This window comes from Tissierella creatinophila DSM 6911 (assembly GCF_001940565.1).
GTDB lineage: Bacteria > Bacillota > Clostridia > Tissierellales > Tissierellaceae > Tissierella_A > Tissierella_A creatinophila.
The window spans coordinates 57,672-114,834 of sequence record NZ_LTDM01000064.1 but is presented as its reverse complement, the minus strand read 5'-3'; the positions used below and the strand labels follow the sequence as shown (position 1 = coordinate 114,834).

59 protein-coding genes (1 of these 59 running past the window's edge) are annotated in these 57,163 nt (G+C 28.3%); 2 read left to right on the top strand and 57 right to left on the bottom strand.

Annotated elements, in window-relative coordinates:
* The 53 genes from TICRE_RS11810 to TICRE_RS11550 form a co-directional block, all read right to left on the bottom strand.
* A partial coding sequence (locus TICRE_RS11810) for an AAA family ATPase (protein WP_158016541.1) occupies positions 1–650 on the bottom strand: 650 nt, incomplete at its 3' end.
* A 1-nt stretch (position 651) separates the two neighbouring features.
* The gene (locus tag TICRE_RS11805) at positions 652–1,635 is read right to left on the bottom strand and encodes a metallophosphoesterase family protein (protein WP_075728327.1); all 984 of its coding nucleotides are present in this window, start codon (positions 1,633–1,635) and stop codon (positions 652–654) included.
* Positions 1,636–1,676: 41 nt separating this feature from the next.
* Positions 1,677–2,732, bottom strand: a complete 1,056-nt coding sequence (gene recA / locus TICRE_RS11800) for a recombinase RecA (RefSeq protein WP_075728325.1) — start codon at positions 2,730–2,732, stop codon at positions 1,677–1,679.
* Positions 2,733–2,819: 87 nt separating this feature from the next.
* Entirely contained in the window at positions 2,820–4,046 is a 1,227-nt protein-coding gene (locus TICRE_RS11795) for a competence/damage-inducible protein A (protein WP_075728322.1), read from the bottom strand.
* 14 nt (positions 4,047–4,060) lie between these two features.
* A complete protein-coding gene (pgsA, locus tag TICRE_RS11790; protein ID WP_075728320.1) occupies positions 4,061–4,606 on the bottom strand; it encodes a CDP-diacylglycerol--glycerol-3-phosphate 3-phosphatidyltransferase in 546 nt (181 codons plus the stop codon).
* 40 nt (positions 4,607–4,646) lie between these two features.
* On the bottom strand, positions 4,647–6,842 hold the full coding sequence (locus TICRE_RS11785) for a DNA translocase FtsK (protein ID WP_075728318.1): 2,196 nt from the start codon (positions 6,840–6,842) through the stop codon (positions 4,647–4,649).
* 106 nt (positions 6,843–6,948) lie between these two features.
* Positions 6,949–7,641, bottom strand: coding sequence for a ClpP family protease (locus TICRE_RS11780; protein WP_075728316.1), 693 nt, complete (start codon positions 7,639–7,641; stop codon positions 6,949–6,951).
* A gap of 115 nt (positions 7,642–7,756) precedes the next feature.
* On the bottom strand, positions 7,757–7,993 hold the full coding sequence (locus tag TICRE_RS11775) for a YlmC/YmxH family sporulation protein (RefSeq protein ID WP_075728314.1): 237 nt from the start codon (positions 7,991–7,993) through the stop codon (positions 7,757–7,759).
* A 100-nt stretch (positions 7,994–8,093) separates the two neighbouring features.
* Positions 8,094–8,525 (bottom strand): dUTP diphosphatase, encoded by a 432-nt coding sequence (gene dut / locus TICRE_RS11770; RefSeq protein ID WP_075728311.1) that lies wholly within the window; start codon positions 8,523–8,525, stop codon positions 8,094–8,096.
* Complete coding sequence (locus TICRE_RS11765) at positions 8,526–9,809, bottom strand: M16 family metallopeptidase (RefSeq protein ID WP_075728308.1); 1,284 nt, start codon at positions 9,807–9,809, stop codon at positions 8,526–8,528.
* A 15-nt stretch (positions 9,810–9,824) separates the two neighbouring features.
* Positions 9,825–10,535, bottom strand: a complete 711-nt coding sequence (locus TICRE_RS11760) for a polysaccharide deacetylase family protein (RefSeq protein WP_075728306.1) — start codon at positions 10,533–10,535, stop codon at positions 9,825–9,827.
* Positions 10,536–10,631: 96 nt separating this feature from the next.
* Positions 10,632–12,725, bottom strand: a complete 2,094-nt coding sequence (locus tag TICRE_RS11755; RefSeq protein WP_075728304.1) for a polyribonucleotide nucleotidyltransferase — start codon at positions 12,723–12,725, stop codon at positions 10,632–10,634.
* 96 nt (positions 12,726–12,821) lie between these two features.
* Positions 12,822–13,088, bottom strand: a complete 267-nt coding sequence (gene rpsO, locus TICRE_RS11750) for a 30S ribosomal protein S15 (RefSeq protein WP_075728302.1) — start codon at positions 13,086–13,088, stop codon at positions 12,822–12,824.
* Positions 13,089–13,214: 126 nt separating this feature from the next.
* Entirely contained in the window at positions 13,215–14,123 is a 909-nt protein-coding gene (locus tag TICRE_RS11745; RefSeq protein WP_075728300.1) for a bifunctional riboflavin kinase/FAD synthetase, read from the bottom strand.
* Between the two features lie 10 nt (positions 14,124–14,133).
* Positions 14,134–15,018 carry a tRNA pseudouridine(55) synthase TruB gene (truB, locus tag TICRE_RS11740; RefSeq protein ID WP_075728298.1) on the bottom strand — a complete coding sequence of 295 codons (885 nt, stop codon included), beginning with the start codon at positions 15,016–15,018 and terminating at the stop codon, positions 14,134–14,136.
* A gap of 2 nt (positions 15,019–15,020) precedes the next feature.
* Positions 15,021–16,001, bottom strand: a complete 981-nt coding sequence (locus TICRE_RS11735; RefSeq protein ID WP_084191957.1) for a DHH family phosphoesterase — start codon at positions 15,999–16,001, stop codon at positions 15,021–15,023.
* Positions 15,994–16,368 carry a 30S ribosome-binding factor RbfA gene (gene rbfA / locus TICRE_RS11730; protein WP_075728296.1) on the bottom strand — a complete coding sequence of 125 codons (375 nt, stop codon included), beginning with the start codon at positions 16,366–16,368 and terminating at the stop codon, positions 15,994–15,996. Before rbfA ends, TICRE_RS11735 begins: the two co-directional genes overlap by 8 nt.
* 11 nt (positions 16,369–16,379) lie before the next feature.
* A complete protein-coding gene (gene infB / locus TICRE_RS11725; protein ID WP_075728294.1) occupies positions 16,380–18,416 on the bottom strand; it encodes a translation initiation factor IF-2 in 2,037 nt (678 codons plus the stop codon).
* A gap of 42 nt (positions 18,417–18,458) precedes the next feature.
* Positions 18,459–18,725 carry an RNase P modulator RnpM gene (gene rnpM / locus TICRE_RS11720; protein ID WP_075728292.1) on the bottom strand — a complete coding sequence of 89 codons (267 nt, stop codon included), beginning with the start codon at positions 18,723–18,725 and terminating at the stop codon, positions 18,459–18,461.
* Between the two features lie 9 nt (positions 18,726–18,734).
* Positions 18,735–19,784 carry a transcription termination factor NusA gene (gene nusA, locus TICRE_RS11715; RefSeq protein ID WP_075728290.1) on the bottom strand — a complete coding sequence of 350 codons (1,050 nt, stop codon included), beginning with the start codon at positions 19,782–19,784 and terminating at the stop codon, positions 18,735–18,737.
* A 10-nt stretch (positions 19,785–19,794) separates the two neighbouring features.
* Positions 19,795–20,241, bottom strand: coding sequence for a ribosome maturation factor RimP (locus TICRE_RS11710; RefSeq protein WP_075728288.1), 447 nt, complete (start codon positions 20,239–20,241; stop codon positions 19,795–19,797).
* Between the two features lie 130 nt (positions 20,242–20,371).
* Complete coding sequence (locus tag TICRE_RS11705) at positions 20,372–24,625, bottom strand: PolC-type DNA polymerase III (protein ID WP_084191955.1); 4,254 nt, start codon at positions 24,623–24,625, stop codon at positions 20,372–20,374.
* A gap of 37 nt (positions 24,626–24,662) precedes the next feature.
* Positions 24,663–25,712 (bottom strand): flavodoxin-dependent (E)-4-hydroxy-3-methylbut-2-enyl-diphosphate synthase, encoded by a 1,050-nt coding sequence (gene ispG / locus TICRE_RS11700; RefSeq protein WP_075728286.1) that lies wholly within the window; start codon positions 25,710–25,712, stop codon positions 24,663–24,665.
* Between the two features lie 11 nt (positions 25,713–25,723).
* Complete coding sequence (gene rseP, locus TICRE_RS11695; protein ID WP_075728284.1) at positions 25,724–26,728, bottom strand: RIP metalloprotease RseP; 1,005 nt, start codon at positions 26,726–26,728, stop codon at positions 25,724–25,726.
* Positions 26,729–26,744: 16 nt separating this feature from the next.
* Positions 26,745–27,521 (bottom strand): phosphatidate cytidylyltransferase, encoded by a 777-nt coding sequence (locus tag TICRE_RS11690; protein ID WP_075728282.1) that lies wholly within the window; start codon positions 27,519–27,521, stop codon positions 26,745–26,747.
* A complete protein-coding gene (locus tag TICRE_RS11685; RefSeq protein WP_143583177.1) occupies positions 27,522–28,268 on the bottom strand; it encodes an isoprenyl transferase in 747 nt (248 codons plus the stop codon).
* Positions 28,269–28,317: 49 nt separating this feature from the next.
* Positions 28,318–28,875 (bottom strand): ribosome recycling factor, encoded by a 558-nt coding sequence (gene frr / locus TICRE_RS11680; RefSeq protein WP_075728278.1) that lies wholly within the window; start codon positions 28,873–28,875, stop codon positions 28,318–28,320.
* Between the two features lie 2 nt (positions 28,876–28,877).
* Positions 28,878–29,591, bottom strand: a complete 714-nt coding sequence (gene pyrH / locus TICRE_RS11675; RefSeq protein ID WP_075728276.1) for a UMP kinase — start codon at positions 29,589–29,591, stop codon at positions 28,878–28,880.
* 64 nt (positions 29,592–29,655) lie between these two features.
* A complete protein-coding gene (gene tsf / locus TICRE_RS11670) occupies positions 29,656–30,303 on the bottom strand; it encodes a translation elongation factor Ts (RefSeq protein WP_075728274.1) in 648 nt (215 codons plus the stop codon).
* Between the two features lie 72 nt (positions 30,304–30,375).
* Positions 30,376–31,083, bottom strand: coding sequence for a 30S ribosomal protein S2 (rpsB, locus tag TICRE_RS11665; protein WP_075728345.1), 708 nt, complete (start codon positions 31,081–31,083; stop codon positions 30,376–30,378).
* A 155-nt stretch (positions 31,084–31,238) separates the two neighbouring features.
* Positions 31,239–32,018, bottom strand: a complete 780-nt coding sequence (codY, locus tag TICRE_RS11660; RefSeq protein ID WP_075728272.1) for a GTP-sensing pleiotropic transcriptional regulator CodY — start codon at positions 32,016–32,018, stop codon at positions 31,239–31,241.
* 100 nt (positions 32,019–32,118) lie between these two features.
* Positions 32,119–34,206 carry a type I DNA topoisomerase gene (gene topA / locus TICRE_RS11655; protein WP_075728270.1) on the bottom strand — a complete coding sequence of 696 codons (2,088 nt, stop codon included), beginning with the start codon at positions 34,204–34,206 and terminating at the stop codon, positions 32,119–32,121.
* Between the two features lie 17 nt (positions 34,207–34,223).
* Entirely contained in the window at positions 34,224–35,327 is a 1,104-nt protein-coding gene (gene dprA, locus TICRE_RS11650; protein ID WP_075728268.1) for a DNA-processing protein DprA, read from the bottom strand.
* A 5-nt stretch (positions 35,328–35,332) separates the two neighbouring features.
* Positions 35,333–36,859 (bottom strand): YifB family Mg chelatase-like AAA ATPase, encoded by a 1,527-nt coding sequence (locus TICRE_RS11645; RefSeq protein WP_075728266.1) that lies wholly within the window; start codon positions 36,857–36,859, stop codon positions 35,333–35,335.
* A 67-nt stretch (positions 36,860–36,926) separates the two neighbouring features.
* On the bottom strand, positions 36,927–37,283 hold the full coding sequence (locus TICRE_RS11640; RefSeq protein ID WP_075728264.1) for a YraN family protein: 357 nt from the start codon (positions 37,281–37,283) through the stop codon (positions 36,927–36,929).
* Between the two features lie 13 nt (positions 37,284–37,296).
* Complete coding sequence (locus tag TICRE_RS11635) at positions 37,297–37,905, bottom strand: ribonuclease HII (protein ID WP_075728262.1); 609 nt, start codon at positions 37,903–37,905, stop codon at positions 37,297–37,299.
* Positions 37,898–38,761: a ribosome biogenesis GTPase YlqF gene (gene ylqF, locus TICRE_RS11630; RefSeq protein ID WP_075728260.1), complete on the bottom strand. Its 864-nt coding sequence runs from the start codon at positions 38,759–38,761 to the stop codon at positions 37,898–37,900. The genes TICRE_RS11635 and ylqF overlap by 8 nt, the downstream gene beginning before the upstream one ends.
* 54 nt (positions 38,762–38,815) lie before the next feature.
* Positions 38,816–39,163 (bottom strand): 50S ribosomal protein L19, encoded by a 348-nt coding sequence (gene rplS, locus TICRE_RS11625; protein ID WP_075728258.1) that lies wholly within the window; start codon positions 39,161–39,163, stop codon positions 38,816–38,818.
* A 100-nt stretch (positions 39,164–39,263) separates the two neighbouring features.
* Positions 39,264–40,001: a tRNA (guanosine(37)-N1)-methyltransferase TrmD gene (gene trmD / locus TICRE_RS11620; protein ID WP_075728256.1), complete on the bottom strand. Its 738-nt coding sequence runs from the start codon at positions 39,999–40,001 to the stop codon at positions 39,264–39,266.
* Positions 39,998–40,495 carry a ribosome maturation factor RimM gene (rimM, locus tag TICRE_RS11615; RefSeq protein WP_075728254.1) on the bottom strand — a complete coding sequence of 166 codons (498 nt, stop codon included), beginning with the start codon at positions 40,493–40,495 and terminating at the stop codon, positions 39,998–40,000. Before rimM ends, trmD begins: the two co-directional genes overlap by 4 nt.
* A 41-nt stretch (positions 40,496–40,536) precedes the next feature.
* A complete protein-coding gene (locus TICRE_RS11610) occupies positions 40,537–40,767 on the bottom strand; it encodes a KH domain-containing protein (RefSeq protein WP_075728252.1) in 231 nt (76 codons plus the stop codon).
* Between the two features lie 18 nt (positions 40,768–40,785).
* A complete protein-coding gene (gene rpsP / locus TICRE_RS11605) occupies positions 40,786–41,061 on the bottom strand; it encodes a 30S ribosomal protein S16 (RefSeq protein ID WP_075728250.1) in 276 nt (91 codons plus the stop codon).
* Positions 41,062–41,092: 31 nt separating this feature from the next.
* The gene (gene ffh, locus TICRE_RS11600) at positions 41,093–42,433 is read right to left on the bottom strand and encodes a signal recognition particle protein (RefSeq protein ID WP_075728343.1); all 1,341 of its coding nucleotides are present in this window, start codon (positions 42,431–42,433) and stop codon (positions 41,093–41,095) included.
* Complete coding sequence (gene ylxM / locus TICRE_RS11595; protein WP_075728248.1) at positions 42,433–42,825, bottom strand: YlxM family DNA-binding protein; 393 nt, start codon at positions 42,823–42,825, stop codon at positions 42,433–42,435. Before ylxM ends, ffh begins: the two co-directional genes overlap by 1 nt.
* 82 nt (positions 42,826–42,907) lie before the next feature.
* Positions 42,908–44,098 (bottom strand): signal recognition particle-docking protein FtsY, encoded by a 1,191-nt coding sequence (ftsY, locus tag TICRE_RS11590; protein WP_075728246.1) that lies wholly within the window; start codon positions 44,096–44,098, stop codon positions 42,908–42,910.
* A gap of 10 nt (positions 44,099–44,108) precedes the next feature.
* Positions 44,109–47,687, bottom strand: a complete 3,579-nt coding sequence (smc, locus tag TICRE_RS11585) for a chromosome segregation protein SMC (protein WP_075728244.1) — start codon at positions 47,685–47,687, stop codon at positions 44,109–44,111.
* An 18-nt stretch (positions 47,688–47,705) separates the two neighbouring features.
* On the bottom strand, positions 47,706–48,794 hold the full coding sequence (locus TICRE_RS11580) for an elongator complex protein 3 (RefSeq protein ID WP_075728242.1): 1,089 nt from the start codon (positions 48,792–48,794) through the stop codon (positions 47,706–47,708).
* Entirely contained in the window at positions 48,787–49,509 is a 723-nt protein-coding gene (gene rnc, locus TICRE_RS11575) for a ribonuclease III (RefSeq protein ID WP_075728240.1), read from the bottom strand. Before rnc ends, TICRE_RS11580 begins: the two co-directional genes overlap by 8 nt.
* Positions 49,510–49,560: 51 nt before the next feature.
* The gene (gene acpP, locus TICRE_RS11570) at positions 49,561–49,797 is read right to left on the bottom strand and encodes an acyl carrier protein (RefSeq protein WP_075728238.1); all 237 of its coding nucleotides are present in this window, start codon (positions 49,795–49,797) and stop codon (positions 49,561–49,563) included.
* A gap of 22 nt (positions 49,798–49,819) precedes the next feature.
* Positions 49,820–50,812: a phosphate acyltransferase PlsX gene (gene plsX / locus TICRE_RS11565; protein ID WP_075728236.1), complete on the bottom strand. Its 993-nt coding sequence runs from the start codon at positions 50,810–50,812 to the stop codon at positions 49,820–49,822.
* Positions 50,813–50,932: 120 nt separating this feature from the next.
* Positions 50,933–51,112 carry a 50S ribosomal protein L32 gene (gene rpmF, locus TICRE_RS11560; RefSeq protein ID WP_075728234.1) on the bottom strand — a complete coding sequence of 60 codons (180 nt, stop codon included), beginning with the start codon at positions 51,110–51,112 and terminating at the stop codon, positions 50,933–50,935.
* Between the two features lie 13 nt (positions 51,113–51,125).
* On the bottom strand, positions 51,126–51,641 hold the full coding sequence (locus TICRE_RS11555; RefSeq protein WP_075728232.1) for a YceD family protein: 516 nt from the start codon (positions 51,639–51,641) through the stop codon (positions 51,126–51,128).
* A 62-nt stretch (positions 51,642–51,703) separates the two neighbouring features.
* Entirely contained in the window at positions 51,704–52,903 is a 1,200-nt protein-coding gene (locus tag TICRE_RS11550) for an acetate/propionate family kinase (protein ID WP_075728229.1), read from the bottom strand.
* Between the two features lie 170 nt (positions 52,904–53,073).
* On the opposite strand from TICRE_RS11550, the gene TICRE_RS11545 reads away from it, so the two are divergent.
* A complete protein-coding gene (locus tag TICRE_RS11545; protein ID WP_075728227.1) occupies positions 53,074–54,318 on the top strand; it encodes a nucleotidyltransferase in 1,245 nt (414 codons plus the stop codon).
* A gap of 53 nt (positions 54,319–54,371) precedes the next feature.
* The gene (gene ylbJ / locus TICRE_RS11540) at positions 54,372–55,571 is read left to right on the top strand and encodes a sporulation integral membrane protein YlbJ (RefSeq protein WP_075728225.1); all 1,200 of its coding nucleotides are present in this window, start codon (positions 54,372–54,374) and stop codon (positions 55,569–55,571) included.
* Here ylbJ and TICRE_RS11535 read toward each other — a convergent pair.
* The 4 genes in view from TICRE_RS11535 to recG are tightly spaced (at most 60 nt apart) and all read right to left on the bottom strand, a layout consistent with a single transcriptional unit that may run on beyond the window.
* Positions 55,568–56,014 carry an ATPase gene (locus TICRE_RS11535; protein WP_075728223.1) on the bottom strand — a complete coding sequence of 149 codons (447 nt, stop codon included), beginning with the start codon at positions 56,012–56,014 and terminating at the stop codon, positions 55,568–55,570. The two genes, ylbJ and TICRE_RS11535, sit on opposite strands and share 4 nt — an antisense overlap.
* Positions 56,014–56,496, bottom strand: a complete 483-nt coding sequence (gene coaD, locus TICRE_RS11530) for a pantetheine-phosphate adenylyltransferase (protein ID WP_075728221.1) — start codon at positions 56,494–56,496, stop codon at positions 56,014–56,016. The genes TICRE_RS11535 and coaD overlap by 1 nt, the downstream gene beginning before the upstream one ends.
* Positions 56,468–57,061, bottom strand: coding sequence for a 16S rRNA (guanine(966)-N(2))-methyltransferase RsmD (gene rsmD, locus TICRE_RS11525; RefSeq protein ID WP_075728219.1), 594 nt, complete (start codon positions 57,059–57,061; stop codon positions 56,468–56,470). Before rsmD ends, coaD begins: the two co-directional genes overlap by 29 nt.
* Positions 57,062–57,121: 60 nt before the next feature.
* Positions 57,122–57,163 carry the 3' portion of an ATP-dependent DNA helicase RecG gene (gene recG, locus TICRE_RS11520; RefSeq protein ID WP_233120207.1) on the bottom strand. The gene runs 1,998 nt beyond the window's last position, so the window shows 42 of its 2,040 coding nt (coding positions 1,999–2,040); its start codon lies off the right edge, out of view — the gene reads right to left on this strand; it ends in the stop codon at positions 57,122–57,124.

The following is a 57,163-nucleotide window of genomic DNA, read 5'->3' as shown; positions in this document are numbered from 1 at the left end:
ATACTATTTCTTATATTTTCAAGTTTTATTGTATCCTCTTTTAAATTATCTAAGTATTCATATGTTACTAACTCCTCCTCTATTCTCTTTATACTTTCACTCATTGTATTTTTTTGAATAGAAAGTTTCCTAATATCTTTTAATGTTTCTTTTAATGCATCATCAATTAAATTAACACCGATTAATCTTCCGATAGCACTCGCCCTAGTACTTCCTTTTTCTGATAATAAAAAAGCACCTTCTAGTTGTTCTCCTAAATTTATAGCATTTGATTCACTACTGTCTAAGGAAATTTTTTTAATCTCTAATAAATCTATAATTTCTTGAGGAACTTTATTTCCGAAACCTTCAAATATTATTTCTTCAGCATCTTTATTAGAGAGAATATAAGCATTTTTTGATTTACTTCTTAATCTTGTTATCTTTATATTATTACTAAATTCCAATGTAACAGAAGCTTCAGTTTCTCCTTCTCTAATAAAATAATTTCCAGCAGGCTCATTATATAAAGCCCATTTAATTGCCCTTATAATTGCAGACTTACCCGAGTCAGAGGGACCGACGATAATATTCAGACCTTCATTAAAGTCGATAACACTATTTTGATGTGATTGGAAATTTTTTAATATTGCTCTTTTTAAATACTTCATATTATTCACCTGTCATATTTCTCATTTGTATTAAGCTTATTCTTTTTAAAGCTTCTTTTTTAACTTTTTCATCTACTTTTTCCGCATTAGAGACTCCCATTAATACATCATTTATATCTATCTTTTCAAAATTCATAGCATTATCTATTGTTTGTTTAAATTCATACATTCTTTCTCTTCTATAAATACTATTTTCAATCTCTTTTCTATCAAGTACTTCTTCACCATCTAAAGCAGTTGATAGATATTTATAAGAAATATTTAAATCTTTTTCTAAGTCTATAATGGCTACCTTTGGTTTTCTTTTAATTTCTCTAAGACTATTTGAAACTCGTACAATGCTTCCAGGGTTTAAAAAATATTTACCATCTATTTTTACTTTTTCAAATCCAGAATGATAATGTCCAGATAAGGTAATATCTGCTAAAGTTTCTTTAATATCCTCTACCAGAGTATAAGGAATACCTTTTATAAATGGCTTATCTAATAACATTCCATGAACAACATGAATTGAAAAATCACAACCTGGTTCTATATCTTTTACTATATAAGGTGATTTATCATTTGAATCATCTATATTATAAGTGTAGGGTTGTCCTGTTAATTGAACTTTGACCTTATCTTTTTTCAATATTATCTTTTCATTTGTATCTATTATGTTTAAAACTTTCAATTCACAAATTAAACCCAACATAGTCCTATTTAAAGTTTTAGGATTAAGACCAAATATATCATGGTTCCCACTTATTATATAAATCGGAACTTTTATTTCATTTAGAATTTTTGAAAATTTACTTACTAACGATATTGAAACATCAGGTCTATCAAATAAATCTCCACCATGTATTACATAATCTATATTTTCTTTATCTATAATTTCTACTATTTCATTAAATTTTTTTTCTAGAGTATTAGTGAAATCATCTTTTCTATTTTTGGGTGTAGTTCCACGTATGTGAGAATCAGTAAAAAATAATATTCTCAAATTTATACCTCCTATAATAAAACCTCCTATTAGGAGGTTTATTATGATTTATCATCTTCATCTTTTTTAGTATTTACTTCTTTATTTTCATCTTCATCTTTTTTAATAAGACTATATTTTTCCCTAACTGCCATTTCTATTTCATCACTTATTTTAGGATTTTCTCTAAGGAAATCTTTCGAATTTTCTCTTCCTTGTCCTAATCTTTCATCTCCATAACTATACCAAGACCCTGATTTTTTAACGATGTCAGCAGTAACTCCAGCATCTAATATATTGCCTTCTTTAGATATTCCAAGTCCATACATTATATCAAATTCAGCTTGTTTAAATGGTGGTGCTACTTTATTTTTAACTACTTTTATTCTAGTTCTATTTCCTAAAATTTCATCACCCTGTTTTATGCTATCTATTCTTCTAACATCTAATCTTATACTGGAATAAAATTTTAATGCTCTACCTCCAGAAGTTGTTTCTGGATTTCCAAACATTACTCCTACTTTTTCTCTTAATTGATTTATAAATATACAAGTAGTATTAGATTTACTAATAGCTCCTGCTAATTTTCTAAGAGCCTGAGACATAAGTCTAGCTTGAAGACCTATGTGTGAGTCCCCCATTTCTCCTTCTATTTCAGCTTTAGGTACTAAAGCTGCAACCGAATCTATTACAACTATATCTACCGCCCCACTACGAACTAATGCCTCTGTAATTTCTAGTGCCTGCTCACCTGTATCTGGTTGTGAAATAATCAAATTATCTATGTCTACGCCTAGTTTCTGTGAATATAGAGGATCTAATGCATGTTCTGCATCAATAAATGCTGCTATTCCACCAGTTTTTTGTGCTTCTGCTATTACGTGCAATGCAACTGTAGTTTTTCCTGATGACTCAGGACCATAAATTTCTATTATACGACCACGAGGAATTCCTCCTAGTCCTAAAGCAATATCTAAATTTAGTGAACCAGTAGGAATAATATCTAGATTCATTTTTATATTATCACCCAGACGCATAATAGAACCTTTTCCAAATTGCTTTTCAATTTGGTTTAATGCTACATCCAACGCTTTTATTTTTTCAGTATTCTCAGCCATTTTTCTCCAGTATAAACTGGAATCACCCCTTTCATTTTAGAACGTTAGTTCTAATTATATTCTATATTATAATTTAATATAAGTCAATCATTGTTTTATTAGCTTTCTTATTTCATCTAATGCTTTAACTGCAGCTCTTTCTTGAATTAAGTTTCTATTACCGTTAAAATTATATTTAAACACTTTTTCAAATTTATTAGTAATAATACCTATATAAACTAATCCTATGGGTTTTTCTTGGGTACCTCCTCCAGGACCAGCTAGACCTGTAATAGATAAAGCTATATCTACATTTGATTTTAAAAATAATCCTTTAGCCATTTCATAAGCAGTTTCTTTGCTAACTGGACCATATTTGTTTAAACTTTCTTTTTTTACTCCTAATTCTTCTATTTTTGAAGTATTACTATATGTTATAAGACCTCTATTAAATACACTCGATGCGCCAGCAATCTTTGTCAATTTACTAGATATAATTCCTCCAGTTATTGATTCAGCTACAGCTAAAGTCCATCTTTTTTTATTTAATAAATCAATTATTACTTCTTCTAAACTAATAGAATCGTATGAATAAATATAATCATTAAATTCTTCTTTTATTATCTCTATTCTATTTATTATTTCTTCTTCAAGTTTATTTTTATCCTTCCCTTTTGCAATAATTTTGATTTCAACTACGCCTTTTTTGGCAAAGGTTAAAACAGAAAAGTTCCTACTATTTAAGTTTAAATTGTTTAATTTAGATTCCAAGGATGATTCACCTATTCCAACTAAGTTGATAGAACGGGTGATTATATTTAAATCATCTTTTATTAAATTTATTACACCTTTTTCAAACATTAATTCCATCTCTACAGGAGGACCAGGAAGCATTATTATTTTTTTAGAATCTTTTTCAATATATATTCCTGGCGCTGTTCCTATTGTATTTTCTATAAATTTAGACCCTGTTGGCTTAAATGCTTGTTTTTGATTGTTATCTGTCATTACCCAGTTTCCATTTGTAAACATATCGATAATATTATTTTCCATAGTTTTATCTAATTCTATATTTAATCCTAATGCCTTAGCTATTATTTCTTTTGTCATATCATCTTTTGTAGGTCCTAAGCCTCCAGTAGTAATAATTAAATCAGCTCTGCTTATAGCAGTTTTTATTATAGATTCCAATCTTTTTTCGTTATCATCTACAGATGTATGAAAATGTACTTCTATACCCAACTCTATAAGTTTTTGAGATAAAAAGAAAGAATTGGTGTTTAAAATACTCCCCATAACAACTTCTGTACCAATAGTTATAATCTCAGCAACCATTGTATCATCTCCTATTACTTATCACTTAAATTTAAAGTATGTCTATTTTTATAGATATAATCATATCCAGATAATACTGTAAAGATTAAAGATATATATAAAAATATTTGATCCATAGGGATATTAAACTTTTCAAAGAATATATTATTAAATAAAAGTAATATAATTGCTATAAGTTGAGTGATGGTTTTAAATTTACCTAGCGAGCTTGCAGCTATATTAACACCTTCAGATGCAGCAATTATTCTAAAGCCAGTTATAGTAAACTCTCTTGCAATAATGGTTACAACTACCCATCCAGGAATAGCCCCAGATTCTACTAGTAAAATTAAAGCAGCAGATACTAATAATTTGTCTGCTAATGGATCAATAAATTTTCCTAAATTAGTAATTTGTGCATTTTTCCTTGCTAGATATCCATCTAGTGTATCAGTTAATGCAGCTATTATAAATATTATACCCGCATATATTTGGTTATTGGGTATATCTATATAAAACATAATTATAAATATTGGTACCAAAAGTACTCGACTAAATGTTATTTTGTTTGGTAAATTCATTTTTTATCCCCTATCTTAATTTAAATTTATTCAATAAATTTTATTGAATATTCATATTCTCTATATCATCTTTAACTACTAGTACTTTTCTAGGTTTGCTACCTTCATATCCTCCTATAACGCCTTGCTCCTCCATTTCATCTACTATTCTAGCAGCTCTAGCATAGCCTATTCTAAGCTTTCTTTGTAACATAGATATAGAAGCTTGACCTTCTTCTACAACTAGTTTTACGGCATCAGGTAATAAGGAGTCATTGTCTATAGTTTCTATTGTTTTAGATTTTTCCATTATTTCTAAGATTTCTTCATCAAAAGATATCTTATGGCTTTTACTTAAAAAACTTACTATATTTTCTACTTCATTATCACTTATAAAAGCTCCTTGGATTCTGAGCGGTTTAGAGAAAAAAGATGGATAAAAAAGCATATCTCCTTTTCCTAATAACTTTTCTGCACCTCCCATATCAAGTATAGTTCTAGAATCTATTTGAGATGATACAGCAAATGAAATTCTAGATGGTATATTTGCCTTAATAGTTCCTGTTATTACGTCTACTGAAGGTCTTTGTGTAGCTACAATTAAATATATACCTGCGGCTCTAGCCATTTGTGCTAATCTGCATATATATTCTTCTATTTCCTGGGCTGCTACCATCATTAAATCTGATAGTTCATCTATTATGATGACTATAGAAGGTAATTTATCTAGCTCCTTTGAATCTGATTTTTCATTATAAGAATGAATATCACGAACACTATTTTCTGCAAAAGTTTTATATCTAGTTTCCATTTCTTCTACTGCCCAATTTAATGAGAAAGAAGCTTTTTTAGGATCCGTCACTACTGGAATAAGTAAATGAGGAATTTTATTATATATACTTAATTCTACAACCTTAGGATCTATTAATAATAATTTTACATCTTCCGGAGAAGATTTATATAATATACTCATTATAATAGTGTTTATACAGACACTTTTGCCAGACCCAGTTGCTCCGGCAATAAGTAAGTGAGGCATTTTATCAATAGATGAAACTACTGCTTTTCCTGATACATCCTTTCCAAGGGCTATAGGAGTATTAGAACTTATTTCTTTATATTCCTTTGATAATAATATTTCCTTTAACATAACATTGTCTTTTATTTTATTTGGAACTTCTATTCCTACCGCAGACTTACCTGGAATAGGTGCTTCTATTCTTATATCAGATGATGCAAGGCTTAATGCTATGTTATCAGACAAGGACACTATTTTACTAAGTTTTATACCAGGAGATGGAGATAATTCATAACAAGTAATTGTAGGACCTTTATTTATCTGAGTTATCTTACCATCTATACCAAAATTTTTCATAGTATCTTCAATAATTTCTGCATTTCTAAGTATGTTTTTTTTGTCATTAAATTCTTGCTTATCAGGAGATTCTAGTAAATCAATAGGTGGTATTTCATAAATGAAACTTTTAGTTTTATTATTTCCATCTTTAATTTCTAAATCTATATAATTTAATGGAATATCTTTAGAAACTTTTTTTTGAATTTCATTTGGTTTTTTATGATTTTCATTATAGTCTAAAATTTGTATTTCTTCGTTTAAACTTATTTTATTTTCTTCTTGGATTTCTTTTTTTATATTTGTTTTTTTTAATGCTTGTAATTTTTTATTATCTTTTTTTTCTTTTTTAAAGTCACTAAACATAGTAATTGTTCTTTGATATAAATCTTTTAATTTTATATCAAAGAGTATTAATAACCCAACTGATGTAGAAAAGAATAGTATTATAAACCCGCCTATAAGTCCAAATAGTTTATAGAAAAAAAAACCTATAAAAGATCCAATAAAACCTCCACCTTTGTTAAAATTAGATAGATAAATTGCGGTTTTAATTCTATTTACAAATCCAATTATAGATATGTTTTGGCTATCTAGAGCTACTAAAAACATTAAAAATAAACCAAATATAATAATTGTTTTTTTAACTTCATTTTTATTAAATCTATCTAATATAATTATAATTCCTAAACCTATTAATATAAGAGGCATAAAATATCCCCCAAAGCCCATCATGGAAAATGTTGTTCCCCTTATTATAGAACCTATTAATCCTACTTTAAAGGTAAAAAGACTAATCATCGATATGATACCCACTGCAATAATAATAAGACCGATAATATCTTTATTAAATCTAGTCTCTTCAGTTTTCTTTCCTTTTTTTGATCTTTTTTTTGTTTTCAATATTAATATCCCCTTTTAGCTTTAAATCTATCTATAACTGCTTGTCCTAAGGGTATATAGTAATAAAATACCCTCATACACTATATTATAACATAATTAAAATTCTTTATCTATTCATATTAGATTCTATCATTTTATTTAATTTTTCTAGAGATTTATTTAATCCACCCACTTCATTTATTAGCCCATAATCTACTGCTTCACTTCCTACTAAAATAGTTCCTATATCATTAGCTAATTCATCAGTATCATACATAAGCCTTAAAAAATCTTCTTTTTTAATCTCGGAAGTTCTTGTTACGAAGTTATTTATTCTTTGTTGCATCTTTTCAAAGTATTTAAAACTTTGGGGAACACCTATAACAAGTCCTGTAGTTCTTATTGGATGTATAGTCATGCTAGCACTTGGGACTATAAAAGAATAGTCAGTAGAAGTAGCTAGTGGAACTCCTATACTATGTCCACCACCTAATACTAATGAAACTTTGGGTTTATCAATACTATTTATCATTTCTGCTAATGCAAGACCTGCTTCTACATCGCCTCCAACTGTATTTAGCACTATAAATACCCCTTCTATTTTAGGGTTTATTTGGGCACTTATAAGAAGTGGTATAATATGTTCATACTTAGTAGATTTTTTCTCCACATTAGATATAGTATGCCCCTCTATCTCCCCAATAATTGAAATAAATTGTATATTAGAAGTGTATTCTTCGTTTATTTTAGTTCCAAATTCTTTTATACTTTCTTTTGCATCTTCTTGATTTTCTTCTATTATTGCATTTTTAAATTTCATTTAAACTCCTCCTATTATTTACTATGATATAGTTTCTACTACTTACGATAATATTATGTATAATAAAATAAAAAGGTAGTAAATATAATATTATATTTACTACCTTTTTATTTTATTATAATTCTACAATTATCATATCATACCCTATTTTTCTTATAGAATCCCAAGGTATTTCTTTTTCTAAACCTTCAACTCCTAAAAATTTAAATGAAATTTTTTTTTCAGATGCTAAAAGACTTATTATTTCACCCGTTTCTTTATCAAATAATATATCGGCATCTGAAATAAGGCCTAATCTCTCTCCATTATTTAAATTTACTATTTCTTTTTGTCCTAATTCACTTAATCTCATTTAATCACCTCTTAGTCTTATATTTAAATTATATGTGATTTTTTCATAAATATGTTATATCATTTATGATAAGATTTATTATGACTATGTTATAAATTTATTAAATACCTGTATGACCAAATCCACCATCACCTCTAGTGGTTTTTTTTAAGTTTTCAACTTCTTTAAATTCTATTTTTTCATATTTTGAAAGTATAAATTGTGCGATTCTATCTCCTTTATTAATTATATAATTTTCATTACTCATATTTACTAATATAACTTTTATTTCTCCTCTATAATCACTATCAATCGTTCCTATTCCATTAGCTAAGCCTATTCCATATTTTAGTGCAAGTCCACTTCTTCCCCTTATTTGACCTTCATATCCCTTCGGTATCGAAATAAAAAGTCCTGTAGGCACAAGAACCCTTTCAAGTGGTTTAAGCTCAATAGCAGCTTCAATATTGGCTTGTAAATCCATACCAGATGATCCATCTGTTTTATATGAAGGAAGTTGGTTATTACTTTTATTTATAACTTGGATTTCCATTTATTCACCTCTAAATATTTTATTTTTAATATGTTCTTCTATTCCTGCTTTATCTTCAAGATTGCTTATATAAGCAATCTTGAAAGTTTCTCTTTTAAAAACTTTATTTATTATGCTTATCATATCTTTTTTATTAATTTTATCTATCTTTTTTAATACTTGATCTTCTGTTTCAATCTTTTTAAATAAAGAAATTGATTTAGCATTTTCAAACATTTTAGATAATGAGCTTTCATTTTCTAAAATGTAATTTATTTTTAATTGTTCTTTACATGTTTCTAGTTCTTCATGTTTTATATAATTGTTCTTTAATATGTTCAATTCTTTATCTATTAAAGACAGTGTATTTTCAATCTTATTATTATTTAATCCTATATAAATAGACATATCTCCTATATCTTTATATGTCGTTATGCTTGAATAGAGCGAGTAAGCAAGTCCTGCTTCTCTTATACTCTGATATAGCCTAGAGCTTTCATTATTTGCAAGTATATTATTTAATATTAAATATGAATATAAATCATCAGAACTACTTGATATCCCTAGAAGTCCTATACATAAGTTAAACTGTTCTATATCTTTTTTAATTCCCTTTATCTTATTTCCATGAATTATATCATCCGTATCAAATTTTATATCTTCTGACTTATTTTGAATATTAAATTTTCCAAAATACTGATTTAATTTTTTATAAGTTTCATTAATATTTAGATTACCTGCTATTGATATTATGATTTTTTTAGGGTTATAGTATTTGTTAAAATAATTGTTTAGATCTTTTTTATTAAATCTTTTTATTGAGTCTATATTCCCTAATATAGAAAGTGAAAGAGATGTATTAAAATAAATCATTTCGTTTAATAATTCATGTACTAAATCTTCCGGATCATCTAGATACATATTGATTTCTTCTTCTATTATCATTTTTTCTTTTTCTATATCTTCTTCATTAAATAAAGAGTTTAAAAACATATCACTAAATAATTCTATTACTATATCTAAATGTTCCCTTAATACTTGGGCATAAAAGCAAGTATTTTCTTTACTGGTAAATGCATTTAAATTTCCACCTATTTTATCTATAATTTGAGAAATTTCTTTTGCAGTTTTATTATCTGTACCTCTAAATAACATGTGTTCAATAAAGTGAGATATTCCATTATTGTTATCATTCTCGTTTATAGAACCATTTTCTACTATTATTCCTAAAGAAATAGAATTTATATTATCTAACTTTTCAATTACTACATTTATACCATTATCTAATTCTTTTATAAAGTACATCTCTTCCTCCAATTATTAATTATTGAAAACATCACTTATATTTCCTATTTTATAACCCATCTTCGTAAGCTCTATTATTATTTCACTTAATGCATTTTTCGTATTTTCTGTTGGGTGCATTAGTACAATAGCTGAATTGTGTGCCTTATCTATTACTCTTTTAACTATTAGGTCCTTTGTACTATCTTCTCTCCAATCAATAGTATCGATGCTCCACATTATTACTTTATAGTTTAGTGCTTTAGCAGCTTGCAATGTATAATCATTAAATGCACCTGAAGGAGGTGCAAAATAGGAAGGATTTTTATCAATTATGTCTCTAATAATTTTATTAGCTCTTTCTATTTCTTCAAAATTTCTATTATAATCTAATTTATCATAGTCTAAATGACTATATCCATGATTTCCTATTTCATGACCTTTTTTATATATTTCCTTTAATAAATCTTGGTTTTTTTCGGCCCATTTGCCAGTGGGAAAAAAAGTTATTTTAATATTATTTTCTTCAAATATTTTCAACATTTCTGGAATATATTCTTCTCCCCAATCAATGTTACAAGCAAATGATATTACTTTTTCACCATTTGTTCCTTCATAAAATATATCCTGCATAAATACATCCTTAGATCTACCATAGTTTAAAACTATAATTGGTATTATTATAACAAAGATTAATAATAATAAAATTAAATATAGTGTTTTTTTATTAAAAATTAAAAGTTTCATATCTTTCCTCCTTTTATATTCTTATTAAATATATATTCTAAAGGAAAAATAATATACAAAAATTAAAACATGAACCTAAAAAGGTCCATGTAAAGTTTATTTCTCTTCTTTTTCATCTTCAAGTAAAACCTTTCTAGAAAGGTTTATTCTGCCTTGATTATCAATTTCCATTACTTTTACTAAAAGCTCATCTCCAACCTTTAATACATCTTCTACCTTATTTATTCTCTCTTTTGCAATTTGTGAAATATGAAGTAATCCTTCTTTACCGTTTAGAATATCTAAAAATGCGCCAAAATTAGTAACTTTAGTGACTTTTCCTAAATAAAGCTCTCCAATTTCAACTTCTTTAACAATATTTTCTATTATTTTCATAGCTTCATTTCCACTTTTAGCATCTTCTGCTGCAATAGATATTTTTCCATCATCGTTTATATCTATCTTTACTCCAGTTTCATCAATTATCTTATTTATTATCTTTCCACCAGGTCCAATAACATCTCTTATCTTATCTGGATTTATTATCATAGTAAATATCTTTGGAGCATAAATTGATAATTCTTCTCTAGGACTAGAGATGGTTTCTTGCATCTTATCTAATATAAAGAGTCTTCCAACTCTTGCATTTTCTAATGCTTCTTCTAATATACTTCTATCTATACCGGAAATTTTTATATCCATTTGTATAGCAGTTATACCCTCTTTAGTTCCGGCTACTTTAAAGTCCATATCTCCAAGATGGTCTTCCATGCCTTGTATATCAGTTAAAATTGCAACTTTATCGTCAGTCTTTATAAGTCCCATGGCAATTCCAGCTACAGGTGATTTTATAGGAACTCCAGCATCTAATAAAGATAATGTACTGCCACAAACGCTGGCCTGGGATGAAGAACCATTAGAACTTAGTACTTCTGATACTAGTCTTATAGTGTATGGGAATTCGTCTATTGAAGGAATAACAGGAAGTAGTGCCCTTTCAGCTAACGCACCATGACCAATTTCTCTACGACCAGGTCCCCTCATAGGTCTTGTATCACCTACTGAATATGGTGGGAAATTATAGTGATGCATGTATCTTTTAGACTCTTCTTCTCCTAAGCCATCTATAATTTGTACATCTGAAGATGCACCTAAGGTAGTTATAGTTAAAACTTGTGTTTGACCTCTAGTGAAAAGTCCTGATCCATGAGTCCTAGGAATTAAACCTACCTCACTTGTAATCTTTCTTATTTCACCTAAGTCTCTACTATCTGGTCTTATATGTTCTTCTAATATTAATCTTCTTACTTCTTTTTTAACTAGATTATCTATTATTTGTAATATACTTTTTTTATCTTCTGGATAATCTTCCAAAAATATTTCTAGTATTTCTTCTGTAACTTTATCTATATTATCCTGTCTTTCTTGTTTTTCGATTGTATTTATTGCATCTATTAGTTTATCTCTACCATATTTTGATACCTTATCTTCTAATTCTTCTTCTGGTTTAAATAAATCATATTTTCTTTTATCTTTTCCTACTTCTTTGCTTATTTCTTTTATAAACTTACATATTCTGCTAATCTCTTCATGTGCAAATAAGATACCATCAAGCATAGTCTTTTCACTAACTTCATTAGATCCTGCTTCTACCATCATAATGGCATCTTCTGTTCCTGATACAATTAAGTGAATAACAGATTTTTCTCTTTCTTCACTGTTTGGATTTATTATAAATTTATTATCAATCAATCCTACCAGCACAGATCCAGTAGGACCACTAAATGGTATATCGGAGATAGAAAGAGCAATAGAAGAACCTATCATCGCTATGATTTCTGGAGAATCATTTTGATCTACAGATAATACAGTTGTAATTACTTGTACATCATTTCTATATCCTTCTGGAAATAAGGGTCTAAGTGGTCTATCTATAAGCCTTGAAGTTAGTATCGACTTTTCGCTAGGTCTACCTTCTCTTTTAATGAAACCTCCAGGAATTTTACCTACAGAATAAAGTTTTTCTTCATAATCTACACTTAATGGAAAAAAGTCTATTCCTTCTCTAGGTTGTTTTGAAGAAGTAGCTGTTGCAAGTATAACAGTATCTCCGTATTGTACTAGACATGATCCGCCTGCTTGCTCTGCAACTTTTCCTATAGTTACTTTTAAGTCTTTTTCTGCTAATTTATAATGATATATTTTCTCCATAAAATACCTCCTTTTTCTTTTGTATTCTATATTTATTATTATCTATTATCTTTAAATAATACTAAAATTAAAGAGCGGGACTATCCCGCTCTTTTATTAACCTCTTATGTGTAATCTTTCAATTAAAGAACGATATCTTTCAATATCATTATTTTGAAGATATCTTAAAAGATTTCTTCTTTGTCCTACCATTTTTAACAATCCTCTTCTAGAATGATGATCTTTTTTGTGTGCTTTAAGATGTTCATTTAAACCATTAATTCTATAAGTTAGTATAGCAACCTGTACTTCTGGTGAACCAGTATCACCTTCGTGTAATTTGTATTCATTAATTATTTGTTCTTTTACTTCTTTTGTCAACATTAAAATACACCTCCATTTTTATTTATACACCTAAAGCAAGGTAAAGCGATGAGGAACCGCTAAACTTAGCATTAGGAAATTTATTATACATGTTTATAATAACATATGTTTTATTAAATGTAAATATTAATATTTAATAGTCTCTACATCTTTTTGCATTTGTATTTTTAATTCTTCTAGATTACAAAACATCATTTCTTTTCTAATATATTTTATGAATTCTATTTGTATTTTTTTATTATATATATCACTACTAAAATCTAAAATATAAGTTTCTATTTTCATAGAATTTCCTCCTACGGTGGGATTAGTTCCTATGCTAGTAAGAGATACATATGATTTTCCATCTATAATAGTCTTAGTCTCATATACTCCTATTTTAGGAATTTGGTAGTTGCTAGAGAGTTCTAAATTAGCAGTAGGAAATCCTAAAGTTCTACCTATTTTATTTCCATGTACTACTTGTCCTTTAATTTTGTAATTTCTACCTAGCATCTCATTTGCAAGTCTAATATTTCCTTCTTTTATATGCATTCTAATTTCAGTGCTACTTAAAACTCTTTTTTCATCATAGACAGGATCTATAATAGTAACTTTAAATTTATATTTATCCCCTAATTCTTTTAAAGTATTTATATCTCCTGAAGCTTTATATCCAAATCTATAATCAAAACCCACAAATACAGATTTTACATTCAACTTATCTATAAGGATTTTCTTAACAAAGCATTCTGGGCTTAATTTTCTAAACTCTTCATTAAATTCTGTTTCGTAAATAATTTTTACCATCATTTGCTCTAGTATCTCGTGTTTATCTTCTGTGGAAGTTATGAAATCTGGACTTTTACCAAATAACACTTCTTTAGGATGTTTATTAAATAATAATACTGAGGGGATTATATTTAGTTCTTTAGAATCTTTTATCATAGACAAGATAAGTTTTCTATGTCCTAGGTGAATTCCATCAAAATTTCCTAAAGCGACGCTAGTCATAAATCTATTTTCTATATAGTTTTCTATTTTTATGATTTCCATCTTAACCACCTTACACAAACACTTTATTCATTTTCAATAATTGTAAATGATTCTTTTCTATAATTTCCCCAATTCCAATAAATTGATTTTTTGAATAAACTCTTAAAACATCACCTAAGGAATACTCTTTATTATATATTTGTATATTCACTCCATTTATAAGCTTTTTATACAATTCATCTTCTATTTTTATTGATTTAAATTTCATCAAAGCAAAATCTATTGGTAAAATCAATTTTTCTATTTCAATTGGACTTAAACCTTCTAAGTCTTCTATTTTATAAGAATCTTCTATATTAAAAGGTCCTACACCAACTCTTAAAAGGTTGGACATATAACCAAAAGTACCTAAATCTTCTCCTATATCATTACACAAGGTTCTTATATATGTTCCCCTTGAACATTTAGTATAAAAAGTTATTTCTTTATTCTCATATATTTCTTCTATATTTAGTTCATATATATTTATATCTCTTGCATCTCTTTCAATTGTCTTTCCTTCTCTAGCTAATTCATATAATTTTTTACCCTTATGCTTTAATGCTGAATACATTGGAGGTGTTTGAGAAATATTACCCTTGAACTTATTAAATGAACGCCTTATGTCTTCATCACTTACTACCTTAGAAGAAGACTCTAGTGTTTTACCATCTCCATCTTGAGTATCAGTAGACTTGCCTAGAGTTAATATTCCCCTATACTCCTTATCTTCAGTTAAAAGGTATTCAGATACTCTAGTAGCTTTTCCAATACAAATAGGAAGAACTCCTTCTGCATTTGGATCTAGAGTACCTGTGTGTCCAATTCTTTTGATATTTAGTAGTTTTCTAAAAAAACTAACCGCTCCATGAGATGTTATTCCTTTGGGTTTATAAAAAATTATTATCCCATCCATAATTATACCTTCATAGCTTCTTGTATTGATTTTACTATTAACTCCTTGGCTTCCTTAATACCTTTATATATCGTACACCCAGCAGCCCTTTTATGTCCACCACCATCAAATTTATTACAAATATAAGAAGCATCTAGATATTTTTTGGTTCTAAGACTTATCTTTATATCTTCTTTTTCTAACTCTTTTAAAATACAAGCGGCTTCAACTGTGGATAGTTTTTTAATAAATGATACTATCCCTTCTGAATCTTCCAAGCTTGCACCTGTTTCCTTCAACATCTCTTGTGTAACTTCTATAACTGCTATTTTACCATTATTAAAAGTTTCAAGAGTAGTTAAAGACTTAATAAATAATTTCATTCTAGTAAAACTCATATTTTCATACAAATTTATATTTATATCGCTCTTATCTATGCCTATATCTAATAAGTCGGCAATTATTCTATGTGTATCAGATGAAACACTTTCATACTTGAAGCTTCCTGTATCAGTGCTAATAGCCGTATATATATTAGTAGCTATATCTTTATCTATTTCTATCTCCATTTGTTTAATAAAGTAATATATAAGTTCACCAGTAGCAGTCACTTTGGAATCAACAATATTTATATCACCAAAATTTGTATTACTTATATGATGATCTATGTTTATTGTTTTTTTTGCATTTTCAAATAATATTTTGTTTTGTCCTAATCTATTTATATCACCACAGTCTAAAGTAATAAATAAATCAATATCATCCAATTTATCATCGTATTCTTTTATTAAATTAATTCCTGGTAAAAAGGTAAAGTCTATTGGAATTATATCGCTTTTTAATACTACAATATTTTTATTAATCTTCTTTAGAGCTAATGCTAAGGCTAGGCTAGAACCTATATTATCTCCATCAGGGTTTATATGGGATGCAATAAATATATTACTACTTTCTTTAATTAAATCTATAGCTTTTCCCATATTTAAAAGAATTTCTCTATTCATTTCCTATACCTCTATTATTATCTTCCATTTTTACCTTTTCTATTAAATCGGTAATATGACTTGCATGTTCTAAAGTTTCATCTAAATGAAATATAGGTTCAGGTATATGTCTTAAATCAACTCTCTTACCTATTTCACTTCTAATAAACCCCTTAGCACTTTGTAGACCTTTTAAGCAATCTTCTTTTTCCTTTTTATCCCCTAAAACTGAAATATATATATTAGCAAAACTTAAATCTCTAGTTACTTTAACATCTGTAACTGTAGTCATAGATGTTACTCTTGGATCTTTTAATCCATTATATAAGAGTTCAGATATTACCTTTTTTACTTCCTCTGAAATTCTATTTATTCTTTTGTTATTCATAAAGCACCTCTCTATCTTTGTACTTCTTTTAATATATATGCTTCTAACATATCTCCTTCTTTTAAATCGTTATAGTTTTCAAGACCTATTCCGGCTTCATAACCAGAAGCTACTTCCCTTACATCATCTTTAAATCTTTTTAAAGATGAAATAGTACCCTCAAACATAACTATATCATCTCTTAATAGTCTTATTTTAGAGTTTCTTGTTATTTTTCCGTTTACAATATAAATACCAGCTATACTATTACCATTAGGTAGTCTAAATGTAGCCCTAATTTCAGCACGACCTAATACTTCTTCTACTATATCAGGAATTAACATTCCTTTTACAGCTTTTTGTATATCTTCTATGGCTTCATATATTACTCTATATGTTCTTATATCTACTTTTTCTCTTTTAGCCACCTCTAAAGCATTTAAGTTTGGTCTTACATTAAAGCCTATTACTATAGCATTAGAAGCTGCAGCTAGCATTATATCACTTTCCGTAATACCACCAATACCACCGTGTATCATATTTACCTTTACTTCTTCTTTTATATCAAGTTTTTGTAAAGATTGGCTTAAAGCTTCCATGGAACCTCTTACATCAGCTTTTATAATTATGTTTAAATCTTGTATGTCTCCCTCTTTAATTGTTTCAAACAAATTCTCTAAAGTAACTCTATCATCAAGTTTAAATTGTTGTTCTCTTAATTGATTTTTCTTCTCACTTGCATAAAATCTAGCTATTTTTTCATTCTCTACTGCATATATTAAATCTCCAGCATTAGGAACTTCAGATAATCCAAGAATTACAGCTGGAATGGAAGGAGTAGCTTTTTTTAATTGCTTACCTTTATGGTCTAACATAGCTCTTATTCTTCCACTAGCAGTTCCTGATACTACCATATCTCCTACTTTTAATGTACCCTTTTGTACTAAGATGGTTGCAAGTGGTCCTTTGCCTTTATCAAGTTGAGCTTCTATGACTATTCCAATAGCCTTTCTATTTGGGTTAGCTTTTAATTCTTGTATTTCTGCTACTAAAAGTACCATCTCTAATAGCTCATCAATACCTTCTCTATTTTTAGCAGATACCGGTACTGTTATAGTATCTCCACCCCAGTCTTCTGGTAATAATCCATTTTCTACTAATTCTTGTTTTATCCTATCTAAATTAGCAGTAGGTTTATCAATCTTATTTATAGCTACTATGATAGGTACTCCCGCTGCTTTAGCATGACTTATAGCCTCTAAGGTTTGAGGCATTACTCCATCATCAGCAGCTACTACTAATATTGCTATATCTGTAACTTTAGCTCCTCTAGCTCTCATAGATGTAAATGCTTCATGTCCTGGAGTATCTAAAAACACTAGTTTTTTATCGTTTATTCTAGCAACAGAAGCACCTATATGTTGAGTTATTCCTCCAGCTTCGCTTGTAGTTACATGGCTTTCCCTAATTGCATCTAAAAGAGATGTTTTTCCATGGTCTACGTGTCCCATTACCGTTACTACAGGTGGTCTAGGTTTTAAATCTTCTTCCTTATCTTCATAATCTAACTCAGCCATAATCTCTTCTTCGATTTCTGTTTCTTCTGTTTCTTCTTTAAGACTTAACTCTACTCCGAAATCGATAGCTAATAAACTTGCAGTATCAAAATCAATAGATTGATTTTGACTAGCCATAATTCCTTGACTAATTAATTTAGTGATTACCTGGGAAGGGTTTACATTCAATATATCCGCTAATTCTTTTACTATAATTTCACTTCCTATTTCTATAGTATTTGTTTCATCTTGATCAACTTGAGATTCTTCAGCATTTATAATGTTTGAATCTTCTTCCTTAATATTTGTATTCTTATTTTCTTGTACTTGTTTTGTTTTTATAATTTCTTCCTCCTCATTTCCTAATAATTCTTTAATTAATTCAGTTTCTTCACCAGATAATGAACTCATATGACTTTTTGCATTTATATCTAAGTCTTCTATTTTTTCCATAAGTTCTTTACTGCTGATATCTAATTCTTTTGCCAATTCATATATTCTCATCTTTGCCATACAATGCACCCCCTAATTTATTTAAAGGTGTTATGTCTTTATTTAACTTTTTTGAATTTGCTCTTCTAGTTCTTCAATTTTCTCCTTTGGAATTTCCACCTCTAAATTCCTTGAAATTATATTACTCTTTATAGCCATTTTAAAACACTCTTTATTATTACATATATAAGCTCCACGTCCGTTAACTTTACCAGTTAAATCAATTAACACTTCATTTTCTGGGGTTTTAACAATACGAATAAGTTCTTTTTTGTTTTTATTTTCTTTACAGCCTAAGCATTTTCTTAAAGGTATTTTTTTCTTTCTCATCTTATCACCTTATTCTTTAATTATTTCTGCATATTGTGATTCTGATTTTATATCTATCTTCCAACTAGTAAGTTTGGCAGCTAGTCTTGCATTTTGTCCTTCTTTTCCTATAGCTAATGATAATTGATAATCCGGAACTATTACTAATGCAGATTTTTCTTTTTCATTCACCTCTACTTTTACTACTTGTGAAGGACTTAAGCTGTTTCCTATAAATTCTTCAATATTTTTAGTCCAAATTACAATATCTATCTTTTCCCCATTTAATTCATCTACAATTGTCTTTACTCTGCTTCCTTGAAATCCTACACATGCTCCTAGTGGATCAACATCTGGATCTTTAGAATAAACTGCAATTTTAGTCCTAGAACCAGCTTCTCTTGCAATTGAATATATTTCAACTATACCATTATTTATTTCAGGAACTTCTAGTTCAAATAGCCTTTTTACTAGGTTTGGATGTGATCTAGATAATACAATTTGTGGTCCCTTAGTAGTTTTTTTAACTTCCATAACTAATAATTTAAGTCTATCGGATTGTTCGTAAATTTCACCTTCAATTTGTTCAGTTGGTGGTAGAACTCCTTCGGTCTTTCCTAAATCTATAAATACATTGTTTTTGGATATTCTTTGAATCATTCCAGTTATTATTTCATTTTCTCTATTAATAAACTCATCATATATAACATCTCTTTCTGCATCTTTTATTCTTTGTATGACTACTTGCTTGGCAGTTTGAGCAGCTATTCTTCCAAAGTCTTTAGGAGTAATTTCTAATCTCAAAACATCTCCAATTTCATATAATTTATCTATCTCTTTAGCTTTTTCCAAGCTTATCTCTAAATACTCATCGTTAACTTCATCTACAACATCTTTTATAGCGTATACTTTAGTTTTTCCTGTTTCTTTATTCATCTCTACTATAACATTTTGAGAAGCACCAAAGTTTTTCTTATAGCTTGAGATGAGTGCTGATTCTAATGCCTCATATATTATATCTATAGATACGCCTTTTTCTTTTTCGATTTCATGCAAGGCATTAATAAAATCTTGATTCATGAGTAACCTCCTAAAATTTAATACTTAATTTTATAATAGAAATATATTCTCTTGGGATATCTACTAAATTACCATTTTGTTTTAATGTAATTTTATCTTTAGAATAATTTTTAAGTTCACCTTCGTACATTTTTTTGTTTTCAAAAGGTTTATATAGTTTTAATTCCACATCTCTTTCCAAATTTCTTTTTAAATCCTTATCCGTTTTGAGTGGTCTATCTAATCCCGGAGATGATACTTCTAAATAATACTCTTCAGGTATAGGATCTTTTTCATCTAATTTCGTGCTTAATTCTTCACTCACTTTTTGACAATCATCTAAGGTTATTCCACCTACTTTATCCACATATATCTTCAAAAAATAGTTACCAAACTCTTTTACATATTCTATATCTACTAGTTCATAACCTAATTTTTCCGCTATATCATTACTTATTTTTCCTACAATATTAAGCATTTCTTTTTTACCTATTTAAAACACCTCCTAAATATTCATTTTTATAAAAAATCAAGAGTGGGATAGCCCACTCTTTGTCAAAAAACCTGTTTATTATTCTAACTAATTATATCATGTTAGATGCTAAAAATCAAATGTTAAAGAGGCTAATCTGATTACTTTGAGGTAAATTATCTAAACATCCATGATTAGTTAATGAATCTATTACAGTGCGGCTTACTTTCCCTCTTTTAATTAAATCTTCAATAGATATAAATTTCGATATATTTCTTTCTTCTACAATCTTTTTAGCAGCATTTTCTCCAACCCCATCTAAACCCTTTAAAGGGGGAATTATACCTTCTTTTCCTATTAAAAATTTATCACTATCAGAATTATATAAATCAACATTTTGAAACTTAAAGCCTCTAGCATACATTTCTCTTACAACTTCTAGTACAGTAAGGAGGTTTTTTTCTTTTACTTTTATATCATTGCCTAATGATTCTAATTCCTGTATCTTTTTTCTCACAGAAACTGGTCCTTCAAGAATCAATTGTGCATCAAAGTCTGCAGCTTTAGTAGTAAAATAAGTAGCATAAAAAGCTTCTGGATGATAAACTTTAAAATACGCTATCCTAAAAGACATCATTACATAAGCAACAGCATGGGCTTTAGGAAACATATATTTTATCTTATGACAAGCCTCTATATACCAACTAGGAAGATTTATAGATTTCATATCTTTCTCTTCTTCTTCAGTAAGACCCTTACCCTTTCTAACATTTTCCATAATCCAAAATGCTTTTTTCTTATCTAGTCCTGCATTTATCAAGGTAAGCATTATATCTTCTCTTGTCGATATTACCTCTGATAGAGTTGCTCTATTACTTTTTACTAAATCTTGAGCATTATTAATCCAAACATCAGTACCGTGTGACAATCCACTTATTCTTACAAGTTCTGAAAAAGTAGTAGGGTTTGTTTCAATTAACATCTGTCTTACAAATTTAGTTCCAAATTCTGGGATTCCAAGAGTGCCTACTTTAGAATCTATATCTTTTTCTTGGACTTTTAAAGGTTTTACGCTGTGAAAAAGTTCCATAGTAGACTTTTCATCCAGTGCTATAGTAGTAGGATCTATCCCTGTTATATCTTCTAGCATCTTTATTATAGTAGGAACATCATGACCTAATATATCTAGCTTTAATATATTGCTGCTTATAGCATTATAATCAAAATGGGTGGTTATAACACCCGATTCTCTATCATTAGCAGGATATTGGATTGGAGTAAAGTCCAATATATCCTTGTATTTAGGAACAATCATTACTCCACCGGGATGTTGCCCCGAGCTTCTTTTTATTCCAGTACAACCTTTTACTAAACGATTTATTTCAGCTGGATTTACAAAAAGTTCTCTTTGTTCAAAATACTTTTTTACAAATCCATAAGCAGTTTTATCTGCAATAGTACCTATAGTTCCAGCTCTAAATACATACCCTTCTCCAAATAGTTCCTCAGTATACTTGTGGGCTACAGATTGGTATTCTCCAGCAAAGTTTAAATCTATATCTGGTTCTTTATCACCTTCAAATCCTAAAAATACTTCAAAGGGTATATCTTGACCATCCTTATTTAAAAAAGTATCACAATGTGGGCAATTTTTATCTGAAAGGTCGGAACCCGATGCTATATATCCACCTTCGAAAAATTCACTAAATTTACAATTAGGACAAGTATAATGAGGAGGTAGGGGATTTACTTCTGTTATTCCACTCATAGTGGCTACAAATGATGATCCAACTGAGCCTCTAGATCCTACTAGATAACCATCTTCTATAGACTTCCACACGAGTTTTTGAGCAATTATATACATTACGGCATATCCATTTTCAATAATAGAGCTTAATTCTCTACATAATCTTTTCTCTACTAGTTCTGGTAACGGATTCCCATATATTTCATATGCTTTATCATATGTTATCTTTTTAAGTTCTTCCTCAGAACCTTCTATTATTGGAGGAAAAGTTCCATCTGGTATAGGTTTGATATCTTCTATCATATTATTTACCAAATTAGTATTTTTTATAACAACTTCTGTTGCTATATCTTCACCTAAATAATCAAACTCTTTTAGCATTTCTGTAGTAGTTTTGAAATACAAAGGAGCTTGCTCTTCGGCATCTGAAAATCCCTGCCCTGCCATAAGTATTCTTCTATATACTTCATCTTCTGGATTCAGGAAATGTACATCTCCAGTAGCTACAACTATTTTTTCATATTTTTTTCCCAGGTGATATATTTGCTTGTTTAATTCTTTAAGCTGATTATAATCTTTTACTAAACCATTTCTTAATAGATGTTTATTATTTTCTAAAGGTTGAATTTCTAAATAATCATAAAATTTTACAATATTTCTAATTTCAGAATAACTTTTATTGGAAATAAGAGCTTTAAATAACTCTCCACTTTCACAAGCACTTCCTATTAAAAGACCTTCTCTATATTTTTCTAAAAGCGACTTAGATATTCTTGGTTTTCTATAAAAGTATTTTATATGCGAATCCGAAACAAGTCTATATAAATTTTTTAATCCCACTAAATTTTTAGCTAAAATAGTTACATGATATACACTATCTTTAGTAATATCCTTATTTGCATTTAGATGATTTAGAGAATCTAGTTCACCTATACCTTTATCTTTTAATAAATCCATTATTTTTAAAAATATCTCTTTAGTAGCTTTAGCATCATCTACAGCTCTATGATGATTTTCTAATTGTATATCTAAGTATTTAGATAATGTATTTAACTTATGATTTTTAAGATCTGGAAACACCGCTCTTGAGAGTTCCAAAGTGTCTAATACAGGATTTGAAAATTTTAAATTCATTTTTTTTAGATTTTCTCTAATAAAACCCACATCAAAACTAGCATTATGAGCTATCAATATACTTTCTGCTATGAAATCTTGAAATAAAGGGATTGTTTTTTCTATTGTTGGTTTATCTTCTACCATTTCATCTGTAATCCCTGTTAATTTAGTTATAAATTCTGGAATAGGTCTTTCAGGATTTACTAAATGACTAAATGTATCTATTACTTCACCATTTTTGACTTTGATAGCACCTATTTCAGTAATAGAATCATTTATAGCGGAAAGTCCTGTAGTTTCTATGTCAAATATTACAAACTCATCATAATTCTTATTTAAATCAAGATCTGAAATTATTTCTTTCTTATCGTTTACTAAATAACCTTCTACACCATATAATATTTTAATACCTAGTTTTTTGCTCATTTCCATAGCTTCTGGAAATGCTTGTACTACACCGTGGTCTGTAACTGCTATTGCCTCGTGTCCCCATCTATGTGCTTGATTTATAAGTTTCTTTACATTTGTTATTCCATCCATAGAACTCATTTGAGTATGAAGATGTAATTCTACTCTTTTTTCTTTATAATTATCCATTCTTTCTGTCTTTTCTAAAGGCTTTAAAGATTTTAGCATAATAACTTGAGTTCTAGAATAGGTATCGTATATAACATCACCTTCTAATATTACAAAAAGTTCTTCTTCCAAATTATTTAAAAGTTCTTCTCCTTCTTCTTTTTTTATAAATACTTTTACTAAAGTGGAATCTTTTTTGTCAGTTATATAAAAGGTTATTATAAGTTTATTTCCCCTAATTTCTCTAAACTCAATATCAAATATCTCTCCTTTTATTGCACATGTACCAGTTTGAAGATTTATTTCACTTATATCTATAGTTTCACTTTTTATAGTTTTTCCAAAAGAATAGTTTTTGGAAGCTATTTTTTTCTCTTTTTTAGGAGACTCTATATATGAGTTTTCTAAAATAATTTGAGAAATCTTTTTTTCTTCATCTAACTTCGTTTCTAAAAAATCATTATTATATTCATTACAAATGTTTTTACTAGTTTCTAAAATCAAACCTACTTCGTCCTTAATTTTAGAATCTAGTTTATCGATAATACTTTGTCTTTCTAAAGAAACTAAAGATATATCATTAGGAAATTCTAAAGATAATATATTTTTGCTAAATTTATAATTTAATCCATCTAACCAAGATACACTTGAAGGAATTAAGCTATAAATATATTCTTTTATATTATCTATATATTTTTCTCTATTTTCCTCATCTGTTATATCAAATTTATAATTTATAATTAAAATAACTTTAAATTTTTCAAAAACAACTTTAAAAAAGTTTTTTATTTCTTCAAAGTATTTAATACTTATTATATTAAAAGATTCTAAAACAATAAAAAGTTCCATATTTTGTTTGTCTATTTTTATGTTTTGTATATCTATAGGAACACTCAGAAGATGAGCATATTTTTCTTCTTTCATAACTTCTTTTAAGCTAATTTTTTTCATATAGGATATTCCTCCTATTCAATTAAATCAGTGATTTTTATTGAATCTTCCTTATTTCTTTGACAAGTTCTTCTAAAAGTTTTTCTTCTTTAACTTTTTTTACTATTTTACCTTTAATAAATATTATCCCTTCACCATTTCCACCTGCGATTCCGATATCAGCTTCTTTAGCTTCACCTGGACCATTTACTGGGCAGCCCATTATCGCTACTTTTAAGTTTTTGTCTATTCCTTCAAGCTTTTTTTCAGCCTCTTTCACAATATTGATTAGGTCAATCTTAGTTCTTCCACAAGTTGGACAAGAAATTAATTCTAATCCACCTTTTAAAAGACCTAATGACTTTAGTATTTCTCTACCTACTTTTATTTCCTCAATAGGGTCATCTGTAAGAGATACTCTTATTGTATCACCAATACCCATAGCAAGAAGCGCCCCTATTCCAACGGAAGACTTTATAGTTCCTTTCATACCAGGACCAGCCTCTGTGATTCCAAGATGAAGTGGATAATTTCTTAACTCACTCATTCTAGTATAAGATTTTATAGATAAAGGAACATTACTTGCTTTTAAAGAAATCTTTATATCTTTAAAGTCTAATTCCTCTAAAAGCCTTATTTGTTCTAAAGCACTTTCTACCATTGAATTTTCATTTACTCCATTATATTTATCCAAATATTCTTTTTTAATAGAGCCAGAATTCACTCCTATTCTAATAGAAATTTGATTTTCTCTACAAGCATCTACAATTTGTTTTACCTTATTTAAGCTACCAATATTGCCTGGATTTATTCTAAGACCATCTACGCCATACTTGATAGATTCTAACGCAAGTCTATAGTCATATTGAATGTCTGCTATTATAGGTATATTTATATTCTGTTTTATAGTCTTTATAGCTTGAGCATCTTCATTATCTGAAATAGCCATTCTTATAATATCGCATCCAGCTTTTTCTAATCTATTTATTTGTCTTATAGTAGCATTAATATCCTTGGTAATAGTATTTGTCATAGATTGGATTGTTATAGGATTATTTCCTCCTATTAGCTTATTTCCAACTTTTATAACTTTTGTATTCTTTCTCATATTAACCACCTTTAAAAAATATTAATTCTAATTAAATCTCTATAAGTTACTACAATCATAAGTCCTATCAATAGAAAAAAACCGACCATATGAACTAAGTTTTCTTTTTCTGGATTTATAGGTTTTCCTCTTATGAGTTCTATAAATAAAAATACTAGCCTACTTCCATCTAAAGCAGGTATAGGCAATAAATTAAAGAAACCTAAATTTACACTTATAAATCCTAGTATAAGCAATAGATTTGTAAAGCCCATCTTAGATGCTTCACCAACTACATTTATAACACCTACAGGACCCGATAAGTCTTTAGTAGATACTTCCCCTTTAAATACCATCTTTACAAAATCAAACATTGAATTTAAAAATACACCTGTTTTTTCAAAACCACCTTTGATTGCTAGACCTATAGATTTATCTGTTTTAGGCTTAATTCCTATAACAGTTCTTCCATCCTCAACAGTTGGTATCATAGTTATATCTAGTTTTTCCTTGTTTCTTAAAATACTAATCTTTATCTCTTCTTTATTGCTTTTACTGCTTATTTCATTTATAATATCTTCCCAACTATCTATATTTACACCATTTATAGCACTTATCTTATCCCCTGATAATATTCCAGAAATTTCCGCTGGAGAATTTTTCGTCGTATCTTCTACTATAGTTGTTTGAACTCCTATGTTAAACGATACAATAGATAATACTATTATAGCTAAAACAAAATTCATAAAAGCACCCGCTACTATTACTCCCATTCTAGATAATACAGGAGCTTTATTAAAACTTCTAGGATCATTTGAATTTTCGTCTTCACCCTCCATACTTACATATCCACCTATTGGAAGAGCTCTTAAACTATATTTGGTCTCTCCTTTCTTAGTTTTAAATATAGTAGGTCCCATACCAATAGCAAATTCATTTACCTTTATACCCACCATTTTTGCTACTGCAAAGTGTCCTAATTCATGTAGTAATATCACTAGGAGAAATACAAATATTGCCGATATTGCTGTTTGCATAAATTCACCACCTAATTTAATTTAAAAAATAATTTATATAATAATATATTAAAGGTGCCCCTAAAATAATACTATCAAATCTATCTAATACTCCACCATGCCCTGGCATTATATGTCCATAATCTTTTAATTTTGTAGATCTTTTTATCTTTGATGCTATCAAATCTCCTATTTGCGAAAATGTTGACACTATAATAGCTAGAATCATCAGTAGATAAATAGATTTTTCTTCAATAAAAAAAGCAAATATAACAGTAAGCACAGTGCTTCCTACTATACCACTTATAGCTCCTTCAATAGTTTTATTAGGACTAATTTCAGGCCATAATTTATTTTTACCCAAAAATCGACCTCCTAAATATGCAAAAGTATCTGTTCCAAAAGATATTATAAATATTAACCATATATATATACTGTTTTCTAAATAGTTTATATATGAAAATAAAAACGGAATATATAATATTCCCACAAAAGTAACTCCTATATCTTTTAATAATATTTTTTTACTAAAGAGATATATTATTAAAGATAATATAATTGATAAAGTTAAAATAAATTCAATGTTTATTTCAGGATAAAAATTAGACAAGTATATCAGTAGTGTACATAAGTAACCTATGTATGATAGGGGATTAGTTTCTATTTTTCTTATAGCTATATAGAATTCTCGGAGTCCTATTATAGATACAATAAATACTCCAGTATTTAAATATACATTGCCTTTACTAACTATTAAAAGTAAAAGTATAGTTCCGATTATTGCCGAAACAACTCTTTTATATGTTTCTTTCATCTATAATCCCCCAAATCTTCTATTTCTTTTTTGAAAATCAATTATGGCTTCATAGAGTTTATCTTCACTAAAATCTGGCCATAATACATCTGAAAACCAAAATTCTGTATATGCTATTTGATATAGCATAAAATTACTAATCCTCAACTCCCCACTTGGCCGTATAAGCAAGTCAGGATCAGGCTGTCCTTTAGTATAAAGATAATTAGAGAAAATTTCAGAATTTAAGTTATCAATATTTATCTTACCCAATTTATAATCATTCAATAAATTTTTAATTCCATAGATTATTTCATCTCTTCCGCCATAGTTTAAAGCTATATTTAAATTCATACCTGTGTTATTCTCAGTTTCAAAAATAGCCCTTTCAACTTCCGTACGAGCTAAAGTTGGAAAGTTTGAAATATCACCTATTATATTTAATTTTACATTATTTTCTACTAACTTTTCTAACTCTTTTCTTATATATGATACCAAAATTTTCATTAGACTCTCTATTTCTTCCTCAGGTCTTTTCCAGTTTTCGGTTGAAAAAGCATATAAAGTTAAACAATCTATTCCTAATTTAGAACTAGCACTAACTATATCAATAACTCTTTTCATACCTTCTTGATGACCAAAGTATCTAGGCAAAAACTTTCGTTTTGCCCATCTTCCATTTCCATCCATGATTATTGCAATATGTTTTGGGAGCTTTTTAAAGTCAATTAATTTTAAAAGATCAGTATCATATGATTTATCTTTCATAAATCTCTCTCCTAACATTAAAAACCCCTTCATGGAAGAAGGGGTTTTGTTATATTTCTAATAACTCATCTTCTTTATTTTTTGTAATAGAATCAATTTCTTCGATGAATTTATCTGTTATTTTTTGCATTTTTTCTTCTGCATTTCTTCTCTCGTCTTCGTCTATATCCTTAGATTTTTCCATTTTCTTTATAGCATCTATACCATCTCGTCTTAAATTTCTAACTGATATTTTTGCATTTTCTCCATTTTTCTTTACTACTTTTATAAGATCTTTTCTTCGTTCTTCTGTAAGTTGAGGTATTTGAAGTCTAATTATTTTACCATCATTTGTAGGATTTATTCCTAAGTCTGATACAAGTATTGCTTTTTCTATAACAGGTATAAGTTTTAAATCCCAAGGTTGAATAGTAAGAAGTCTTGGTTCGGGAGCAGAAACACTTGCAACTTGTATAAGTGGCGTCATTTGTCCATAATAATCAACAGTAATTTTATCTAAAAGACTAGTATTCGCCCTACCTGCTCTAATAGATTGTAAATCCTCTTTGTAGACCGAAATAGTCTTTTTCATTTTTTCTTCTACTGTTTTGTGAACATCTAAATTCATAATTAATCCTCCTTTACATGAGTACCTATTTTTTTTCCATTAATTACATCAATAATATTGTTTGGTTCATCTATACCAAATACTACTAGTGGGATTTTATTGTCCATACATAAGGAAGTAGCTGTTGAATCCATAATTTTTAAGCCTAAATTTAAAATATCTATATAATTTAATGTTTCAAATTTTTTAGCTAGTCTATTTAACTTTGGATCAGAATCATATATTCCATCTACACCTTTTTTACCTACTAATATTACTTGAGCTTCTATTTCTGCTGCTCTTAAAGCAGCTGTAGTATCTGTAGAAAAATATGGATTTCCAGTTCCTGCAGCGAATATAACTATTCTCTTTTTTTCTAAATGTCTAATTGCCCTTCTTCTAATGTAAGGTTCTGCTATTTGCTTCATATCTATAGCAGATTGAACTCTTGTAATTACATCTAGTTTTTCAAGTGCATCTTGAAGAGCCAATGCATTCATAACAGTTCCAAGCATCCCCATATGATCCGAGGTAGTCCTATCCATTTCTTTAGCACTTACACCTCTCCAGAAGTTTCCACCTCCAACAACGATTGCAATCTCAACACCCATTTTTTGAATTGTCTTTACTTCTTTAGCAATTCTCATTATGGTATTTGTATCTATACCTAAACCTTTTTCACCCGCTAATGCTTCTCCACTTAATTTTAAAACTATTCTTTTGTAGATAGGCTTCATTTAACACACTCCTTATGTAACAATATCATAATTAATAGGAGAACATTAAATGTTCCCCTATTAATTAATTACCAATTTGTTTTGCTACCTCTTCAGCAAAATTTTCTTCTTTCTTCTCTAAACCTTCTCCAACCTCAAATCTAACAAATCTTCTAATTTTTAAATTTTCACCAATTTTAGAAATGTTTTCATTTAATATATCTTTTATTTTCATACTAGGGTCTTTTATAAAGTTTTGCTCTAATAAACAAATTTCTTCATAAAACTTGCCCATTCTACCCTCAACCATTTTTAGAGCTATATGTTCCGGTTTACCTTCATTCATAGCTTGTTGAATTAGAACGTGTTTTTCTCTTTCAGCTACATCTTCAGGCACATCCTCTTTACTTACATATTTAGGATTTGCAGCTGCTACCTGCATAGCCATATCTCGCACGAAATCTTTAAATCTATCAGTTTTAGCTACAAAGTCAGTTTCAGAATTTATTTCTATTAAAACTCCTATTCTACCACCATGTATATAAGAATCAACTAATCCTTCAGATGCTATTCTACCAGCTTTTTTAGAAGCGGAAGCAAGTCCTTTTTCTCTCAATAAATCAATAGCTTTTTCTATATTTCCTTCAGTTTCAACTAAAGCATTTTTACAATCCAACATTCCCGCGCCTGTTTTTTCTCTTAATTCTTTAACTAATGATGCAGTTATATTCATACCAATATCTCCTCCAATTGTTAAAAATGGTAAGTGCCTAAATGAAATTTACTTAGACCCTTACCCTTATGTTTACTCTTCTACAGATTCTATTTGTTCTCCTTGCTTTCCTTCTAGTACTGCATTAGCCATAGTTTCAGTTAATAATTTAACTGCCCTTATAGCATCATCATTACCTGGGATTACAAAGTCAATTTCATCAGGATCACAATTAGTATCAACTATAGCCACAACAGGAATTCCAAGTATATGAGCTTCTTTAACAGCTATTCTTTCTTTTCTTGGATCAACTATAAATAAGACATCTGGTATCTTATCCATGTTTTTAATTCCACCTAAAAACTTTTCAAGTCTTTCTTCTTCATGTTTTAAGTTGATAACTTCTTTTTTAGGTAAAAGATCAAATATACCATCTTCTTCCATTTTAGCTAATTCATGTAATCTATCAATTCTTTTTCTGATAGTTTTGTAATTAGTTAGCATACCGCCTAACCATCTTTGATTTATAAAATGCATACCAGATCTCTTAGCTTCTGACTCAATAGCTTCTTGAGCTTGCTTTTTAGTACCTACAAAAAGTACTTCTCCACCATCAGCTACAACATCTCTTATGAAATTATAAGCTTCTTCTACCTTTTTTACCGTTCTTTGTAAGTCAATAATGTAGATTCCATTTCTCTCAGTAAAAATATATGGTGCCATTTTAGGGTTCCATCTTCTAGTTTGATGTCCAAAATGCACTCCTGATTCTAATAAACCTTTCATTGTAATTACTGACATACGATCACCTCCAAGTTTTTTTCTTCCATTCCCATCATCTATTGAAGGGCCCATATAAGGGACTTACTTCTAATATTAAGGAATGTGTATAATCACTATAGTAGTATAACATATAGTGATTTTAAAAGCAATAATTTTAATAATAATTATCGTGCTTATTTAGTAGCCTTATCTAACTCTTCTATAAGTTTATCATTAAGGATTTTTATGTGTGTTCCCTTCATCCCTAGAGACCTTGATTCTATAACACCAGCGCTTTCAAATTTTCTTAATGCATTTACAATTACTGAACGAGTAATTCCTACTTTATCAGCAATTTTACTTGCCACCAAAAGTCCTTCCATTCCATCAAGTTCATTGAATATATGCTCCATAGCTTCTAGTTCTGAATATGATAAAGTTCCTATAGCCATTTGCACTACTGATTTTTTTCTAGCTTCTTCTTCTATTTCTTCAGTTTTAGATCTTAAAATTTCCATACCTACTATTGTAGCACTATATTCAGCTAAGATTAAATCCTCCTCGGTAAAATCTTTTCCAAATCTAGCTAGAACCAATGTACCTAGCCTTTCTCCGCCACTTAATATAGGAATAATTGTGGCCACCTTATCAGCGTGATTGCAAGGTTGAGACTCTTCAAATATACAGGTTTCAAATTCACTAATATTTTCTTTTGATTCCGTTATAGTTAAGAGATTGTCGTTGTAGGCTTTAGGAAAAGAATGAGTTTTTACTACTTGAGACTGAACTATATCACATTCAAATCCTTCAGCTAATTTATAGCCCAATACTCTACCTTTCTTACTAGCTATATATACATTAGCTTGTAATATATCACTTAATTTTTTACTCAATTCTAAAAAAGATACAGGATCTGATCCATAATTTTGTAATGTTTTATTTAATCTTCTAGTTTTCTGTAATAGTCCTTCCAAATTACTTCCTCCTTATATTGTAATACCAAATATCCTTTATATCTCAATTCTGAATATTCTATATATAGAATACTACACTTATCAACAAAAGTATACATTTTTATTTATTGTTTTCTTTTTCAATATATCCACATTCTTTGTTTATACATTTAATGGTAGTTCCTTTTTTAGTTCTTTTAATTACCATATATCCTTTACAATTTGGACATTTCTTATTTACTGGTTCATCCCAAGATACAAAATCACATTCTGGATATTTACTGCACCCATAAAATATTCTTCCTTTTTTAGATTTTTTCTTTATTATTTCACCTTCACATTTTGGGCATTTTACATCTATAGTTTCAATAATAGGTTTTGTATTTTTACATTCAGGATATCCTGGACAGGCCATAAATTTACCGTATCTACCAGTTTTAACAACCAAATTTCTTCCACATTTTTCACAAATTTCATCTGTAATTTCATCTTTAATTTCTATTTTATCAATTTCTTCCTCTGCTTTTATTAATTCTTTATTAAAATCTCCATAAAAATCTTTTACAACTTTCTTCCAGTCATATTTTCCTTCTTCAACATCATCTAATTGATTTTCTAGTTCTGCAGTAAATTCTTCATTTATAATCAAATCAAAATACTCAGTTAAAAGATCATTTACTAAAATTCCTAATTCAGTTGGAAAAAACGATTTATTTTCTAAAACTACATAGTTTCTCGCAAGTATAGTTCCTATTGTAGGAGCATAAGTGCTTGGTCTTCCTATTCCTAATTCTTCTAATGTTTTAATTAAAGAGGATTCAGTAAATCTAGGAGGAGCTTGAGTAAAATGTTGATTTTCATTTATATCTTTTAATATGAGTTTATCACCTTTTTCTAAACTTGGTATCTTCATATCTTTATCCTTGTCATCCATGTTAGAATAAACTTTCAGAAAACCTGAAAATATTAATTTAGATCCAGTACCCTTAAAGATATAGTTATTGCTAAGTATATCAACGCTTATAGTTTCATAATTTGCAGGTGACATTTGAGATGCTATAAGTCTATTCCAAATCAAATTATATAGTTTAAATTGATCTTTTGATAGAAATGCCTTAACTTCTTTGGGGATTCTTAAAATTCCAGTAGGTCTTATGGCTTCATGAGCATCTTGAGACCCCTTTTTCTTTTTACCTCCATAAGTTTTACCCCCATTAGAGAATTCTTTCCCAAATGTTTCTATTATATAAGTCTTAGATAAATCTATTGCACCTTGAGATATTCTTGTAGAGTCTGTTCTCATATATGTTATAAGACCAACCGTTCCTTCTTTTCCTAAATCAATTCCTTCATAAAGTTGTTGTGCTACACTCATAGTCTTTTTAGTAGTAAATCCAAGTCTACTAGAAGCATCTTGTTGTAGTGTACTTGTTGTATATGGTGCATAAGGATTTCTCTTTCTGTTTCCTTTTTTAACATTATTTACTATAAAGTTTTCCTTATCTAGGTCACATATAACCCTATCTACATCTTCTTTACATTTTAATTCTATTTTTTCTTCCTTTTTATTTACTAGTTTACCTGTAAATTTAGCTTCAAACTCTTCTTTTTCTTTTTTTAATAAAGCAATTATACTCCAATATTCTTCAGGAATAAACTCGTCTATCTCTTCTTCTCTATCACAAATTAATTTTGTAGCTACAGATTGAACTCTACCTGCACTTAAACCTTTTCTAATCTTTTTCCATAAAAGAGGACTTATCTTGTAACCTACTAATCTATCTAAAACTCTTCTAGCTTGTTGTGCATCTATTAAGTCAAGATTTAATATTCTAGGGTTTTTTATAGCGTTTTTTACAGCATCCTTTGTAACTTCATTAAATTCAACTCTTACCTTGTCATTAAGATCAATTTTTAAAATATGAGCTAAATGCCACGATATAGCTTCCCCTTCTCTATCAGGGTCAGTAGCTAAATAAATTTTATCTGCTTTCTTAGCTTCTTTTCTGAGTTCATTAATCACAGGTCCCTTTCCTCTAATATTTATATATTTTGGTTCAAAATTATTCTCAATATCTATACCTAATGTACTTTTAGGTAAATCTCTAATATGTCCAACAGAAGCCAATACTTTATATGACCTTCCCAATATTTTACCAATTGTCTTAGCCTTTGCTGGAGATTCAACAATTACTAACTTTTTCGCCATACATACACCTCCATGCATTACACTAGGGCAAAAATTCTATTATCTAATTCTTTTATTAGTCCTTTTAATTCTAAGATAGTAAGTATACTTGTTACACTTGAAATATTTATTCCTGTTCGATAAGAGATTATATCACAATGTGTAGGCTTTTGTCTTATAATTTCTATTATTTTACTCTCAGTATCACTTAATTTTGTAAAATCTATAGTTTTTTTAGATAAATTTTCATTAAGCATATTTTGTTTTATCCTATCTATTGTTTCCAATATATCATCCATTTCTAAAAGTGGTATAGCTCCATCTTTAATAAGTTTGTTAGTTCCTTCACTATATATACTATTAATGTTTCCGGGAAGAGCGAATACATCTTTTCCTTGTTCCAATGCATGATGAGCAGTTATAGATGTTCCCGATTTCTCTTTAGCCTCTATAACAATAAGCCCTAAAGATAAACCAGTTATTATTCTATTTCTTTGAGGAAAGTTGTAAGGCATAGGTTTAGTTCCCAAGGGAAATTCTGTAAGTATAGCTCCATGGTTTACTATTTCCTTATATAGAAATTCATTTTTTTTAGGATAATATACATCTATTCCGTTACCAAGTATCCCAATAGTTCTACCACCTTCTTTTATAGCAGTTTTATGCGCAATAGTATCTATACCAAGTGCTACTCCACTTACAATTGTCACTCCTAAATTCACAAGTTCTTTTGTAAACTTTTCACAAGCCCATATTCCATATGATGTAGATTTTCTAGATCCTACAACTGCTATCGATAAATTATCTTTCTCTATTATATCACCCTTTTGATAAAGAACATAAGGCTTATCATAGATATTTATTAAGCTTTCAGGATACTCTTTGTCCAATACAGTTATAGTATCTATATCCAATTCTTTTAATCTAAACAATATATCATAGATAAAATCTTTGTTTCTAGTCTTAAGAATTTTATGTAGACTTTCCTTTCTTATATCTGGTATACTTAACATTTTTTCAGAACTTACTTCTAATATTTCTCTTATATCTACAAAATAGTGTTCTAATTTTGAAATATTTTTACTTGTTATGCCTATATTATTTAACCATATAAAGATATCTCTACATTTTAAATTTTCCATAAATATTACCCCCAATATTTATTGTTTAAAGTTCTATATCTTATAGCTTCTAATATATGATTATCTTCTATATCATCCTTTCCCTCTAAATCCGCAATTGTTCTCGCTACTTTAATAATTTTATTATAAGTTCTTGCACTAAATTTATATTTTTTAAATGCCATCTCCATAATACTTTCCGAACTCTCTTTAAGAGTACAGTGTTTTTTCATATCTTTATTACCTATTTGAGAATTACTGTATATTTTATCCCTTTTAAATCTTTTAATTTGAATTGTCTTTGCAGCATTGACTCTATTCCTAATCATATTTGAAGTATCAGCTTTACTAGTATTTTTAAGTTCATCATAATTTACAGGTTGAACTTCAAAATGTATATCTATTCTATCTAATAAAGGAAAGCTAATCTTACCTAAGTATCTATCTATATCTCTTTGAGAACATGTGCATTCATGTAGTGAATCTCCATAGTATCCACACGGACATGGATTCATACTTGCAACAAACATAAATTTTGCTGGGAATGAAAGGCTTGAATTTACTCTAGCTATATGAACTACTTCATCTTCCATAGGTTGTCTTAGAACTTCCAATACATTTTTAGAGAATTCTGGCAATTCATCTAAAAATAAAACCCCTTGATGAGCTAGGGAAACTTCTCCTGGTCTTGGAGTTCTTCCACCACCAATCAGGGCTATACTTGAACATGTATGATGAGGAGCTCTAAATGGCCTTTGGGTCATCAACTGGTGGGAAGATAAAAGTCCAGATATACTATATATTTTTGTAACTTCAATTGACTCTTCAAAACTAAGCTCAGGAAGTATAGTTGGTAGTCTTCTTGCAGCCATAGTTTTTCCAGATCCAGGAGGACCAATTATAAGCATGTTATGAGAACCAGCAGCTGCTATTTCTAATGCTCTTTTTAATCCTTCTTGACCTTTTATATCATAGAAGTCTAAATCAAACTCTTCTATAATCTTAGAAACATTTTCATCTTCTGAAAAAGGTTTTATCTCTAATTCTTCATTTAAAAAACTTATAGCTTCTTCTAAGGTTTTTATAGGTATTATCTCTATATCAGATATAAATCCGCATTCATTTTTATTGTTATATGGAATTATACATCTTTTTATATTTAATTCTCTCATAGAGATTACCATAGGAAGAAGTCCATCTACTTCATTTATTTTTCCATCTAATGATAGTTCACCTAAGAATATAGTATCTCTAAAATCACTTTTCTTTATAATTCCATTAGAAATTAATATTCCTATTGCAATAGATAAGTCTATTTGCGAACCTTCTTTTTTAAGATTTGCCGGTGCTAAATTTATAGTTATCCTATTTAAGGGAAATTCATATCCACTATTTTTTATTGCTGCTCTAACTCTTTCCTTTGATTCTTTAATAGATGCATCTGGTAGTCCAACAATGTTAAAAACAGGCATCCCCCTTGCTAGATCAGTTTCTACTTCAATTATATGACCATCTAACCCTTGTAAAGTACAAGTCTTTATCTTAGAATACATATATCCCCCTCTTTTCTGAGAATGTATTTTATACTCCCTTATTAAAGTATTATATAAGTTATTTTAATTAAAGACAAAAAGCATTTTCGATATGATTGATTTTTATACACTTTTCTAAATATATTTCTATAATATCATATCTAATCTGAATATTATTTATTTTTTTATGTTTTATATATATATTTGATGTATTTATAATCTTTCTTTGTTTTTTTAAATTTACTGCTTCATAAGCATATCCAAAATTTGTGTTCGTTCTAGTTTTAACTTCAATACAAACTATTATATTTTTATCTAAGGCTATTATGTCAATCTCACCTAGTTTGGTGGTATAATTTAATTCCAAAACTTTATATCCCTTAGCTATTATATATTCTTTAGCTAAAGACTCACCATATTTTCCTTTTGAAAGATTAGTTTTCATAAATATTACCTCTTTATTTTATAATTCTTTTTAAAAAAGATTTTCTATGCATAGGTGTTACACCTAGTAAATTTAGTTTTTCTCTATGTTCCTTTGTCCCATATCCCTTATGCTGTTTTATATTATATCCTGGAAATTCTTCCTCCCAGTCCATACAAAGTTTATCTCTATAAACTTTTGCAATTATAGATGCACATGCAATTCCATGGGACTTGTCATCTCCCTTTATTATTCCTATTTGAGGGATATCCATATATACAGTTTCAGCATCAATTAAGAGATAGTCTGGTCGTATACTTTTACCCAATTTATCTACTATATTTTCAACTGCAAGTTTCATTGCAAGTCTTGTGCTTTCTTTTATATTTATTTCATCTATCATTTTAGAATTTACTCTTCCAATTCCATAACCTATTGCATTTTCTATTATAACATTATATAGATATTCTCTTTTTTTAGCAGAAAGCTTTTTAGAATCTTTAACTCCTTCTATTTTTAAACCTTTTGGAAGTATAATAGCACACGCCACTACATCACCTAGTAAACATCCTCTTCCAACTTCATCTATACATGCAATGTTTTTATATCCCTTTATATGAAGTCCATTTTCAAAGCTATTCAATCCTATCGCCTACACTTGGAAGCTCTAAAGTTATGTTTCCTATTGTACCTTTTCTAAATTCATCTAGCACTATTGTACTTACTTTGGTATAGTCTATTTCTCCGCCTCTGATTTTACAACCTCTTTTCGAACCGATTTCTTCCATTACTTCTAAAGGAGACTTATTTCCTATACCTATATTATATCTCTTTTCGAGATTAGTAGGATAGGTTTTCATCAATATTTCAATAAGATTTAAAGCTAAAGTCTCTATATCTAATATTTCATCCTTTATAGATCCTATAAAAGCTAAGTTAAGTCCTACTTTTTTGTCCTCAAATTTGGGCCAAAGTATTCCAGGAGTATCCAAAAGCTCGAGTCCTCCTTTTGTTTTAATCCACTGATTCATCTTTGTAATACCTGGTTTATTTCCAATCTTTGCTCCTTTCCTTCCTGAAAGGCTATTTATAAGTGTAGATTTACCTACATTAGGAATTCCAAGAATCATAACCCTAATAGGCTTGTTTTGAACACCTTTAGCTATATAACGTTCTCTCTTATCATTTGTTTTTTCTAAAGAAAGTTTTATAAGTTCATCTATTCCCTTTCCTAAAAGTGAATTCATAAATATAGTAGATATATCTTGTTTTTCAAAATGTTCTTTCCATAACTTATTATCTCTACTATTAGCTAAATCAGATTTATTTAATATTGTAATTCTTGGTTTGTTTTTAATAATATCATCTATTATAGGATTTTGGCTGCTAAAAGGGATTCTAGCATCTAAAAGCTCATATACTATATCAACCATTGAAAGATTTTTTTCTAAAGATTCTTTTGTTTTTTTCATATGACCTGGATACCAATTAATATTCATTTTATCATCCTCTAAATATATATAAAAATTGGGACTATATAGTCCCAATTTGAATTAATACATTTTCTTTTCTTTAACTTTTGATGCTTTACCTTGTCTATCTCTTAAGTAGAATAGTTTAGCTCTTCTAACTTTACCTTTTCTAGTAACGACAAGTTTATCAATTCTTGGTGAATTTAGAGGGAATGTTCTCTCCACTCCAATACCATAAGAAAGTCTTCTTACTGTAAAAGCCTCACTAGCTCCTCCACCTTGCATCTTTATAACTGTACCTTCATAAACTTGTATTCTTTCACGAGTTCCTTCTATAATTCTATAATGAACTTGAACAGTATCACCTACGTTAAACTTAGGCATATCATCTCTTAGTTGCTCATCTTCTATCATTTTTATTATATCCACTGTTCAAAACCTCCCTTCTTTCTTAGATGTTCTTGCTACTTAGGCAGAGGACCATCCATATTACATATCTTAGGTATTATAACATATGGAAAAATCCAATTCAACTATTATTATCCTGTTCTTGTTGTATAAGTAATAGTGAATCTTTATCTTCTTTAGTTAAATTTACATTTTTTAACAAATCAGGTCTTTTTATAAATGTAGCTTTTAAAGACTCATATCTTTTCCATTTTTCAATCTTGCTATGATTTCCAGAAATTAATATATCTGGTACTCTTACTTCATTAAAAACTCTAGGTCTTGTATACTGAGGATGTTCTAATAAACCACCATAATGTGATTCATCCATATAAGACTCTTCCCCTTTTAAAACATTGGGTAATAGTCTAACCACTGAATCAATAATTACCATAGCGGGAATTTCGCCTCCCGTTAGAACGTAATCTCCTATGGAAATCTCTTCATCTATATAGTTTTCAATAATTCTATTATCAATACCTTCATAATGTCCACATAATAATATTAAATGTTCTTCTTTAGAAAGATTATTAATAACTTCTTGATTTAATTTCCTACCTTGTGGAGATAAATATATAACCCTGGATTTTTTTGTCTTTATACTATTTATAGCATTATATATAGGTTGTGGACTCATAACCATTCCAGGACCTCCTCCAAAAGGATAATCATCAACTTTTCTATGTTTATTTGTAGAAAAATCTCTTATGTTTATGAGTTCAAGATTTAAGATATTTTTATCTATTGCTCTTCCTATAATACTCCAATTCGATAGATTTGAAAAAAACTCAGGAAATAAAGTGAGTATATCTATTTTCATTCTATCATTCCTTCGATAGGATCTACAATTATTCTTTTTTCAATTACATTTACTTCTTTAATAAATTCTTTAACAGCAGGTATCAGATATTCTTTATCTTTGTCCTTTATTATATATACATCGTTGCTAGAATTTTGCAATACATCTTTTATATATCCTAAAGAATTTCCATTTATATCAAATACTTTACAGTCTATCAATTCATATATAAAATAATTATCCTTAGGTAGTTTAACTTTATCTTGTTCATCAATAAAAATAAGTTCATCTTTAAAATGCATAACTTCATTTATATTATCAAAACTCTTTAACTTTAATAAAACCATGTCCTTATGATATTTTGCACTCTCTATTTCCATAGATAGTTTTTCTTTACCTATATAAATATTCTTAAGTTTAGAAAATCTTTTTATATCATCGGTATAAGGATATACTTTTATATCCCCTTTTATTCCATGGGTATTTACTATCTTTCCTACAACGATATATTCCATATTCACACCTACCATTAATTTAAATGAAAACAAGAGTAATATTACTGTATGATTTCAACTACTATCCTTTTATTTTCCTTGATCGCTGCTGCTTTTACAACTGTTCTAATAGCTTTAGCAATCCTACCTTGTTTTCCTATTATTTTTCCCATATCTTCATCAGCTACTTTGAGCTCTATAATAACAGATTTGGAACCTTCTATTTCATTTACACTTACTTCTTCAGGATTATCTACTAGTGATTTTGCAATATATTCTACTAATTCACCCATAGTTTGCACCTCCTAGAATTATTCTTCAGTGTTTTCCTGCTCTTTTTCTTGTTCATATACCCCACTTAATTTAAATAGTCTATCTACACTATCAGTTGGTTTTGCACCATTTCCCAACCAGCTTTGAGCTCTTTCATTATCTATTTTAACAGTTTTAGGCTCAGTTAACGGATTATAATATCCAATTTCTTCTATAAATCTACCATCTCTTGGAGAACGAGAATCAGCTACTATTATTCTATAGAATGGAGATTTTTTAGCACCAATTCTTTTTAATCTTATCTTTACAGCCATCTTTTTCACCTCCTTTAAATATTATTATATATTAGAAAAAGGGTAAGCCGAATTTCCCTTTTTTCTTCATTGTTTTTTCCATTTCAGTAAATTTTTTCATCATTTTTTTGGTTTCTTTAAATTGTTTTAATAATTTGTTTACTTCTGGAATAGTTGTTCCACTACCACTTGCAATTCTTTTTCTTCTACTGCTATCTATAATTTCAGGGGTTTGTCTTTCCTTTTTAGTCATAGATTTTATAATAGCTTCTATTCTTCCTATATCTTTTTCATTTACATCCAGACCTTTTAAAGCTTTGGCATTCATTCCAGGAATCATACCCAATATCTGGTCTAAAGGCCCTAAGTTTTTCATCTGCTCTAATTGATCAAGAAAGTCTTCAAATGTAAATTGAGATGTTCTAATCTTTTTTTCAAGTTCCATAGCTTTATCTGCATCAATATTTGCTTGAGCTTTTTCTATAAAACTTAAAACATCTCCCATTCCTAAAATTCTTGAAGCCATTCTATCTGGATGGAATGGTTCTAACTCATCTAATTTTTCTCCCATACCTACAAATTTTATAGGTTTATCTGTTACAGCCCGTATCGAAAGTGCTGCACCACCTCTGGCATCACCATCAAGTTTAGTTAATATAACTCCGGTAATACTAAGTCTTTCATCAAATGATTTGGCTACATTTACTGCATCTTGTCCTGTCATAGCATCTAATACTAGTAGTATTTCATCGGGATTTACGGCTTTGTGTATGTTTTCTATTTCATCCATAAGCTCTTCATCTATATGAAGTCTACCAGCTGTATCTATAATAACAACATCATTGGCATGTTTTTTAGCATGTTCCATAGCAGCTTTAGCAATATCTACTGGATTATGTTTGTTTCCCATACTAAATACAGGAACCCCTACTCTTTCTCCTACTACTTCTAACTGCTTTATAGCAGCTGGTCTATATACATCGCATGCTACTAAAAGAGGTCTCTTTCCTTGCTTTTTAAAATTATTTGCAAGTTTTCCTGTAGTAGTTGTTTTACCTGCACCCTGCAATCCACTCATAAGTATAACTGTTGGAGGAGTAGATGAAAAATTTATTTTTACCTCTGTTCTTCCCATTAAACTAGTTAGCTCATCATTTACAATTTTGATCACTTGTTGTCCAGGAGTTAAACTTTTCATAACTTCATTGCCTATAGCTCTTTCTTTAACCTTTTTAATAAAGTCTTTTACAACTGTAAAGTTGACATCTGCTTCTAAAAGTGCAAGTCTTACTTCTCTCATAGCTACATCTACATCTTTTTCCGAAAGCTTTCCTTTGCTTTTTAATTTACCTAGTGCATTTTGAAGCTTTTCAGATAAACTTTCAAATACCATCAATTACCGACCTCCCTACTATTTTTAAGTATTTTTCGTCCGGTATTTTCGATTTTTTCTATTTTAAACAATATATCTTTTGAAGCAATCTTATCTTTATCTTTTAAAATAGTTAATATATCTCTTGAAATTTCTATTATAGACTTTATAGCCAAAGTATTTTTTTTGAATTCATGTACTAGACCTAAGTTTTCTTCATATTCATATAATTTTTTTTCCGCTCTTTTTAATGTATCATATACACCTTGACGCGTTATATCTAGCTCTTCTCCTATTTCAGCTAAAGATAAATCATGAATATAAAATAATTCTATTACACTTATTTGTCTAGAACTTAAAAGTTTACCATAAAAATCAAATAAAATTCCAACCTCAACTACTTTCTCAACCATTATATCACCAACTTAACAATAGTGTCAAGTCTTTTGCTTGACACTATTTATATTAGTATATATTCTTTTATTTGTCAACTATTTATTCAAAAAGTGCGTCTACAAAATCATTAGAATTAAATTCTTGTAAATCATCTATTCCTTCTCCTACCCCTATAAGCTTTATTGGAAGACCTAATTCTGATTGTAATGCTATAACTACTCCACCTTTTGCAGTACCATCTAATTTAGTAAGTGCAACTCCTGTAATATGGGCTACTTCTTTAAATACCTTAGCTTGATTAATTGCATTTTGACCAGTAGTAGCATCAAGTACTAATAAAACTTCTTTTGTAGCATCTCCATATTCTCTTTCTACAATTCTAAATATTTTATTTAATTCTTGCATTAAATTAGACTTATTATGAAGTCTTCCAGCTGTATCACATATTAATATGTCAGTTTTCCTAGCTTTTGCAGCATGAATTCCATCAAATATTACAGCAGCAGGATCAGCCCCTTCTTTATGTGCTATAAATTCCACTCCTGATCGATTGCTCCATTCCTCAAGTTGTTCAATTGCAGCTGCTCTAAATGTATCAGCAGCTGCAATAAGAACTTTTTTCCCATCTTTTTTAAAGTTATTTGATAATTTACCTATTGTTGTTGTTTTTCCCACTCCATTTACACCTACTACAAGCATAACAGCAGGACTTGGTTCTATATTTAATGAATTATCTTTTACTGATTCCTTCATCATTAGTTTTATTTCATCTTTTAGTAAATCTTTCACTATTTCAGGATTATTTATTTTTTCTCTTTTTACTCTTTCTCGAATTCTATCGATTAGATCCATCGTAGTATTTACTCCTACATCAGCAGTAACTAATATCTCCTCTAAATCTTCAAATAATTCTTCATCAATTTTTTTATAAGATGATAAAACTGCACTAATTTTATCAGACATTTCTTTACGTGTTTTACTTAATCCTCCAAAGAGTTTACCTAAGAAACCCTTCTTTTCATTTTCAAAATCTTTTTCTTCAATCTCTTCAATTCCTACATCAGATAGCGTTTCTATGTTCTTTTCATTTTCAACTTCTTTTTCTACGTATTCAATTGATTCCTCTGTTTCTTTTAAATCTAAATTAAAATCCTTATCTTCTTCTATTACTATATCTTCTTGAGATTCTTCTATGTTTTTATTTTTGAATTCTTCTATAATTTCTCCCTTCTCAACTTCTTTTTGTTTCTTTTCTTTTTTGTTTTTATCTTTGTTAAACCAATTAAACATTTTAATCCTCCTAGCTTACTAGTTCATTTTTATTTTCTTTCAATTTCATAGAAATAATTCTACTAATTCCTTTTTCTTCCATAGTTACTCCATATAATACATTTGCAATTTCCATAGAGGTTTTTCTATGGGTTATTAAGATAAATTGGGTATCATCATTAATCTTTTTTAAATAAGATGTGTACCTACTAATGTTTGCATCATCTAAAGCTGCATCAATTTCATCTAATATACAAAATGGTGAAGGCTTTACTTTTAGTATCGCAAATAAAAGTGCAACTGCCACTAAAGATTTTTCTCCACCTGATAACAAACTAAGACTTTGAAATACTTTTCCTGGAGGCTTAACTTTTATTTCTATTCCAGATTTAAGTATATCATCTTCTGTGTTCTCTAGTTCTAAAATAGCTGATCCTCCATTAAACAATTCAGAAAAAACTTTAGAAAAATTATTTTTTATTTCTTCAAAACTATTTAGAAAGTTTAATTTCATTTCTTTTTCCATATCTCTTATTATATCCTTTAAGCTTTCTTTACTTTCTATTAGATCATTATGTTGAGTTTCCATAAATTCTAGTCTTTGTTTAACTTCTCTATATTCTTCTAAGGCTCCTAAGTTCACATTTCCTAAATGTTTTATTTTTTCTTTTAAAAGTTTAATTCTCTTTCTAGACTCTTTAATATTATCTATGGATCGTTCTAATAAAAATGCTTCTTCTATATTTAATTTATAATCAGCTAATAATTTTGAAGTTATATTCTCTCTTTCCATTTCCAATCTAGAGAGTTTTAAATCTTTATCATTTTTATTTCTTTCTAGAGTACTTATGTTTTCGATCAATGTTTTTATAATTGTTTGTTCTTTATAAAAATTATTCATATATTTGTCTTTATCTTCAACTTTAATTTCAATATCATTCTTTAAATTTACTTCTTCTTTAAATGATTCTTGCATGGAGGTTTCAGAAACTTGTTTATCTAAAATAATTTTCTCTAAATCTTTTTTAACCACTATTATTTCTTTAAGTTTTTCTTCTTTTAAAAGTTTATTATTGATCTTTTTTTGTTTAAGATTTTTCACTTCGTTTTTATAGTTTAATAGTTTGCTTTCTATTAGTTTTATAGAAAGTTTTATCTCACTAATGTCTTTATAAGCTTTTTCTCTGTTTTCTTTACATATTGTCAAGCTATCTATATTAATTTTAACATTTTCTTTTAACTCCTCTAATCTATCTATATCTATTTTCAAAATAATTTTATTTTGTAAAGTTTTTTCTAAATTTGCTCTTGAAGAATTTATTAGTTCTTTAATTTGACATCTTGTTTTTTCTAAGTTTTTGCCAAAGAATTCTTCTTCATTTTTAAAAGTTTTTTTATCATTTTCAATATTTCTTAGATTAATATTATCTATCTCTATATTATTTTTTAATATATCAATTTTTTCTTCAATTAATTTAAATTCTTTTTGAAACACTAAGTTTTCAGTTCGTAAATTAGATAAATCAACTTTTAAATTACTTAATATTTTTTCCATATTTTCTATTTTAACTTTTCTATTTATAATGTTTATATTATCCTTATAACTTCCACCGCTCAAAGAACCACCTGGATTTAAGAGTTCTCCTTCTAAGGTAACTATTCTATAACTATTATTAGTCTTTTTAGCAAATTTAATAGCATTGTCTATATTGTCTATTACTATAGTCCTACCTAGTAATGATTTAAATATATCTTCATATTTTTTTTCATATTTTATTAATCTATGAGCTAGACCTAAAACACCTTGTTTTTTTACGTTTTCCATATCTATAGCTAATTCGTTCCCTTTAATTGTATCTATAGGTAAAAATGTAACTCTTCCCAACTTATTTGTCTTTAAATAACTTATCATAGATTTAGCATTTTTTTCATTATCTACTACTATATTTTGAAGATTTCCTCCTAAGCTTATATTTATAGCTATTTCATATTTTTCATTTACAGATAATAAATCTGCTACAATACCATGGAACCCTTTATTTTCTAAATTATTATCTTTTAATGCTTTAAGCAAGTTTTTAACACTTTTATAGTAACCTTCATAACTATTTTCCATGGTTTTATACAGTTTATAACCTGAACTTATTCTTTCAATTTGCATCTCTAATTCTTTGATTTTTTGGAAATTTTCATCTATCTTTTCCTTAATCTTATTATTTTCAAGTCCATATATCTCTTTATCTTTAAATAATCTTTCTTGATTTAACTCAATAGTTTTTTTATCATCATTTAACTTTTGTATGTTTTCTGATATTTTTTTTATCTTTTCATAAAGTTTTTTTTCTTCATCTTTTAACTCAAGTATTTTTTTATCACTGTTTAGAGATAGAGAATCGATATTGTTTAATTCTCCTTTTTTATCTGCTATTTTTTCATAAAGTAAACTTATTTCATTTTTTTTATCATCTATATATTTTTCTGTATCTATTGATTTTTTATCAATATAATTAAATTGCTTTTCTTTTATTTCATATTGTGAAATTAATTTATTATGTTCGCTAGATGATAAGTCTATATGTTCACTTATTAATATTAGCTCTTTGTTTAGGATAATATCTTCATCATCCATATCTTTTAATTCTTCACTAATCCTAGATAGATCTTTTTTGCAGAAATTTTCCTTTTCTAATAACAATAACACTTTATTTTTAGATTCTTCTTTTAATCTTATTATATCTTCTCTTTTCTTTCTTAAAAGTTCTATTTCCTTTTCTCGATTATCCATATTTTCTTTCAAACCATCAAATATATTTTGTTTTTTTAATTTTTCTTTTTCTTTTTCTTCTATTTCTTTTTCAACCTGCGTTTTATCCTTTATTATTAGGGCCTTTTTATCATCTATTACTTTAATATCTTTAATATAAATATTAGTTTCTAAATCTTTTAGTTCATTAAAAATATTTATAAATTCAGTTGCTTTTTTGGAGTCTTTTTCCAATCTCTTATATTGAGCAGATATTTCATATATTAAATCATTTATTCTAATCAGATTTTCTTCGGTATTTTTAAGTTTTCTTTCAGCTTCTTCTTTTTTTGTTTTATATTTTATTATTCCTGCAGCTTCTTCAAATATATTCCTTCTATCTTCAGGCTTATTACTAAGTATTTCATCAATCTTACCTTGTCCAATAACAGAATATCCATCTTTTCCTATTCCTGTATCCATAAAAAGGGATCTTATATCTTTTAATCGACATGAGTTTTTATTAATATAATACTCACTTTCACCTGACCTAAACATTCTTCTAGTTACAGCTACTTCATTATATTCAAGTGGAATTATACCATCTTTATTATCAAAGAATATAGTAACTTCAGCAAAACTTAAAGCTCTCCTTTTGTTGGTTCCTGCAAATATAACATCTACCATATTACTACCTCTAAGACTTTTTATGCTTTGCTCTCCTAAAACCCACCTAATAGCATCAGAAATATTGCTTTTACCACTTCCATTTGGACCTACAATAGCTGTAATGTCATTTTTAAATTTAATTTCAGTTTTATCAGCAAAGGATTTAAACCCTTGTATGTGGATTTTTTTCAAATACAAACTAAACACTCCTATTTTTTATTCATTTGTTTTCATTTTTTGTAAATATCTTTCCATATATTCATTTATATTTATTTTATCATAGTGTTTATCAATTATAATAATAATTTCATTTTGTTTCATATCTTTAGAATAAATCTTAATTTTATTGAATTGATGTTTTTTTTGTAAGTAAGATATGTTTTCTGATTTTTGTCCTGCTAAATTTGAAATATTTTTATTTGAAGCAAAAATTTCAAGCGTTTTTCCTTTAGTATTAATACCACTTATACGTATGTAATTATTTAAAACAATTCTATAGATATTAGCTTCGACTAATTGCTTAAATGCAGGATGAAATGGACCATCTATTACATCTTTTCCAAGTTGGATGTTTTCTGTAGGTTGAAGACCTACTCTTATTACATTTATATTGTTAACATAAAACGCCATAAGTAAAGGGGTACATATATCTATTGCTTCCTTTAAACTAAGTGGATTATAATTATTTTCTAAAGCCATTTTTTCTAGATAAGTATCTTTTATAACTAATGTGGGATATATTCTAACACACTTTGGATTTAATTTTATAAAAATTTTTGCAGTATCTAATGATCTCTCAAGGGTATCTCCAGGGAGACCTACCATCATTTGTAAGCCTAGATTAAACTTATAATCTTTTATAAGTTTAACTGCCCTATATACATCCTTTGATGAATGGCCTCTTCCACTTTTATCCAAAACTTCATCATTTAAAGATTGTACACCAAGTTCTATAGTATCAACTTCATATTCTTTTAAATGTGTTAAAATAAAGTCATCTATAGCATCAGGTCTAGTAGAAAGTCTTATCTCATCTATTATCCCTTCTTTTTTGTATTGAAGGGGAACTTTTAAAAGATCCTTTTGAACATTTATATCTATAGCCGTAAAACTTCCGCCATAAAATGCAACTTCTATAAAAGAATTCTTTTTAAAATATGATAAATATCGTTTAATAGTCTCTTCTACATCTTCAGTTGTTATATCAGTAATTGAACTTGCTATCTTTCTTTGATTGCAAAATATACAATCATGAGGACAACCAAGATGAGGAACAAATATAGGTATAATATAGTGTTTACTCATTTTGATCACCTAATAAAGATAGTGCTTGTTTTGCCGCCATTTGTTCCGCTTCTTTTTTGTTCCTTCCTTTTCCACTACCCAATAGTTTTTCGTTAAAAAAAACATTCATAAAAAATATTTTATCATGTTCAGGGCCTTCTTCTTTCAAAATACTATATTTTATTTTAGAATTAGCCTGTTTTTGATATTTTTCTTGTAATTCAGTTTTATAGTCTGAAAACAAATCTCCATTTGCTACTGCTTTTACAATATCTTTTTCAAATTTATCTAATAAACATTCATTAGTTGTTTTAAAGTCACTATCCATATATACAGCACCTATTATAGCTTCAGTAGTATCGGCTAGTATGGATTCTCTTTCCCTTCCTCCAGTAGATTCTTCACCTTTGCCAAGTAAAAGATAATCCCCTACACAGATTTCTCTTGCAACATATGCTAATGAAGATTCACACACTACCTTTGCCCTAATTTTAGTAAGTTCTCCTTCAGAATAGTTTGGATACTTTTTATATAGATATTGACTAACTATTAAGTTTAATATTGCATCACCTAAAAATTCAAGCCTTTCATTGCTACTAATTATTCCAAGTTTATTTTCATTTGCATAGGAAGTATGAGTTAGTGCTATGGTTAAATTTTTTTTGTCTTTAAATGAATAATTTAATTTTTCTTCTAGAGTTTTTAATTTTTTTTCCATTTCATCAACTTGTCTCATAGTAATTCCTCCAAGTTTAGAAAAGTTAATAAAAGTACTGGAGTACTTTTATTAACTTTCATCGTCTAATTTTTTTGATATTTCTTCTAAAGCATCTGATACAGTCTTTATGTTAGAGACATCTTCATCATTTATTTCCAAATTAAATTGATCTTCAAATGCCATTATCAGTTCAACTAAATCCAATGAATCTGCATTCAAATCATCTTGAAAATTAGTATCTAAATTTACTTTTTCAACATCTAAATTAAACTGTTCACTAATTATTTCTTTTATTTTATTTTCCATCTTATTCCTCCTATATTTAGATTTAATCTTTTATTTGTATTTTGTTTTCAATGATTTTTATTACATCTTTTTCAATAAAGTTTATTAATTGCCTTATCCCATTTTCTATAGCTAATGCATCTGAACTTCCATGTGCCTTTACAATAGGTTTTTGAGTTCCTAATAGAGGTGCGCCTCCATATTGCCTGTAATCTGTCTTTTTCTTAAGATTTCCTAATCCTTCTGTAATCAAAAGTGCTGAAATTTTAGAAAAAATATTAGTAGTAAATATAGTTTTTAATTCTGCTAATAAAAAAGAAGCAACCCCTTCTGTCAATTTTAATATAACATTTCCTACAAATCCATCAGCTACTATTACATCTATTTCACCTAGCGGAAGATCTCTTGCTTCTATATTGCCTATGAAATTTATCGGAGCATTTTCTAAAAGTAAATAGCTTTCTTTTACAAGCTGATTTCCTTTTCCTTTTTCATCTCCGATACTTACAAGACCTACTTTAGGGTTTTTTCTATCTAAGATATGTTCCATATAAACTGAACCCATTATTCCAAATTGCTCCAGGTATTCAGGTTTTGAATCTACATTTGCACCTGCATCTACTATCAGTGAAATTCCTTTACTTGTGGGATATACAGATGTAAGGGCTGCTCTTTCAATACCATTTATACGTTTTATTATAAAAAGCCCTCCTGCAAGCAATGCTCCAGTATTTCCCGCAGATAAAAATCCATCTCCAAGACCTTCTTTTAAGGCTTTAAGACCTACTACCATTGATGAATCTTTTTTTCTTCTAATAGCTAATGCAGGATCGTCAAAATTTGTAATTATCTCTCCAGCATGAAGTATTTCTATTTTACTTTTATCATAAGTATATGACTCTAACTCCTTTTTTATAATCTCTTCATGACCTACTATAATTATATCTATATCAAATCTTTTTATGGCATTTATGCACCCTTTAACTATTTCTATGGGAGCATTGTCTCCTCCCATACCATCTACAATTATTTTCATATTTATCCTCCCGATTAACCCTTACTTATTTAAGCTGTTAATATTTAATATATACGAGCTTAAACAAAAAATCAATATATAATTAAAAGAAGATAGTGGATATCCACTATCTTCTTTTAATTATTCAACACTCATTACTTCTTTGTTTCTATAATAGCCACATGACTTACATACCCTGTGAGGTAATTTCTGCTCATGACATTGTGGACATTCCATACTAGTCTTTTTGTTTAATGTATAAGAAGAAGCCCTTCTCTTGTCCCTTCTAGCTTTAGAAGTTTTTCGCTTTGGTACTGCCATTTAAAACACCTCCTTAATTCTTATCAAAAAAATTTTTTAATTTTTCAAATCGCGGATCTATATTTTCTACAATACAATCACAAGATTTTTTGTTGAAGTCTGTTCCACACAGAGGGCATAAACCCTTACAGTCTTCTTTACATAAAGTTTTCATAGGTAAAGAAGATAGAACTTCCATGAGGACATATTTTTCTATATCCAAGACATCATTTTTATAATAAATAATATCTTCTTCTTCTTCATCCTCTTCTTGCATTTTTTTATAATCTTCTAGTTTAGCAGATAAAGATGATTTAACATTCTTTATAGTAGAATTTAAACAACGATCACAATTAGTTTTAAAGGTATAATAAGTAGATATATTTATTATATATTCCCTATTTACTTTACATATTTCACCTTTGTATTTTATAGGGTCAAGAACTTCAAATTCCTTTAAATTTAAGTTTACATCGCTGCCTACTATTTCTCCATCAAAAAAATATACGGTTTCATCTTTAGAGAATAAATTAGATAAATCAATGCTCATTGATTTTCACCTCTTTAACTAACAAAGTTTATTATATAAAGTAGAGCCACTTTTGTCAAGAACTATCTATTATTTGCTAGACTTAAAGTTTCTTTAGCAATCATAAGTTCTTCATTAGTCGGAACTACCATAATTGTTACTCCACCTATATTTTTGCTTATAATAGCTTCTTTACCACGTACTTTGTTTAATTCATGATCCATAATTATATTTAAGCATACTAAATTTTCACATATTCCTTCTCTAATAATATCAGAATTTTCTCCTACTCCTCCTGTAAATACTAAGGCATCAATACTACACATCTGTGCTGCATAAGCTGCAATATATTTAATGACTCTGTGGCAAAATATATCTAAAGCAAGTTTGGCTCTTTCATTTCCTGCTATTGCTATATCTTCTAAATCTCTAAAGTCACTACTTATCCCTGAAATGCCTAATACTCCAGACTTTTTATTTAATATATCATTTACTTCATCAAAATCAATATTTTCTTTTTCCATTATAAAAGGTATAATTGCAGGGTCAATATCTCCAGAACGCGTTCCCATTACAAGCCCTTCTAAAGGAGTAAATCCCATACTAGTATCTATTGACTTGCCACCTTGTACAGCTGTTACACTTGATCCATTACCTAAGTGACAAGTTACTATATTAAGATCTTTTATATCTTTACCTAGTATATCAGCAGCTCTTTGAGATACATATTTATGGGATGTACCATGAAAACCATATCTTCTAATTCTATATTTTTCATAATATTCATATGGTAGTGGATATATATAGTTTTCTTTTGGAATTGTTTGGTGAAAAGCAGTATCAAATACCGCTACCATTGGTATATTGGGCATCAACTCCTTACAAGCTTGTATTCCCATAATATTTGGTGGGTTGTGAAGTGGTGCAAGCTCTATACAGTCTTCGATAGCATTCATTACTTCCTCATCTATAATTACAGACTCTGAAAATTTTTCTCCCCCATGTACTACTCTATGACCTACAGCTCCTATTTCATCCATAGATTTTATAGCGCCATATTCTTCATTTATTATAGAACTTAAAACTAATTCTAAAGCTCTTTTGTGGTCATTCATAACTTCTTCGATTATTACTCTTTCTTTTCCGGTAGTATCATGTTTTATTCGGGATCCTTCTATTCCAATTCTTTCTACTAATCCCTTTGCCAAAACACTTTCATCTTTAGCATCAATAAGTTGATACTTTAATGAAGAACTACCACAGTTAATTACTAAGATATTCATTTATACGCCTCCTATAAGCTTTAACAATAATATAATATTATTATTGTTATATAACAATAATAATATTATATTATTGTTAAAAAATCAATGTTTTATATATTTTTGATTTAACTAAATTTATTATAACATATGTTATAATAAATTAGTTAAATATCTAAAAGGAGGATTTTATGAAGGTGTTAGGATTAGTTGCAGAATATAACCCATTTCATTATGGACATAAGCATCATCTTAAAGAGTCATTATCAATCACAAACTCCCATTATTCAGTGGCTGTGATGAGTAGCTCTTTTGTTCAAAGAGGAGAACCTTCTTTTGTTGATAAATGGACTCGCTCAAAGATGGCTATAGAAAACGGGGTAGATTTGGTGCTTGAACTTCCATTTGTTTACTCTGCTCAAAGTGCAGAACTATTTGCATTAGGAGCAGTAAAACTATTAAATTCTTTAAAAATAGTTGATTTTATATCATTTGGTAGTGAAGAGGGTAATTTAGAACCGCTAAAAAGGATAAGCAAAATTCTTTTAGAAGAGCCTTTAGAATTTCAATCCTCTCTTAAGCAATATCTTTCTTTAGGAAATTCGTTTCCAGTTTCTAGAAGTTTAGCTTTACAAGAGTTTTTAAAAAATGATAGCTTATCACAAGATTATGATTTTAAAAAGATTCTTAAGCAATCTAATAATATATTAGGAATTGAATACCTTAAAGCCTTATTTAATACAAAGTCCACTATAAAGCCAATTACTATAAAGAGAATAGGGGCAAATTATAAAGACATAGACACAAGCACTTCAATTTCCTCAGCTACAGGTATAAGAAATATTATATTAAATAAAGATATAAAAGCTTGTAAAGAACTTGTTCCTTTAGAAACCTTTAATTTATTAAAAGAATATATTTTAAAATATAATAAGTTTAATACTCTCGGAAATTATAATCATATAATTCGATATTTGTTTTTAACTGAAAATAATAATGTTCTAAAAGATTTACTTGATATTGATGAAGGCTTAGAAAATAGAATTATAAAGTTTATTAAAGAAAACAATAGTATTGAGGAAATTATATCTAAAACAACTACAAAGAGATACCCTTCCACTCGCATTCAAAGAATATTTATACATCTTTTGCTTCATTTAAATGAAGTGAATTTAAAAGAGCTTTATTCTTATAGGACTCAATATATAAGAGTTCTTGCTGCAAATAAAAAAGGGCTATATCTTTTAAATAAGATAAAGAAGGAATCTGAGGTTAAAATCATTACGAAATTTGCTAATTATGAAAAATATAATAATGAGGTTATAAATAAGTTTTTATACTTTGAAAAAAAAGCTACAGATATTTATTTTTTAGGGCTCAATCTAGATAAACCATTAGTTGATATGGATTATTACACAACTCCCTATATAAAGTAAATTTATTTTCATATTATATAGTATTATTAAATATAATATGGAGAGGTGATTTTATGAAATCTTTTAAAAACAACAAAATAAATTTTAAAACAAATATATTTTATTTACTTATTTTATTTGTTATGATTTCTATAATTAAAGATCCAGCCCTTTCTATAGATAGTGCTAAAAATGGTATTTTAATTTGGTTTAATGTACTTTTACCATCTCTTTTACCATTTTTTATACTCTCCGAGCTATTAATTTTATCTGGTTTCGTAAAAACTTTTGGAAATCTCTTAAAGCCAGTTATGAAACCTTTATTTAATGTTTCAGGAGAGGGATCATTTCCAGTAATAATGAGCATGGTATCAGGTTATCCGGTTGGCTCTAAGCTTACATGTAGTTTGAGAAACAAAAATATAATTACAAAATTAGAAGGTGATAGACTTATAACATTTAGTTCAACTTCAGGTCCACTATTCATCTTGGGAGCTGTTTTAGTAGGAATGTTAAATAGTCCTCATTTGAAATTTCTAATGATAGCACCACATTATTTAGGATCATTGACATTGGGATTTTTGTTTAGTTTTTATAATCCCGAACAAAAAAGATTAAAGCAAAACCAATCTAATATATATATAGAAAACAAAATCAATAAAGAAAACAATCAACCTCTGGGATATATCATTTCTAAAAGTGTTAAAGATGGAATGAATTCTATCATTTTAGTTGGAGGATTTGTAATACTTTACTCTGTTATAATAGAAGTATTTTTGAATTCTCACCTGATTAAAATCTTTATTATTAGTTTATCTAGGTCTTTAAATATAAGTGTTGAAATATTAGTAGGAGTATTTGCTGGTATATTTGAAATAAGTATAGGTGCTCAAAAAATTGCGGCTTTAGATTTAAATGTTTTTTATAAAATATGTATAATAAACTTTATAATAGCTTGGGGAGGTTTTTCTGGCCAAAGTCAGGCTTTAAGTTTTATAAGTCAGACAGATATAAATAGTAAAATATTTGTAATTGGTAAGTTTTTTCATGGTGCTTTTTCTGCTATATATACATATATATTTTACTTATTGAAATATAAAAATACAATTATACCTTCAACAAGTTTTCCAAGTATAATTCAAAAGGGATATGATTTTAATAATTGGATTTCTACTTTTGTGGAATCTACGAAATTATCAATGGCCGTTTGTTTATATTTCTTAGTATTAAGTTTATTTATTCATTTAATCTTTTTACAAAAAAAAGAGGCTTAGTTATCGCCTCTTAATTCCTTTCTATTATCATTAAGTAAAATAATTACTTCTTTTAAGTTTTCCTGAGTTTCTAGGAGTAAACTATCCGCATACTCCATAGCTCCAAGTCGTATTTCTTTAGCATTATTCTGAGCTTTCTCTATGATTTCTTTAGCTCTTTCTTGAGCTATTTTAGTTATACTCTCTCCCTCTATGAGTTCTTCCAATTTATATTCTGCATCATTTAATATATTATCAGCATCATTTTGTGCATCAGCTAATATTCTCTGCTTCTCTTCTTTTATCCATGAAGCTTGTTTTATCTCATCTGGGAGTCTAAGCCTTATCTCTTTAATTATATCTAAAATTTCATCGGAATCTATCATAACCTTTTTGGTAAAAGGTACAGAGCCTCCACTTTCAATTAAATCTTCAATTTCATCTACCAATTTTAATACATCCATCACAGACCACCTCTTATCTTATTTTTTAAACTTTTTTCTATTATTTTAGGAACAAAACAATCTATACTTCCACCATTAAGCGCAATTTCTTTTACTATACTAGAACTTAAATATACATATTCACTCCGTGAAACCATAAAAAGTGTTTCTATATCTGGATCAAGTTTTTTATTTACTAAGGCCATCTGCATTTCATATTCATAATCAGATACGGCTCTTAATCCTCTTATCATAGTACTACATTTTTTTTCTTTAGCATAATCAGCTAAAAGTCCTGAAAAAGAATCTATCTCTACATTTCTAAACTCCTTTGTAGTTTCTTCTAAAAGTTTTATTCTTTCATCTATGGTAAAAAACTCTTTTTTAGATACATTATTTAAAACAGCAATAATCACGTAGTCAAACTTTTTAGAACATCTTTCTATTATATCCAGGTGACCATATGTCACAGGATCAAAACTGCCTGGATATATTACTTTCATTTACTTCCTCCTTAAGACCTTTTAAGAATGTTATAGATTTACTTCCATAGTTCCTAAAGTCTATCTTTTCAAAGTTTATTATAGCCTCATCTAATTCTAGTTGTTTTTCATGCTCAATCATTATAACACCATCCTTGTGTAAAATGTGATATCTATTTATATGCTCTAAAACAGTAAATAAAAGATCATGCTTTTCAAAAGGAGGATCTATGTATATATAATCAAATTTCAAACCTTGGTCTTTTAGAAATGAAATAACACCAATACTATCTTTTTTATATATTGTAGCATATTCTAAAAATTTAGTATGCTCTAGATTTTCCTTTACAGTTTTTATACTCTCATAAGAAGAATCTACAAAATAAGCTTTATTAGCTCCTCTACTTAAAAACTCTATTCCGATAGCCCCAGAACCTGCAAACAAATCTAGAACTAAGGAATCTTTCTTTAAAGTCCCTAATATATTAAATAAAGATTCTTTTATTCTATCTTCTGTAGGCCTAGTATTTTGACCTTTAGGCGATTTTAATTTATGACCTTTACTTATTCCAGATATAACTCTCACACCGATTCTCCTTTAGTTTTAATATATCTATAATATCATATAATATCATATTTTAAAAAGTTAATTTAAGATTAAATCCTCTCCTACATCTTTAAACATGTT

What these genes read in the sequence shown, in the direction of transcription:
- truB (WP_075728298.1), bottom strand. Translation starts at nt 15,018, where the DNA reads ATGGATGGGATAATAATTTTTTATAAACCCAAAGGAATAACATCTCAT.
- rseP (WP_075728284.1), bottom strand. Translation starts at nt 26,728, where the DNA reads ATGCAAACAGCAATATCGGCAATATTTGTATTTCTCCTAGTGATATTA.
- dut (WP_075728311.1), bottom strand. Translation starts at nt 8,525, where the DNA reads ATGGAAATCCAAGTTATAAATAAAAGTAATAACCAACTTCCTTCATAT.
- rimM (WP_075728254.1), bottom strand. Translation starts at nt 40,495, where the DNA reads ATGGAATATATCGTTGTAGGAAAGATAGTAAATACCCATGGAATAAAA.
- plsX (WP_075728236.1), bottom strand. Translation starts at nt 50,812, where the DNA reads ATGAAAATAATTGTAGATGGTATGGGAGGAGACAATGCTCCCATAGAA.
- TICRE_RS11775 (WP_075728314.1), bottom strand. Translation starts at nt 7,993, where the DNA reads ATGAGATTAAGTGAATTAGGACAAAAAGAAATAGTAAATTTAAATAAT.
- TICRE_RS11550 (WP_075728229.1), bottom strand. Translation starts at nt 52,903, where the DNA reads ATGAATATCTTAGTAATTAACTGTGGTAGTTCTTCATTAAAGTATCAA.
- TICRE_RS11755 (WP_075728304.1), bottom strand. Translation starts at nt 12,725, where the DNA reads ATGGAGAAAATATATCATTATAAATTAGCAGAAAAAGACTTAAAAGTA.
- TICRE_RS11735 (WP_084191957.1), bottom strand. Translation starts at nt 16,001, where the DNA reads ATGAATAGAGAAATTCTTTTAAATATGGGAAAAGCTATAGATTTAATT.
- acpP (WP_075728238.1), bottom strand. Translation starts at nt 49,797, where the DNA reads ATGGAAAATAAAATAAAAGAAATAATTAGTGAACAGTTTAATTTAGAT.
- TICRE_RS11555 (WP_075728232.1), bottom strand. Translation starts at nt 51,641, where the DNA reads ATGAGCATTGATTTATCTAATTTATTCTCTAAAGATGAAACCGTATAT.
- dprA (WP_075728268.1), bottom strand. Translation starts at nt 35,327, where the DNA reads ATGGAAAATTTAAAATGTAGAGATATCTTTATATGGTTAAATAATATA.
- TICRE_RS11765 (WP_075728308.1), bottom strand. Translation starts at nt 9,809, where the DNA reads ATGTACTTTATAAAAGAATTAGATAATGGTATAAATGTAGTAATTGAA.
- TICRE_RS11705 (WP_084191955.1), bottom strand. Translation starts at nt 24,625, where the DNA reads ATGAAAAAAATTAGCTTAAAAGAAGTTATGAAAGAAGAAAAATATGCT.
- TICRE_RS11610 (WP_075728252.1), bottom strand. Translation starts at nt 40,767, where the DNA reads ATGGGTGAATTAGTAGAATATATTGCAAAATCACTAGTAGATAATCCT.
- infB (WP_075728294.1), bottom strand. Translation starts at nt 18,416, where the DNA reads ATGGCAAAGATGAGAATATATGAATTGGCAAAAGAATTAGATATCAGC.
- TICRE_RS11545 (WP_075728227.1), top strand. Translation starts at nt 53,074, where the DNA reads ATGAAGGTGTTAGGATTAGTTGCAGAATATAACCCATTTCATTATGGA.
- coaD (WP_075728221.1), bottom strand. Translation starts at nt 56,496, where the DNA reads ATGAAAGTAATATATCCAGGCAGTTTTGATCCTGTGACATATGGTCAC.
- nusA (WP_075728290.1), bottom strand. Translation starts at nt 19,784, where the DNA reads ATGAATCAAGATTTTATTAATGCCTTGCATGAAATCGAAAAAGAAAAA.
- ispG (WP_075728286.1), bottom strand. Translation starts at nt 25,712, where the DNA reads ATGAGAAAGAATACAAAAGTTATAAAAGTTGGAAATAAGCTAATAGGA.
- rbfA (WP_075728296.1), bottom strand. Translation starts at nt 16,368, where the DNA reads ATGAATAACAAAAGAATAAATAGAATTTCAGAGGAAGTAAAAAAGGTA.
- ylqF (WP_075728260.1), bottom strand. Translation starts at nt 38,761, where the DNA reads ATGAATATTAATTGGTATCCAGGTCATATGAAAAAAACAAAAGAATCT.
- TICRE_RS11690 (WP_075728282.1), bottom strand. Translation starts at nt 27,521, where the DNA reads ATGAAAGAAACATATAAAAGAGTTGTTTCGGCAATAATCGGAACTATA.
- TICRE_RS11535 (WP_075728223.1), bottom strand. Translation starts at nt 56,014, where the DNA reads ATGGATGTATTAAAATTGGTAGATGAAATTGAAGATTTAATTGAAAGT.
- rpsO (WP_075728302.1), bottom strand. Translation starts at nt 13,088, where the DNA reads ATGTTGACAAAAGAAGTAAAAGAACAAATAATTAATGAATACAAATTA.
- TICRE_RS11795 (WP_075728322.1), bottom strand. Translation starts at nt 4,046, where the DNA reads ATGGTTGCTGAGATTATAACTATTGGTACAGAAGTTGTTATGGGGAGT.
- TICRE_RS11780 (WP_075728316.1), bottom strand. Translation starts at nt 7,641, where the DNA reads ATGAAATTTAAAAATGCAATAATAGAAGAAAATCAAGAAGATGCAAAA.
- TICRE_RS11710 (WP_075728288.1), bottom strand. Translation starts at nt 20,241, where the DNA reads ATGCTTAATATTGTAGGAAAAATAAGTAATGATATAGCGGAAAAATTA.
- ylbJ (WP_075728225.1), top strand. Translation starts at nt 54,372, where the DNA reads ATGAAATCTTTTAAAAACAACAAAATAAATTTTAAAACAAATATATTT.
- ftsY (WP_075728246.1), bottom strand. Translation starts at nt 44,098, where the DNA reads ATGTTTAATTGGTTTAACAAAGATAAAAACAAAAAAGAAAAGAAACAA.
- ylxM (WP_075728248.1), bottom strand. Translation starts at nt 42,825, where the DNA reads ATGGTTGAGAAAGTAGTTGAGGTTGGAATTTTATTTGATTTTTATGGT.
- TICRE_RS11745 (WP_075728300.1), bottom strand. Translation starts at nt 14,123, where the DNA reads ATGGAAATCATAAAAATAGAAAACTATATAGAAAATAGATTTATGACT.
- rpsB (WP_075728345.1), bottom strand. Translation starts at nt 31,083, where the DNA reads ATGTCAGTAATTACAATGAAAGGTTTATTAGAATCAGGAGTGCATTTT.
- TICRE_RS11760 (WP_075728306.1), bottom strand. Translation starts at nt 10,535, where the DNA reads ATGAAACTTTTAATTTTTAATAAAAAAACACTATATTTAATTTTATTA.
- TICRE_RS11685 (WP_143583177.1), bottom strand. Translation starts at nt 28,268, where the DNA reads ATGAAAGATAAATCATATGATACTGATCTTTTAAAATTAATTGACTTT.
- TICRE_RS11640 (WP_075728264.1), bottom strand. Translation starts at nt 37,283, where the DNA reads ATGAAAACTAATCTTTCAAAAGGAAAATATGGTGAGTCTTTAGCTAAA.
- trmD (WP_075728256.1), bottom strand. Translation starts at nt 40,001, where the DNA reads ATGAAAATAGATATACTCACTTTATTTCCTGAGTTTTTTTCAAATCTA.
- TICRE_RS11580 (WP_075728242.1), bottom strand. Translation starts at nt 48,794, where the DNA reads ATGAGTAAACACTATATTATACCTATATTTGTTCCTCATCTTGGTTGT.
- TICRE_RS11645 (WP_075728266.1), bottom strand. Translation starts at nt 36,859, where the DNA reads ATGTATTCTAAGATAAAGACTTGTACTTTACAAGGGTTAGATGGTCAT.
- frr (WP_075728278.1), bottom strand. Translation starts at nt 28,875, where the DNA reads ATGAATTTAGATGTTCACAAAACAGTAGAAGAAAAAATGAAAAAGACT.
- recA (WP_075728325.1), bottom strand. Translation starts at nt 2,732, where the DNA reads ATGGCTGAGAATACTGAAAAAATAAAAGCGTTGGATGTAGCATTAAAC.
- rpsP (WP_075728250.1), bottom strand. Translation starts at nt 41,061, where the DNA reads ATGGCTGTAAAGATAAGATTAAAAAGAATTGGTGCTAAAAAATCTCCA.
- topA (WP_075728270.1), bottom strand. Translation starts at nt 34,206, where the DNA reads ATGGCGAAAAAGTTAGTAATTGTTGAATCTCCAGCAAAGGCTAAGACA.
- pyrH (WP_075728276.1), bottom strand. Translation starts at nt 29,591, where the DNA reads ATGAAGCCTATCTACAAAAGAATAGTTTTAAAATTAAGTGGAGAAGCA.
- pgsA (WP_075728320.1), bottom strand. Translation starts at nt 4,606, where the DNA reads ATGAATTTACCAAACAAAATAACATTTAGTCGAGTACTTTTGGTACCA.
- rnc (WP_075728240.1), bottom strand. Translation starts at nt 49,509, where the DNA reads ATGAGACAAGTTGATGAAATGGAAAAAAAATTAAAAACTCTAGAAGAA.
- ffh (WP_075728343.1), bottom strand. Translation starts at nt 42,433, where the DNA reads ATGGTATTTGAAAGTTTATCTGAAAAGCTTCAAAATGCACTAGGTAAA.
- tsf (WP_075728274.1), bottom strand. Translation starts at nt 30,303, where the DNA reads ATGAATATAACTGCATCATTAGTTAAAGAATTAAGAGAAAAAACAGGC.
- rnpM (WP_075728292.1), bottom strand. Translation starts at nt 18,725, where the DNA reads ATGAGAAAGAAAAAAATACCTTTAAGAAAATGCTTAGGCTGTAAAGAA.
- rpmF (WP_075728234.1), bottom strand. Translation starts at nt 51,112, where the DNA reads ATGGCAGTACCAAAGCGAAAAACTTCTAAAGCTAGAAGGGACAAGAGA.